The sequence below is a fragment of the Epilithonimonas sp. genome, assembly GCF_056329745.1.
The window spans coordinates 1-51773 of the sequence record NZ_JBWEYV010000023.1 but is presented as its reverse complement, the minus strand read 5'-3'; the positions used below and the strand labels follow the sequence as shown (position 1 = coordinate 51773).

Annotated in this window: 44 protein-coding genes; 19 read left to right on the top strand and 25 right to left on the bottom strand. The window is 38.8% G+C overall.

Annotation, left to right across the window (positions count from 1 at the left end):
* The 11 genes from AC00Y6_RS14135 to AC00Y6_RS14085 form a co-directional block, all read right to left on the bottom strand.
* The coding region (locus tag AC00Y6_RS14135) for an Ig-like domain-containing protein (protein ID WP_474491257.1) at positions 1 to 1301 on the bottom strand (1301 nt) is incomplete at its 3' end.
* Positions 1302 to 1381: 80 nt separating this feature from the next.
* Entirely contained in the window at positions 1382 to 1528 is a 147-nt protein-coding gene (locus tag AC00Y6_RS14130) for a hypothetical protein (protein WP_474491256.1), read from the bottom strand.
* Positions 1529 to 2438: 910 nt separating this feature from the next.
* Positions 2439 to 4514 (bottom strand): M3 family metallopeptidase, encoded by a 2076-nt coding sequence (locus tag AC00Y6_RS14125; RefSeq protein ID WP_474491259.1) that lies wholly within the window; start codon positions 4512 to 4514, stop codon positions 2439 to 2441.
* A gap of 175 nt (positions 4515 to 4689) precedes the next feature.
* Complete coding sequence (gene fabV, locus AC00Y6_RS14120; protein ID WP_474491255.1) at positions 4690 to 5892, bottom strand: enoyl-ACP reductase FabV; 1203 nt, start codon at positions 5890 to 5892, stop codon at positions 4690 to 4692.
* 71 nt (positions 5893 to 5963) lie between these two features.
* Positions 5964 to 8060, bottom strand: a complete 2097-nt coding sequence (locus tag AC00Y6_RS14115) for a type IA DNA topoisomerase (protein ID WP_474491254.1) — start codon at positions 8058 to 8060, stop codon at positions 5964 to 5966.
* A gap of 412 nt (positions 8061 to 8472) precedes the next feature.
* Positions 8473 to 9759 carry a TolC family protein gene (locus AC00Y6_RS14110; protein WP_474491253.1) on the bottom strand — a complete coding sequence of 429 codons (1287 nt, stop codon included), beginning with the start codon at positions 9757 to 9759 and terminating at the stop codon, positions 8473 to 8475.
* 72 nt (positions 9760 to 9831) lie between these two features.
* On the bottom strand, positions 9832 to 12273 hold the full coding sequence (locus tag AC00Y6_RS14105) for an ABC transporter permease (RefSeq protein WP_474491252.1): 2442 nt from the start codon (positions 12271 to 12273) through the stop codon (positions 9832 to 9834).
* Positions 12274 to 12379: 106 nt separating this feature from the next.
* A complete protein-coding gene (locus AC00Y6_RS14100; protein ID WP_474491251.1) occupies positions 12380 to 14797 on the bottom strand; it encodes an ABC transporter permease in 2418 nt (805 codons plus the stop codon).
* Between the two features lie 130 nt (positions 14798 to 14927).
* Complete coding sequence (locus AC00Y6_RS14095; RefSeq protein WP_474491250.1) at positions 14928 to 15650, bottom strand: ABC transporter ATP-binding protein; 723 nt, start codon at positions 15648 to 15650, stop codon at positions 14928 to 14930.
* A 57-nt stretch (positions 15651 to 15707) separates the two neighbouring features.
* Positions 15708 to 16484, bottom strand: a complete 777-nt coding sequence (locus AC00Y6_RS14090; RefSeq protein ID WP_474491249.1) for a GIN domain-containing protein — start codon at positions 16482 to 16484, stop codon at positions 15708 to 15710.
* A 42-nt stretch (positions 16485 to 16526) separates the two neighbouring features.
* Positions 16527 to 17768 (bottom strand): efflux RND transporter periplasmic adaptor subunit, encoded by a 1242-nt coding sequence (locus AC00Y6_RS14085; RefSeq protein ID WP_474491248.1) that lies wholly within the window; start codon positions 17766 to 17768, stop codon positions 16527 to 16529.
* Positions 17769 to 18027: 259 nt separating this feature from the next.
* On the opposite strand from AC00Y6_RS14085, the gene AC00Y6_RS14080 reads away from it, so the two are divergent.
* The 5 genes from AC00Y6_RS14080 (at position 18028) to AC00Y6_RS14060 (ending at position 23856) form a co-directional block, all read left to right on the top strand.
* Positions 18028 to 19380, top strand: coding sequence for a sugar porter family MFS transporter (locus AC00Y6_RS14080; protein WP_474491247.1), 1353 nt, complete (start codon positions 18028 to 18030; stop codon positions 19378 to 19380).
* 29 nt (positions 19381 to 19409) lie between these two features.
* A complete protein-coding gene (locus AC00Y6_RS14075; RefSeq protein WP_474491246.1) occupies positions 19410 to 20753 on the top strand; it encodes a sigma-54-dependent transcriptional regulator in 1344 nt (447 codons plus the stop codon).
* Between the two features lies 1 nt (position 20754).
* Entirely contained in the window at positions 20755 to 22071 is a 1317-nt protein-coding gene (locus AC00Y6_RS14070; RefSeq protein ID WP_474491245.1) for a sensor histidine kinase, read from the top strand.
* 157 nt (positions 22072 to 22228) lie between these two features.
* Positions 22229 to 23068 carry a restriction endonuclease gene (locus AC00Y6_RS14065; protein ID WP_474491244.1) on the top strand — a complete coding sequence of 280 codons (840 nt, stop codon included), beginning with the start codon at positions 22229 to 22231 and terminating at the stop codon, positions 23066 to 23068.
* The gene (locus AC00Y6_RS14060; RefSeq protein ID WP_474491243.1) at positions 23068 to 23856 is read left to right on the top strand and encodes an SDR family oxidoreductase; all 789 of its coding nucleotides are present in this window, start codon (positions 23068 to 23070) and stop codon (positions 23854 to 23856) included. Before AC00Y6_RS14065 ends, AC00Y6_RS14060 begins: the two co-directional genes overlap by 1 nt.
* Positions 23857 to 23917: 61 nt before the next feature.
* Here AC00Y6_RS14060 and AC00Y6_RS14055 read toward each other — a convergent pair whose 3' ends face one another.
* The gene (locus AC00Y6_RS14055; RefSeq protein ID WP_474491242.1) at positions 23918 to 24457 is read right to left on the bottom strand and encodes a DUF4136 domain-containing protein; all 540 of its coding nucleotides are present in this window, start codon (positions 24455 to 24457) and stop codon (positions 23918 to 23920) included.
* 59 nt (positions 24458 to 24516) lie between these two features.
* The gene (locus tag AC00Y6_RS14050; protein ID WP_474491241.1) at positions 24517 to 24693 is read right to left on the bottom strand and encodes a DUF5522 domain-containing protein; all 177 of its coding nucleotides are present in this window, start codon (positions 24691 to 24693) and stop codon (positions 24517 to 24519) included.
* A gap of 39 nt (positions 24694 to 24732) precedes the next feature.
* On the opposite strand from AC00Y6_RS14050, the gene AC00Y6_RS14045 reads away from it, so the two are divergent.
* From AC00Y6_RS14045 to murA, 4 genes are all read left to right on the top strand, one after another.
* Positions 24733 to 25059, top strand: coding sequence for a hypothetical protein (locus AC00Y6_RS14045; protein ID WP_474491258.1), 327 nt, complete (start codon positions 24733 to 24735; stop codon positions 25057 to 25059).
* Positions 25060 to 25139: 80 nt separating this feature from the next.
* Positions 25140 to 26858 carry an AAA family ATPase gene (locus AC00Y6_RS14040; RefSeq protein ID WP_474491240.1) on the top strand — a complete coding sequence of 573 codons (1719 nt, stop codon included), beginning with the start codon at positions 25140 to 25142 and terminating at the stop codon, positions 26856 to 26858.
* A 78-nt stretch (positions 26859 to 26936) separates the two neighbouring features.
* Complete coding sequence (locus tag AC00Y6_RS14035; RefSeq protein ID WP_474491239.1) at positions 26937 to 27593, top strand: DUF4290 domain-containing protein; 657 nt, start codon at positions 26937 to 26939, stop codon at positions 27591 to 27593.
* Complete coding sequence (gene murA, locus AC00Y6_RS14030) at positions 27593 to 28900, top strand: UDP-N-acetylglucosamine 1-carboxyvinyltransferase (protein ID WP_474491238.1); 1308 nt, start codon at positions 27593 to 27595, stop codon at positions 28898 to 28900. The genes AC00Y6_RS14035 and murA overlap by 1 nt, the downstream gene beginning before the upstream one ends.
* Before the next feature lie 34 nt (positions 28901 to 28934).
* Here murA and AC00Y6_RS14025 read toward each other — a convergent pair whose 3' ends face one another.
* The 3 genes from AC00Y6_RS14025 to AC00Y6_RS14015 form a co-directional block, all read right to left on the bottom strand.
* Entirely contained in the window at positions 28935 to 29243 is a 309-nt protein-coding gene (locus AC00Y6_RS14025) for an NIL domain-containing protein (RefSeq protein ID WP_474491237.1), read from the bottom strand.
* A 26-nt stretch (positions 29244 to 29269) separates the two neighbouring features.
* Positions 29270 to 29701 carry a DUF4395 domain-containing protein gene (locus AC00Y6_RS14020; RefSeq protein ID WP_474491236.1) on the bottom strand — a complete coding sequence of 144 codons (432 nt, stop codon included), beginning with the start codon at positions 29699 to 29701 and terminating at the stop codon, positions 29270 to 29272.
* A gap of 196 nt (positions 29702 to 29897) precedes the next feature.
* Positions 29898 to 30536, bottom strand: coding sequence for a YiiX/YebB-like N1pC/P60 family cysteine hydrolase (locus AC00Y6_RS14015; RefSeq protein WP_474491235.1), 639 nt, complete (start codon positions 30534 to 30536; stop codon positions 29898 to 29900).
* Between the two features lie 159 nt (positions 30537 to 30695).
* Here AC00Y6_RS14015 and AC00Y6_RS14010 point away from each other — a divergent pair, with 159 nt between their 5' ends.
* The 5 genes from AC00Y6_RS14010 to proC all read left to right on the top strand — a co-directional run bounded on the left by AC00Y6_RS14010 (position 30696) and on the right by proC (position 35187).
* Entirely contained in the window at positions 30696 to 31904 is a 1209-nt protein-coding gene (locus AC00Y6_RS14010) for a pyridoxal phosphate-dependent aminotransferase (RefSeq protein ID WP_474491234.1), read from the top strand.
* 134 nt (positions 31905 to 32038) lie between these two features.
* Entirely contained in the window at positions 32039 to 32485 is a 447-nt protein-coding gene (locus AC00Y6_RS14005) for a hypothetical protein (protein ID WP_474491233.1), read from the top strand.
* Positions 32482 to 33537 (top strand): UDP-N-acetylmuramate dehydrogenase, encoded by a 1056-nt coding sequence (gene murB / locus AC00Y6_RS14000; protein ID WP_474491232.1) that lies wholly within the window; start codon positions 32482 to 32484, stop codon positions 33535 to 33537. The genes AC00Y6_RS14005 and murB overlap by 4 nt, the downstream gene beginning before the upstream one ends.
* A 131-nt stretch (positions 33538 to 33668) precedes the next feature.
* Positions 33669 to 34370, top strand: a complete 702-nt coding sequence (locus AC00Y6_RS13995; protein WP_474491231.1) for a DsbA family oxidoreductase — start codon at positions 33669 to 33671, stop codon at positions 34368 to 34370.
* Between the two features lie 13 nt (positions 34371 to 34383).
* Positions 34384 to 35187: a pyrroline-5-carboxylate reductase gene (proC, locus tag AC00Y6_RS13990; RefSeq protein ID WP_474491230.1), complete on the top strand. Its 804-nt coding sequence runs from the start codon at positions 34384 to 34386 to the stop codon at positions 35185 to 35187.
* 11 nt (positions 35188 to 35198) lie between these two features.
* Here proC and AC00Y6_RS13985 read toward each other — a convergent pair whose 3' ends face one another.
* The 4 genes from AC00Y6_RS13985 to AC00Y6_RS13970 form a co-directional block, all read right to left on the bottom strand.
* Positions 35199 to 35414 carry a VanZ family protein gene (locus tag AC00Y6_RS13985; protein WP_474491229.1) on the bottom strand — a complete coding sequence of 72 codons (216 nt, stop codon included), beginning with the start codon at positions 35412 to 35414 and terminating at the stop codon, positions 35199 to 35201.
* Positions 35415 to 35644: 230 nt separating this feature from the next.
* Positions 35645 to 36625 (bottom strand): transglutaminase family protein, encoded by a 981-nt coding sequence (locus AC00Y6_RS13980; RefSeq protein ID WP_474491228.1) that lies wholly within the window; start codon positions 36623 to 36625, stop codon positions 35645 to 35647.
* Positions 36626 to 36647: 22 nt separating this feature from the next.
* Positions 36648 to 37568, bottom strand: coding sequence for an alpha-E domain-containing protein (locus AC00Y6_RS13975; RefSeq protein WP_474491227.1), 921 nt, complete (start codon positions 37566 to 37568; stop codon positions 36648 to 36650).
* A gap of 38 nt (positions 37569 to 37606) precedes the next feature.
* Entirely contained in the window at positions 37607 to 39049 is a 1443-nt protein-coding gene (locus tag AC00Y6_RS13970; protein ID WP_474491226.1) for a circularly permuted type 2 ATP-grasp protein, read from the bottom strand.
* 222 nt (positions 39050 to 39271) lie between these two features.
* Between AC00Y6_RS13970 and AC00Y6_RS13965 the strand changes: the two genes are divergently transcribed.
* Both AC00Y6_RS13965 and nhaA read left to right on the top strand, forming a co-directional pair.
* Positions 39272 to 41473 (top strand): RelA/SpoT family protein, encoded by a 2202-nt coding sequence (locus AC00Y6_RS13965; RefSeq protein ID WP_474491225.1) that lies wholly within the window; start codon positions 39272 to 39274, stop codon positions 41471 to 41473.
* Entirely contained in the window at positions 41473 to 42645 is a 1173-nt protein-coding gene (gene nhaA / locus AC00Y6_RS13960; RefSeq protein ID WP_474491224.1) for a Na+/H+ antiporter NhaA, read from the top strand. Before AC00Y6_RS13965 ends, nhaA begins: the two co-directional genes overlap by 1 nt.
* Here nhaA and AC00Y6_RS13955 read toward each other — a convergent pair.
* Positions 42622 to 43563 (bottom strand): YihY/virulence factor BrkB family protein, encoded by a 942-nt coding sequence (locus AC00Y6_RS13955; protein ID WP_076782349.1) that lies wholly within the window; start codon positions 43561 to 43563, stop codon positions 42622 to 42624. The genes nhaA and AC00Y6_RS13955 overlap by 24 nt on opposite strands.
* A gap of 30 nt (positions 43564 to 43593) precedes the next feature.
* Between AC00Y6_RS13955 and rlmH the strand changes: the two genes are divergently transcribed.
* On the top strand, positions 43594 to 44067 hold the full coding sequence (rlmH, locus tag AC00Y6_RS13950; RefSeq protein ID WP_474491223.1) for a 23S rRNA (pseudouridine(1915)-N(3))-methyltransferase RlmH: 474 nt from the start codon (positions 43594 to 43596) through the stop codon (positions 44065 to 44067).
* Between the two features lie 28 nt (positions 44068 to 44095).
* Here rlmH and AC00Y6_RS13945 read toward each other — a convergent pair whose 3' ends face one another.
* The 4 genes from AC00Y6_RS13945 to secD form a co-directional block, all read right to left on the bottom strand.
* Positions 44096 to 44641, bottom strand: a complete 546-nt coding sequence (locus AC00Y6_RS13945) for a phosphatase PAP2 family protein (protein ID WP_474491222.1) — start codon at positions 44639 to 44641, stop codon at positions 44096 to 44098.
* A gap of 1 nt (position 44642) precedes the next feature.
* Positions 44643 to 44966 carry a Sec-independent protein translocase subunit TatA/TatB gene (locus tag AC00Y6_RS13940; protein ID WP_076782346.1) on the bottom strand — a complete coding sequence of 108 codons (324 nt, stop codon included), beginning with the start codon at positions 44964 to 44966 and terminating at the stop codon, positions 44643 to 44645.
* 138 nt (positions 44967 to 45104) lie between these two features.
* A complete protein-coding gene (locus AC00Y6_RS13935) occupies positions 45105 to 46325 on the bottom strand; it encodes a TCR/Tet family MFS transporter (protein ID WP_474491221.1) in 1221 nt (406 codons plus the stop codon).
* Positions 46326 to 46914: 589 nt separating this feature from the next.
* Complete coding sequence (secD, locus tag AC00Y6_RS13930; RefSeq protein ID WP_474491220.1) at positions 46915 to 49824, bottom strand: protein translocase subunit SecD; 2910 nt, start codon at positions 49822 to 49824, stop codon at positions 46915 to 46917.
* Positions 49825 to 50315: 491 nt separating this feature from the next.
* Here secD and AC00Y6_RS13925 point away from each other — a divergent pair, with 491 nt between their 5' ends.
* Positions 50316 to 50876, top strand: a complete 561-nt coding sequence (locus AC00Y6_RS13925) for a hypothetical protein (protein ID WP_474491219.1) — start codon at positions 50316 to 50318, stop codon at positions 50874 to 50876.
* A 40-nt stretch (positions 50877 to 50916) separates the two neighbouring features.
* Positions 50917 to 51773: L-type lectin-domain containing protein (locus tag AC00Y6_RS13920; protein WP_474491218.1), on the top strand; the 857-nt coding region annotated here is incomplete at its 3' end.

Sequence of the window (51773 nt, the reverse complement as noted above, 5' to 3'; positions counted from 1 at the left end):
TCTCCATCCGAGTCTAAGTCGAGATAATTTGGAATTCCGTCGCCATCATTATCGGCCGTACCTTCTATAACATCCAGAATACCATCGTTATCATCATCATCATCCATATCATTGGCAATACCGTCGCCATCAGTATCTATCATAATTGTAACATTGGCAGTGCTGCAAAACTGATTGGGATTGGCGCTGTCATTGCTGTAGCATATCTGATAAGGGAATGTAACAGTACCATCGAATGAAGGATCCGGCGTAAAAAGGATATTCCCATAATCAGAGTAAGAAGTTCCCGAAGAAGGATTATTTATAGTCACTTTTCCATGAGCAGGCTGAGCCAGCAATGATACATTAAAATAAGGTACTGTCCCAAAATTAACAAGGTTGTCATTTGAAATTACATTAAAACTAAATGGATCCTGCTGTTTTAATGCATAAGCATCGTCCTTAGCCTGAAAAAGCAGCACGGAATCTTCATTGTAGGAGATGACACCCGGATCACTTGTCCCACTCAATTTATATTTAAGTGCCCTCACAAGAGGTGCCTGCGCCTGCGTAACTCCAAAAGTACTAATATCAACGGAAAAAGCCCTGATATCCCTTGGGGAATTGCTAATTACTGCAGCCCCAGTGGAAGGCCTGTAAAAATCGATATACCATTGGCCTAATTTATCCAAACCATTGAATTGAACATTAACATTGTTCCCTATTTTATTTCCTGAAGCATCTTCAAACCAAAAGGTATCCACACTTCCGCCACTTGGCTGAGCCTGTTGCGTGATGAAGAAGTCAGGTTTCCCATCTCCTATTGCTGATGCCCTAAGCCCCAGTAAGGAAAAAGAGAGCGTCTGCCCTGCCGGTATATTGGTAATGGCAGAACCGATGTCCATGCCCTTGGCACCCCGTACCAACATTTCGGAAATTTTATAATCTGGATACGTAAAGGGTGGCGGTACTTTTGCCACCGAAGTATCTCCATCCCAAGCCGACCCAAATCCAAAATAAAAATCAGAAGGATTTGTAGGAAAGATGATGTCCTGCACAGGTAAAGCCCTGAACCTTGTCTTCTCGTACACTAACCCATGACTATCCAAAGTAGCATTATCAACACCTGTCGCAAAAATTTTGTTATCCGCGGTACGGAACGCGAGCAATTCATTCGGTTTATTAATCGGATTAGAAGCCGACATACCAGTGTTCCAGTATCCGTTAAAATTTGAATAAAGATAGTTCACCGTAATTTGCGCCGACAAACTACGGGTTAAAAATAACAATAATAAGGTAGAGAGAATCAATTTTTGTTTCATACTTTAATAATTTCTATTAATATTGAGGCTGGCCTACTAACATCCGATACAGGACGCATGCCGACTATGCCATTAACAAATTACCATATTTTTAAAACCAGAATCAATGGCCATATCAATCTCGTACCATTCCCAACCTGCGCAACGGCATGACCCCAAAAAGCCAATGCAAGACCGCACACAGACAGCGCCGTGCTACAATTACGGTGGTATCTGTTTATAATCATGTGTTTATCTGTTGATTGCAAAACTAAAACATATCAACTGGGTGGGCAAGAAAATGCTGTTATGTTTGTAGAAAAATGACATCGGTCATTGGGATGTCTACGGCTTATCTTGTTATTTCAATAGCTGACAAAGCCTTCCGGCGCCACCTTTTTGACTTTCCTTATACGATACTTAAGCATGCGCATAGAAAAAGCCGCATTTCTATTGCGTGAAGAACAACTGTCTGTGTCAGAAACCGTTTATTAGCTAGGTTTTTCCAACTTGAGTCATTTTTCAAGGCTATTTGAGAAACATATAGGGATGAAACCGAAGATGTACAATATGAAGAGTAATGAATGAGAGATGAGAAAAACGGAAGCTTCGATTCTGCTCAGCCTGAAAGAGGTTCGCCCTCCTAAAGAAAATAAATTTAAATTTTAAAAGTAATTCTATAGAGCTTATTTCGGAATATCTGCAGGTCTTAATTATTCAATTAAAAATGACTCAGTATTTATTCATGAAAATAGTGAAAAAATTTTATTGGACTCTACAACAAAATAGAATCTTTATCTACCTTAAAAGATGCTTAGAGAAGATGATGCACTGATTATTTTTCAAAGAATATTTTTGGAATTACTAAAAACGAGGATATCTCTGTAAAAAATAATTTCAACAGTCCATCAGAGTTGACCATCACTGGAGATGATATTGTATGGAGTAATATTGATTATTACTACAAAGGCCTATATTAAAATGAGAGAACTTATTGCAAATAAGAAAATAAAGTTCTAACGGAGAATCTTTTAAGATAAAAATCAAGAACAAAACATAAGAATCCCGCCATTTCCTCAATGACGGGATTATTTTTATCAAAAAACTTTTTATAAAGACACTTTTGTAAATGTTTTTATTTCCTTCACATTACAAAGCCTACTGGATAAATCCACGGTTTCTCAAAAGTGGTTTGATATCAGGATCATGACCTGCAAAATCCCGGAACGCTTGGTTAAGATCTACCGAATTACCCACGGACAGGATGTATTTTCGGAATCGGTCACCATTTTCGCGCGTCATGCCACCATGGGATTTGATCCATTCCCAAGCATCATTATCCAGAGTTTCTGACCATAGGTAGGCATAATATCCTGCTGAGTAACCACCGCCCCAGATGTGTGCAAAATACGGAGCATGGTATCTTGGTGGTACTGCCGCAACCTCAAAGCCATTCTGAGCCAAGGCCTTTTTCTCAAAATCGAGAACTGGGATATCTTGACTTTCATCCGTTATAGAATGCCACATCATATCATTCATAGCAGCAGAAACCAGTTCGGTAGTTGCATAACCTTGGTTAAACTTGGATGCCTTTTTGATTTTATCTACCAAAGCTTGAGGAATAGGTTGCTTGGTCTCATAATGCACGGCATAATTTTTTAAAACTTCAGGCTCTAATGCAAAATGTTCATTAATCTGAGAAGGGAATTCTACAAAATCCCTCGGCGTAGCCGTACCTGAGATAGATGGGTATTTTTGACTGGCAAACATGCCGTGGATAGAATGCCCAAACTCATGGAAAACCGTTGTTACATCATCAAACGAAATCAAAGATGGTTTGCCGGCAGCAGGTTTCTGGAAATTGTAAACGTTCACAATAACAGGCTTGGTACCCAGCAAATAAGATTGATTGACAAAATTATTCATCCATGCGCCTCCACTTTTGGAACTGCGTGTGAAAAAATCAAGGTAATAGATCGCCAGGGATTTGCCGTCTTTGTCAAAAACCTCATAGGCCAGTACATCGGGATGGTAAACCGGCAAGTCTGTCCTCTTTTTGAAAGTGATACCGTAGAACTTTTCAGCAGCATAAAAAACACCTTTTTCGAGCACCGTGGTCACTTCAAAATAAGGCTTGATTTGACTATCATCCAGGTCATATTTGGCTTTCCTTACCTGCTCGGAGTAGAAATTCCAGTCCCAAGGCTGTACTTCAAAATTGCCACCCTGTGAATTGATCAGCTCCTGGATTTCTGACTCTTCGCGTTTGGCCGTTTCCACAGCAGGCTGCGATATCTGCTTCATCAGGTTCATAGCTGCTTCGGGGGTTTTGGCCATTTGATCCTGAAGTCGCCATTCGGCAAAACTCTTTTTACCCAAAATCTGAGCTTTTTTCAAACGGAGTTTTACAAGCTGCTGAATGGTTTCACGGGTATCATTCTTATCGCCTTTCTCTGCCCGAAGCCACGACGCTTTAAACAATTTTTCACGCGTTGCCCTGTTCTTAAGATTTTGCAACAATGGCTGCTGGGTTGTATTTTGAAGTGCTAAAAGATACTTGCCCTCTTGCCCTGCAATCTTGGCATCTGCAGCAGCAGCGGCAATCTCATCTGCGGATAGTCCATCCAGTTCTTTAACATCGGAAATCAGCAAACCGCCCTGTTTCCTGGCTTCCAGAAGTTTATTTGAAAATTGCGTTTCAAGCTTGGCAAGCTGCTGATTAACGGCTTTCAGTTCATCTTTTTGCTGCGCAGATAATGCGGCACCGGCAATCTCAAAATTTTGTCGGTAATACTGCAAAAGCCTTTTAGACTCTGCGTCCAAACCTGTATCCTTAATGGCTTTCACACGTTGGTAAAGTTTATCGTTCAGATAAATCTTATCGTTGTGCGAGGCAAAGATGGGAGCATATTCTTCTTCCAGCTGCTGCAATGTAGGGTTGGTATTGGAGCTGGTAAGGTTATAGAATACGATGGTGGCTCTATTGAGGACTTCGCCACTTTTTTCCATCGCCACAATGGTGTTCTCAAATGTAGGTTGAGCGGGATTGTTGGCAATTTTTTCAATTTCCTCGGAATGTTGCTTTAGCCCGAAATCAAAAGCCGGTTTAAAATGTTCATCTTTGATTTTATCAAATTCCGGAGCCTGGTATTGCAGGCTGCTCTTATGAAAAAACGGATTATCTTGCATAGTCTTTTGTTTAGCCACAGTTGTTTTTTTCTGCTGGGCATGCATCACAATCTGGCCGGAACCCAATGTCATACATGCTATAAGTAAGCTTGTTTTTATTTTTTTCATTAATATTTTTTAAAGAATAAAATTAAGGAAACGAATATTAATTATCTTATTTTATTAAAAAAAAACAGATGCCTTGCAGCATCTGTATTCTATAGTAGGTCAGCATCAGAAATTAACCTTCGATACTTGGCACTTTTACATTTTCATTGGCATCTTTTTCATAGTCTACCCCATCGATCTCAAAACCAAACAGGTTGAAAAAATCCTTTCTGTAACCTTCGATATCACTGATTTCCGGTAAAGTTTCGGTGGTCACTTTATCCCAATATTTGGCGACTTCTGCCTGAACGTCTTCTGCCATTTCCCAATCATCCACACGGATTCTTCCTGCTTCATCTAATGGCACTTCGCCACTTTCCGAATACAATCTGTCTGCGAATAAGCGTTGCATTTGCTCAATCGTTCCTTCGTGCGTACCTTTCTCCTTCATCACTTTATAAAGCAGTGAAATATATAACGGAACCACGGGAATCGCCGAGCTGGACTGCGTTACCAATGCTTTATTAACAGAAACATAAGATTTCCCGTGAAGATCTTTCAAATCTTCATTTAGGATAGAAACAGTCGCTTCTAGGTCATTTTTGGCCTGTCCAATCGTTCCGTTTCTGTAAATCGGGAAAGTCAGTTCCGGGCCGATGTATGAATAAGCCACTGTCTTAACGCCTTCTGCCAAAACACCTGCAGTTTTCAGATCTTCGATCCAGAATTTCCAGTCCTCACCGCCCATTACCGCAATGGTATTGGCGATATCTTCTTCATTTTCTACAGGATTAATCGTAATATCAGACACTACACCGGTATGGAAATCCACCGTTTTGTTGGTGAATGGCTGGCCAATCGGTTTAAGGACAGATGCATAAGCAACCCCTGTTTTGGGGTGCGTCCTCCTTGGTGAAGCCAAACTGTAAACCACCAAATCTACCTGACCAAGGTCTTTCTTAATCAAATCGATAGTTTGTTGCTTAACCTCGTCAGAAAAGGCATCGCCGTTGATACTTTTGGCATAGAGACCGGCTGCGTGCGCTTCTTTTTCAAAAGCCGCAGAATTGTACCAGCCTGCTGTTCCCATCTTACCTTCGGATGCTGGTTTTTCAAAGAAAACACCAATGGTTGCAGCACCGGAACCAAAGGCAGCCGTAATCCTGGAGGCAATACCAAAGCCGGTAGATGCACCAATAACCAACACTTTTTTTGGGCCATTTTTGATTTCGCCTTTTGACTTTACATATTCTATCTGATTTTTTACGTTTTGCAGCGCGCCATCCGGATGCGCAGTCAAACAGATAAATCCTCTTGTTCTTGGTTGAATAATCATTATTTAAATTATTTTTAGCATTGCAAATTAAGTAATTTTAGAGACATAAGCAGAAAAGACAGCCTTGTTTCTTATTTGAACCCGATTGAAAAATCGTCATTCAAAATCAAAACACCTTCTTCCTGACCGTTGGTGAAGCCTTTCATTTTGGATGTTTTTGACTTTAGAATCAAGTCCTGTAACTGTTTTTCGGACAGTTTTTTCCCCAATATCTCAAATGGCACTTTAAAACCACAACCTTTGTAATCAGAGCAGCCCACAGCGGTTTTCCCTTTCATCAGATGGTTGATTTTACACTTTGGGCACCTGGTCTCTTCCCAAACAATCTCGGTTTTAACTCTTGGCTTTTTCTCTTTTGGGATTTCCTTTTTCTCCTCCTGAATAATCACTTTCGCCTTTCCATTAATCACTTTTTGAGTTAATTCGGAAACCATTTCTATCAATTCTTCTTTGAACTGGTTTGCTTCGTACTCGCCTTTTTCGATTTTCCGGAGCTTTGATTCCCATTCCCCGGTCAGTTCCGGGCTTTTGAGAAGTTCGTCTTCTATGGTATCGATAAGTTCAATCCCCGTAGGTGTAGCGATGAGATTTTTTCTTTTCTTTTCGATATATTTTCTTTTGAAAAGCGTTTCGATGATATTAGCCCGTGTTGAAGGCCTTCCGATCCCGTTATTCTTCAACATTTCGCGTAATTCCTCATCTTCTACCTGTTTACCGGCCGTTTCCATTGCTCTCAGCAAAGTTGCTTCGGTATAAGGCTTTGGTGGCGAAGTTTTTCCCTGATGAATCAATGGTTCGTGCTCTCCTTTTTCGCCAGCGATGAATTCGGGAATGGTTTGTTCCTCGTCTTTATCTTTTTCGTCCTTTTCTTCTTTTTTATCTTTGGCATAAATCGCTCGCCAACCAGGTTCCAAAATCTGTTTCCCCGAAGCTTTAAACGGGATTGTCCCCACCTGACCTTCCACCAAAGTATTGGAAATTTTACATTCGGGATAAAAAACAGCAATGAAACGTCTTGCCACCAGATCATAAACCAGTTTCTCTTCCCGGCTGAGATTGGATGAAGGCGGAATCTCTGTTGGGATAATGGCGTGGTGATCTGTTACTTTGGTATCATCAAAAACCGCTTTGGTCTTTGGGATAGGATTTGAAAGCAGAGGCGCCGTAAACTCAGTATAGATGGTCATACTCCGCAGAATGCCTGCAATTTTTGGATAAATATTTTCGGATAAATAGGTGGTGTCAACCCTTGGGTAAGTCGTGTATTTTTTTTCGTAAAGGCTTTGGATATAACTCAGGGTTTTCTCGGCAGAGAAACCGTATTTTTTATTGGCTTCTACCTGAAGTCCCGTCAAATCAAACAATCTTGGATTTTTTTCTTTTCCTTCTTTGATTTCGAAAGAGGCAATCTCAAACTGATTTTGTTTGAGATATTCCAGACCTTTTTCGGCTTTTTCTAAAGTTTTTAATCGGTCAATCGATGCACTGAAAAGTACATCCCTATATTTGGTTTTGAGTTCCCAATATTCTTCCTGTGTAAAGGCATCAATCTCTTTCTGACGCTGAACCAGCATTGCCAAAGTGGGTGTCTGAACGCGGCCAATAGACAAAACGCCTTTGTTCCCGCCAAATCTTTTCGTGAATAATCGGGTGGCGTTGATCCCCAGAAGCCAGTCGCCAATAGCTCTAGCATTACCTGCCAGATAAAGGTTTTTGTAATCGTCCGCCGGTTTTAGGTTTTCAAAACCTTCTTTGATTGAATCTTCTGTCAAGGATGATATCCACAGACGCTTCATCGGTTTGTCACATTTGGCTTTTTGCAAAACCCAACGCTGGATGAGTTCCCCTTCTTGCCCGGCATCACCACAGTTAATGACCTCATCGCATTCCTGAACCAGTTTTTCTATGGTCTGAAATTGTTTCTCTACACCATTGTTATCAATCAATTTTATCCCGAAATTTTTGGGAATAATAGGCAAGAAAATCAAATCCCAGGATTTGTAGTGCGACGCGTAATCGTGCGGTTCCTTCAGCGTGCAAAGATGCCCGAAAGTCCAGGTAACGCAATAGCCATTGCCTTCCATATAGCCGCTTTTGGGCATTGTGGCACCCAAAACTTTAGCTATATCGCGGGCAACGCTGGGTTTTTCGGCAATACAAAGTTTCATCTTTTTAACTTTTGAAAGGGAAGCAAAGTTGAGGAAATTTTTAAAATCAGAAAAGTTGTTTTTTTGAAAATAAGTTAATTAAGAATCCTGTTTTGAACACAAAGTTCACAAAGACTTTATTAATGGTTTGAAAATAAGTTAGGGTCACAAAGGCGTAAAACTCAGCAAAGAAAGAAAAGTTAGTTGAAACTTGGGACAAATGTTCTTTGTATTTTAAATCTGCGCCCCGACTTGAACGGAGCTCTTTTTCTGTTATTGCGACTGTACAAAAGTTATAACAGATTGCTTCACTTTGTTCGCAATGACAGAAAAAAGCGGGAGTGGAAGGCGGATAAAGGCGCCCAAATAATAAAAAAATCCCCCCGAGCTTTTAAACTTTGGAAGGATTCGTGAGAAAAAAATAATGTATTTTTTAAAGTCCTGCTTCGAAAACTTTGAGCAATTCGGTCTGCTGAATCACGTCATTTTTACTGTTGATCAGATTATAATTAGCCTGCAACCAATTGTTTCTGACCACGAAAAATGTGTAAGCATCCATCAAACCTTCTTTGTATTTTTCTTCGGATTTTTGGAAGGACAGCTTTTGGTTCTCAAAGTTAGCCTGCAGGAGGTTGTATTTTTCCTGGGCATTCAGGAATTGTGTTTTGATGGAATTGATACTCTGCGTGAGATTATTGATCACAATATCTTTGTCGTAATTGGAATTGATGACATTAAGCTTAGCAATCTCGACGTTGTTTTTCACCTGAAGTTTATTGAAAATAGGGATGTTAAGCATAAAAGACAGTTGCTGGTTTTTGTTGGTTTTGATTTGTTCTGAAAAAGAATCGGCAGGCTGCCCCACGATTTTGTTGTAAAAACTTGACAACGTATAAGAACCGCCAAGTGTGGGCAGATAACCAGATCTGGCCACTTGCACAATTTTTTGCTGTGCTTTGATTTCTGCTGAGACGGTTTGATAAGCGGGGTTTTTCTCCAAAAGGTTTTGGATAAAATCGGCATTGTTAAAATCCGAGTTTGTGAGATTTTCTTCGGGCTTGGCAAACTCCAAAGTGTCTTTTGTAATGGCCAATGCATTGAGAAGGTTGATTTTGGCCAAATCACGCTGATTTTTTGCGGAAACCCATTGCTCCTGCATTGTGCCGAGATTGGCTTTGATGTCGTACACATCACTTTTGGGGCGGTTGCCTATTTCCACTTCTTTCTCGGTCCGTTTGATTTGATCTTCGATTCCCGCGAGTTGCGTTTCCAACACATCCAGCCAGCTTTTGGAATTCTGATAGCTAAAAAACATCTGAATGACATTCAGCCTGACTTCATTCTGTGCCTGTTTCATTTTGAAAACCGAACTTTCTTTATTGATTTTGGACAGAGAAATATTAAGATAGTTCCGCCAGTTCATCAGTTCCCAATTGGCCTGGGCATAGAGATTATCACTTTGCGTATTAATCGCCTCGCGTTGGTTATTCTGTGGATTGATACCATTGCCGAAGTTATAATTATGATTGACTCCCGCATCCACAGACGGCAGCAACATCCCTTTAGCCGCAGAAACCTGCCTTTCGTTTTTCTGAATATTGACTGCAGACTGTTTTACCAACGGATGATTGGCAGAAGCGTAATCTAGGCATTCTTTAAGCGTCCAGCTTTGCTGAGCGGGCAAAAGATTGATTAATAATATGAAGAATAGGTTTTTCATTGTTTTGAGTTAGGTTGGAAGTAGGAAGATGGAAGTCAGTGTGTGAAAACTTCCATCTTCCTCCATTCTGCTTTATTCGTATTTCAGGTATTTAACAAGATTGATTTTGGTCGCGCGGTAAGCTTTTATACTCACGACTAGGAAAGTAAGAGTCAGCAAAAGAACCAAACTCAGCAGATAAGGCCAAACGGGCATATCGATCCGGTAGGAGAAATCTTTCAGCCATTCGTTCATTGCATAATAACCCAACGGCATACTGACTAAAACGGCGATCATACAGATTAATAAAAATCTTTTTGTCAAATCCCAAACGATGGTTTTTTCGTCTGCTCCCAGCGTTTTTTTAATGGCGACATCTTTCAGTTTTTGCTCGATGAGCAGTGATGACAAAGCGAATAATCCTAATAATGCAATGACGAGAACTACAATGTTTAAAGTTGTGAATAAGGTCTGTTGTTTCTGAAATTTCTCGAAAGTTTTAGCGAATTGTTTATCCACAAAATTATAATCATATGGATAGCCTGGTTCTGCTTTGGTGGTCCAGAATTCTTTGATTCGTTCCAAAGTTCCGCTGATATCATTCCCTGAAATTTTTATCTGAAGATTCCCTACATTGTTTTTCACCCAATTTCTGTCATAGTTGAACATTAAAATCGGATCAACTGGCTTATCTACACCAGTAACATAAAAATCTTTAACAACACCTATAATTTTATATTTTTTATTTTTCTCTTCCCAACCAGGTAAAATTTCTTTTCCTAAGGCCTGATGAGGACTCAAACCCATTTTTTTGACAAAAGTTTCATTAGCAATGGTTCCTGAAATTGTGTCAGAAGCATATCTCAAATCGATGTCTCTCCCCGCAACAAATTTCATTTTATAAAATTTGAAAAAATTATAATCGATTCCTCCAACACCAACAAAACCAATATTTTTTGTCGTATCAATAGTATTTTTAACCGATGAAGAATTGATCAATCCATCTCCTATATTAAATACAGAACTTGTAATATCTTCTACCCCCGCAATTTTGGAAACTTCATTTTTTAATCGAAGGTATTTTTTTGAATTAAAATTATTCTGCCAATCCGTTTTTTTGAACTGAATTCTTATCACTTGGTCGCCTTTGAAACCCAAATCTTTGTTCATCATATAACTTACCTGCGTATGAATAATCAAAGAACAAATAATAAAGAATGATGAGATAATGAGCTGTAAAGTCAAAATAGAATTCCTCAACCAGACACCACTTTTGCTTCTTGCAAAATTACCTTTCAGCGTATTGATTGGTTTGAAATTTGAGAGATAAAGTGCCGGAATCAAACCTGATATCAATGAAAAAACAATCAATAGTAGTCCTGTATAAACAAATAGACTTGGGTCATTCAATTTGATTTCTTTGTTAAGAAATTTGTTGTAACTGGGAAGCATAAGTTCCACCATCGCAAAAGCGACAATATAAGCTACGAAACAAATCATAAAAGTTTCCAACAGAAATTGTAAGACCAATCTGGATTTTGAACTTCCTATCACTTTTCTTACACCAACCTCTTTGGCTCTTTGGGAAGCCTGAGCGGTTTTAAGATTAATCAAATTGATTCCTGACAAAAGTAAAATCAACGCCGATAAACTCAGTAAAATCGTTATCGATTTTTTATCACCTTTTTCTACCCCTTCGCTTTTTGCATCCAACTTCATTTTACTCATTGATGTAAGGAAAACCTGAGATTTGTTCTTCTCATCAATTTTTTCGCCCCATTGTTTCATTGCTATTTTTTCATTTTCCCAAAGCAAATCAGTAAGTTTTTTCTCAAGATTCTGAATATCGGTTTCCGCTTTTATTTTAAAATAACCAACATAGCTGTAATTAGTCCATTGTTTATCTTGATCATTTTCTTTCAAAAAATTAGGATGCTTCATCACAAAACCAGGTCTAAAAACGGTATTTGTTACAGGCAATTTATAAACAGCTGTCACAAAATAGGATTTGTTTTGAGAATCGTCTAATTTTAATTCTTTTCCAATACAATTTTTATAATCATCTCCAAAAAGGGTTTTTGCCGTTTCTTCCGAAATGGCGATTTTACCATCGCCATTTACTGCATTTTTAAAATCTCCTGCAATTTTCTCAAAAGGGAAAAATTCAAAAAAGTTATCCGAAACTCTTGCATTACTGGTAAACACAGAATTATTACCAGCCATTAATCTTATCTTGTAGCCATTCCATGTATTATTGACTGCAAAATTTTCTATCTCTGAAAATTTATCTGCGGAAACTGACAGTTCTGGATAACTGGATGTCAACATAAATCCAAATGATGAATTTTTTGTTTCCACGAAATAGATATTATCTTTATTTGGATTCCATTGTTCATAAGATTTTTCATCCTGCCAATGAATGAATACCAGCAGGAAAACACACAAGCCAACACTTAATCCCAAAATATTGATAATGGTTGAGAGCCCGTTTTTCCTGTAATTGATGAATGCTATTTTGAGCCAGTTCTTTAACATAATTGATGAAGGATAGATGATAAATGATTTTTGGTTGGATGAGGGAAGGTGGATGTTTTAACATAGTATTGAAAAACCTCCAGCTTCCAGCTTCAAACTTCCATCTCTATTCGTATTTCAAATATTTCACAAGATTCACTTTTGTGGCTTGATATGCTTTGATGCTCACCACAGCGAAGGTCAGAACCAACAGCAAAATCAAACTCAGAATGAATGGGAAAACCGGCATATCAATTCTGTAAGCGAAGTCTTTTAGCCACTCGTTCATCAGGTAGTAACTAATAGGCATGCTGATGAGAACCGCAATAATCGTAATCCAGAGGAACTGTTTGGTTAATCCAACTATCAATGTTCCGTCCGATGCGCCCAAGGTTTTTCTAATAGCGACATCTTTCAACTTTTGCTCAATCATCAGTGATGACAGTGCGAATAATCCTAATAACGCTACCATCAAAACCATGGCATTCAAGATGGTGAAAAGCGTCTTTTGTTTCTGGTATTTTTCGAATGTTTTGGCAAATTGTTTATCGATGAAAACCGAATCATAAGGAAATCCCGGTTCTGCTTTGCTAGTCCAATACTTTTTGATCCTTTCCAAAGTTCCATTGATGTCATCGCTCTTAAGTTTTAGTTGGATATTATACATATTATAGCGTTTCCATTCGGTGGCTTTGTAATGGAAAAATACAATAGGCATTACTTCTATATTAAGACCTTTTGTATTGAAATCTTTTACAATCCCAACAATTTTATACTTATTGCGAGAATCAAAGCCAGGTTGTACTTCTCTTTGTAAAGCTTGTTCATCTGTCCATCCAAATTTTCTTACAAAAGCCTCATTTATGACAAGACTGTTTGTAGAATCAGATGCTAAATTAGGATTTAACCAACGTCCCTTTTTTAGTTTAACACCCATAAACTGGAGATAATTATAGTCCATAGACCCGTGCCTGCCATCTATACTGCTTTTCTGAAAATCGATATTAGAGCTGCTCATATTACCATCTCCAGGAGAAACTTCGCCATAAGAAACATCAGCTACACCAGGGATTTTTTTCATTTCTGACTTCAGACGTTCGTACTTCAGCCAAGGTTTTGGATTGCTATTATCATAAAAATTGATTTGCAGAATCTGTTTCCCATTAAAGCCCAAATCCTTATTCATCATATATTTTACCTGTTGATTCACAATCAAACCACCAATGATAAAGAATGATGAAATAATGAGTTGTAGCGTCAAAATTCCGTTTCTCAGCCAAACACCGTGTTTGCTTCTGGCGAAATTTCCTTTCAGCGTTTCTATCGCTTTGAAGTTGGCTAAGTAAGTCGCAGGTATCAATCCTGAGATTAACGTAACTGCCAAAACCATTGCAAATGAATAAAAGTAAATATGCCAGTCATTCATTTTGATTTCTTTACCAAAAAACTTGTTGAAGCTCGGCAAGAGCAACTCTGTCAAAGCCAGAGACAACAAATAGGAGGCGAGGCAAATAATAAAAGTTTCCAGCAAAAACTGTAAAATCAAAGCCCATTTTGTACTGCCAATAGCCTTCCTCACACCAATTTCTTTGGCTCGCTGGGAAGCTTGCGCAGTTTTAAGATTAATGAAATTGATCGCTGACAAAATTAGGATGAGAACAGATAATGTAAACAAAATCATCATCGTTTTGAAATCTCCCGTCCCAAACCAATTGGCTTTGGCGTGAAGTTTCATTTTATCAATAGGTGTCAGCAAGGCGGTATTAGGTCCGTACAAATCAATATATTGCTGGGGTGTAATATCCATATTTTTGGCATCCCTTTTTGCCCTAAACATAATAATATCTTCAAACTTTTTTGAAAAAACATTAGGATCAGCCCCTTTTTTCAGCATAAAAAAACAGCCATAATTAAAATTCCCCCATTGGTCTTTATCGTTTTTTAATTGATTTGCCGGAATAATTAAAAAATCTGGTTTTATCTCGCTATTTGCTGTTGGTAACTCGTAAACTGCAGTTACAACAAAATCCTTGTTATTAACCCTTACGGATTCTCCTGCAACATTGGTTTTACCAAAAAGATTTTGGGCAGCAACGGTGGACAAAGCCATATTATTATCATTGGCAAGCGCATTTTTGTATCTACCGGACACCAGTTTGAATGGGAAAAAATTGAAAAAACTGCTCGAAACTCCCATTCCGTTTTGCTGATAAATTGTTTTGTATTTGGTTGTCATCTTATAACCCATCCCAGAGCCACCAATCAAAACATAGTCTTCCACTTCTGGTATACGCTGTTTTGCATTTTCTGCAAAAGGATAAGAGATATTATTACCATATTCATTATATTTTTTGTAATAACCCTGGAAAGAGTATATTTGATCTTTCTTTGGATTCCATTTTTCAAAGGATTCCTCGTCATTCCAGTGCATCAGGATGAGCATAAATCCTGTTAAACCAATCGTTAATCCAAACAGATTAATGATGGTAGAAAGCCAATTTTTTTTATAATTGATAAAGGCAATTTTGAGCCAGTTTCGTAACATAATTTTATAGTTATGAGTGATTAATTATGAGTGATTTGCAAACTCAATTTAAAATCAAGAATATAGCAGAGAGACAGAGCGTTTGGCATCTCTGCTATTGGTTATAAAATGGATAATGAATGTTATTTTTCTATTCGAAGTTTTTGGCGTCTGCTTTTTCAAAAACATCTTTTCTTTGGGAAGAATGTTCTTCAGAGAAAATTTCGCCGTCCTTCATGTTCACGATTCTGGAAGCGTAACCTGCATCGTAAGAAGAGTGCGTTACCATTGCAATGGTAGAACCTTCCCGGTGAAGTTCTGCCAAAAGATTCATTACCTCGTTTCCGTTAGAACTGTCGAGGTTTCCTGTTGGCTCATCGGCAAGAATTAATTTTGGTCTTGTTACCAAAGCTCTTGCAACCGCTGCTCTTTGTTGCTGACCTCCGGAAAGTTGCTGTGGATAATGTTTTGCTCTGTGTGCAATGTTGATTTTTTCCATAATTTCGTCCACTCTTCTTTTTCTTTCCGAGGAAGGAACGCCGTTGTAAATCAATGGTAATTCGATGTTTTCATACACCGTTAATTCATCAATCAGATTAAAATTCTGGAAAATAAAACCAATATTTTTCTTTCTGATGTCGGATTTTTTCTTTTCAGAAGTGCCGATGGTTTCTGTGGATTCGAATTGATAAGACCCGGATGAAGCACTGTCCAATAGTCCCAAAATATTAAGAAAAGTTGATTTTCCACAGCCGGAAGGTCCCATTATGGCAACAAATTCGCCTTCTTTGATTTGCAGGCTTACATTGTTAAGTGCATTGGTTTGGACATCTTCGGTTTTATAGATTTTTGAAAGGTTGGATATATTAATCATTATATTGTCTTTTTTAAGTTTAAGTTTGAGAAAATCATGTATTGTTAATCGTTAAAACTACAGCATATTAATCGTTCCACCAGAACTTCTAGTCGCAGAAAACTTGATTCCCGACAGAGTTTTATACCTTATTTTACCGAGTGAACTTGCAGAAGCCGTCAACTCTTTAGACACGCTCAGAGTTATACTTGATGTCGCTTTAGCAGTAGCTTTGGCAGTTTGGATATTCATATTTTTTGCGTCCACAGAACTGGCGCTATCTATGTTTAATTCTGCATTGTCAGCAGAACCACTAATTTTCACAACACTAGCAGAATTGGCATTGATATGTAGATTTTTTGTATTGATTTTCCCCGAAAATCCACCTGCACTGTTGGTATAAATGTTTACAACAGATGCTTTGGAATCTGCATAAATTTTCCCACTTCCACTACTTTCAAAAGTTTGCTCAGCATTATCAAAAACACTTTTAACTTTTATAGAAGAGGCATTTCCGGCTTCTGCTTTTACAAGGTCTTTGGCATAGACAACCACCTTTGTATCAACATTCTGGAGGGAGACATCCGGTTTATATTGCACATAAAGTGTCTTATTTTTCACTTCGATTTTAAGTTCTGACAAATGCGTACTTGTTGCCACGGCTTTTTCTTCGTCCGATTTTACAATTTCCACTTCAATCGCCTGAGACGTTTTCACAGCATTGAAAGAACTCACATTAAAAGTTTTGGTTTCTGATTTCTGATTCACATTCGAGAAATCATTGCCTTTCAATTTTGCTAAGGACATAAAAAGTCCGATAATCATTGTAATTAGGAGTAATAATAGTTTTTGCATTGTTATATTTTTTTAGTTTTATTAATATTAAGTCGCTGACTGTTATTTTTGAATATCAAGCATTTCGTATTTTTTCAGCTCAGAATAATCCGAAGTAATGACGGATTCGCCAGGTTTTAATCCGGAAACCACTTCATAATACAAAGGATTTTCTCGTCCCAGACTAATGTTTCGTTTTTCAGCTTTGTTATTCTTCACTACAAAAATCCATTTTCCGTTGGTATCTTTGTAGAAATTTCCTTTCGGAATCATCATACTTTGTGTGTCAGCAGATAATTTCAGTTTCACTCCGAAAGTCATCCCGATTTTCAGGTTTTCAATTTTTGCATCAATGAAATTCAGTTCAACAGAAAACTGTCCGTCTTTCACTTCCGGAAGAATTTTCGTGATAATTACTTCGTATTCTTTCCCGTTGTTGTCAAGCGTTCCTTTGATTCCGTTGGTTAGTTTATTAATATAATATTCATCCACTTTCGCCACCAGTTTGTAACCGCCCATCAAATCGATTTTTCCGATACTTTCTCCTGTTGTTAAATTCTGTCCAAGCGAAACACTGAATGATGATAATCTTCCCGTAGCTGGCGACATGATTAGGAAATTATTTTTGTTGGAGCGGAGAATGTTTAAACTTTTCTCCATCTGACTGATCGAATTATTGATTGCTGAGAATTGAGAATTTCTGGAAACCTTTTCATTCTTAGCCCCATTTTCAACAATCTGTTTTCTTTGTTTCTGATAATTCAAATTCTGAAGTGCAATATCATAATCGGTTTTCTTTCCAATTTCTGCATCGTACAATCTTTTCTGAAGATTAAAACTTTGCAGCGCTGTATTGTAATCATTCTGAGATTGCAACAATTCTTTATCCTGACTGAATTCCTGATTTTTCAGTTCTAAAAGTGAGCTTCTCATCTGGCTGATTTGTTGCATAATCCCTGTTTCCTGATTAAGATAATTAAATTCCGTATTCGGATTATAAACTCTTGCAATAGGTTGCCCTTTCGAAAGCATTTGTCCGTCTTCCGCAAAAATTTCTTTTACTGCACCACCTTCCAAAACATTCACAAGGGAAGAATTAAGAGATTGCGTCTGCGCAGTGACCATCAACATATCCTCAAATTTTCCTTTTGTAACTTCATCAATCGTAATATCTTCTGACTTTACATTATAAGTCTTCTTCTGATTGAGAAAGTACCAGCCAAAAACCGAAACTGCCATTGCAGAAGCGATGATCATCAATACAATTTTTATTTTAGATTTCTTTTTTACTATTTTCGTATCCATATTTAGATAACTTATTTATCTACAGAGCATTAACACAATGCAAATGCCACAAATTTATGATTTTGTAAAGCATTGTAAATGTGATAAAAGATTATTTTATGAATTACGAAACTGTTCATTATCGGACACTTTTTGTACGAAAACGGACAATATCGTCAATAACCATGATAACATTAAAAAAAAATCAATTAAAGTATGGGAATAAGAACAAATAGAAAATGGTTCATTTTTTAGAATTTAGCTAAATTTGAGATTATTAATGACAATGATTATGGATAACAAGAGAATTTACCTCATCACCTTTATTGCCACCAATGGTGGTTTACTATACGGCCTTAACATGGCGGGAATGTCTGGATGTGTAGATACTGTGCAAGAGATTTTTGGACTTTCCAGCAGCAGTATTGGCTTGGCAGTAAGTGTCCTGACACTGGGTTGCCTTGTAGGCTCTTTTTTTGTTGGGAAATTAGCAGACAAAATCAGCCGCCGAGGTGTTTTTATATTAAGTGCTGTTATCATGGCGCTAACATCTCTGGGATTATTTTTTGCCAACAGTATAACACAGGTAATTATCCTGCGCTTTTTGTCTGGTCTTGTAGTGGGCGCCGTATCGGTGGTTTCGCCAATGTATATTTCAGAAATTGCCCCATCGGATAAAAGGGGTATGCTGGTCTCATTTAACCAATTTGCTATTACCATTGGGATTTTGTTGGCTTATCTGCTCAATTTTTATTTTAAAGAAACATTTCCTGCTTCTCAATCATGGCATTATATGCTAGCATTGCCCTTGGTGTTCAGCATCCTTTTTCTTTTCCTTTCAATCTTTATTCTTCCAAACAGTCCTAGGTGGCTTATGGCAAACGGTTTAAAAGCTAAAGCCCGAGAAGTGCTACACTGGATAATGGGCCAAAAAGTTGGAATAAAAGAGTATGAAAGCCTAAAGGCTTCGTTTGCAGGCCAAGACCAATCAGAAAAAGTAGCTTTTACAGATATCTTTAAAGGAAACACGGGTAAGGTGGTTTTGCTAGGAACTGTACTGGCCGTTCTGCAGCAGGTAATTGGTATCAACGCAGTAGTCAACTATGCTCCCACACTTTTTAGCCAGATGGGTTCCAAAACAAATCCATTATTGCAGTCAATTATTATTGGTGTCATCAATGTATTATTTACAGTAATTGCATTAGGTTTTGTAGACCGCTTGGGTAGAAAAAAATTACTTTTAATAGGTTCTGTGGGTACCACTCTGGCACTCCTCTACCTTGTTATTTCCAGCTTGTTTGGCCTTCCTGCAATTGGGATGTCCATCGCGCTTTTTATCTACATTGCATTTTTTGCAGCAACCTGGTCACCCATTATGTGGGTGGTAATTTCAGAAATCTACCCCAACCTGATAAGAAGTACTGCCATGTCATTCTCCACAGCCATTAGCTGGGCATTTTCTTTTATTATTGTTCAGTTTTCCCCGCAGATTATCAACTCTCTGGGGGTGGTTTACCTTTTTGGGCTATTCGGAATTTTTGGATTGTTCTCTTTCTTCTTTGTCTCCCGTTTTATCCCAGAAACCAAAGGAAAATCACTGGAAGAGATCCAGAAAGAACTCCATTTGGATTAATCTGATTATTATCAATTTCAAAGCAATCCATGCGAAAAAAAGAAGCCCATATTTTAATTGTTGATGATGACGAGGATATTTTGTTTTCGGCAAGAGTCTGGCTCAAGAAGTTTTTTACGGAAGTCAGTTGTCTTAGTCAGCCAAAAAATATTCTGAAATTTTTATCGGAACAACAAGTGGACACCGTTTTACTCGATATGAATTTCCGAAAGGGTTTTGAAAACGGACAGGACGGATTATATTGGATGAAGGAAATCAAAACGCTGGAACCTCAGTTACCGATTATTCTGATGACCGCTTACGGCGAAGTGGAATTGGCGGTTGAAGCCTTAAAAAACGGTGCTTCCGATTTTATTCTAAAACCTTGGAATAACGAAAAGCTATATGCGTCCGTCAACCTTGCAGTCGATATTTCCAGGAAAAACAAAAAACTGAATCAGTGGGAAAATATTAGCATTAAAAGCAATCAGTATCAATTGGAAACCAAATCCTTTGCGATGCAGGAAGTGATGGATCAAATTGAACGTGTTTCTGCAACCGACGCCAATGTTTTGCTTCTGGGAGAAAACGGAACCGGAAAATATGTTTTGGCAGAACATATTCATGAGTTATCAGGTCGGAAAAACCAACCTTTTGTTCACATCGATTTGGGTAGCCTTTCCGAAAATCTTTTTGAAGCTGAATTGTTCGGTTACAAAAAAGGGGCATTTACCGATGCGCATCAGGATTACGCCGGAAAAATCGAAAATGCACAGAACGGAACGGTTTTCCTAGACGAAATAGGGAATCTTCCGCTTCATCTTCAAACCAAATTATTGAGTTTGATTCAAAACAGGAAATTGTCGAGAATCGGAGAAAACAAAGAACGACTGTTGGACGTGAGATTTATTTTTGCAACCAACGAAAATCTTAAAAAAGCGGTTGCAGAAAACCGTTTCCGAAAAGATTTATATTATAGAATCAATACGGTTGAATTAAATATTCCAAGTCTGAGAGCGCGTTTAGAGGACATTCCGGATCTGGCGGATTATTTTCTGGATAAATACAAACAAAAATATCACAAACCCGATTTGACTTTAAATGAAAATTTAATTTCAGAATTAACACATTATTCGTGGCCGGGAAATATCCGCGAACTTGACCATTGCATCGAGAGAAGCGTTATTCTTTCTAACGAGAAAAATCTTAAATTACTGATGCCTCAAGATGAAGAATCAGAAAATACAATCGTCAATCTAAACATCGAAGAAATGGAAGAAATCCTCATCAAAAAAGCGTTGAAAAAACATCGAGGAAACATTTCTTTGGCGGCGGAAGACTTGGGATTATCTAGGGCGGCACTGTACAGAAGAATGGAAAAATTTGAATTATAAAGTGAAAAATCAGCAATTTATTTGGTTGATCTTTATTCTGCTGGCGATTGTCAGCGGAATTTTTGCGTTTGATTTTTATTCCCAGGACAGATGGATCAATTGCACTTTGTTTTCGATGATAAGTTTGTTTTGCATTGTTTTGGCGCAGACTTCAGCTTTATCATATATTCAGAAAACGGAAAAACTATTGTTGGCCATTCAGAAAAAGGATTTTTCATTGTTTCCGAAAAATGAAGACAATAGCTTGGTAGATAATGCTGTAAAACTATATTACCAAAGCAAAGAAGAGCATCTTTCGTTGTCTTCTTACAAGCTTTTGTACGAAGAAATCCTGAATCAATTAGAAATCGGGCTAATGATTTTGACCGAAAAAAATAAACATTGGGACGTTTTTTATGTAAATCCAGTTTTTTTGGAAATTTTACAAATTCCGAAATATAATTCTTGGGATCTTTATGAAAATAAAACACCTGATTTTTATAAGATTATCGAACAAACCCATTACGAAAACTCACAGGAATTTTTTGACATCTCGATTAATGAAAACACAAAGCAATCCTTTTCCCTCAGAACCAAAAAAGTTCAGAATGCGAAACATCGGTTCTGTATCATTAGTCTCGAATCGGTTCAGAAAATCATTGAGCAAAAAGAAAAACTAGCCTGGAACAACCTGATGAAAGTGATTTCCCACGAACTCTTGAATACTTTGACGCCTGTCAACAGCCTGATTCAAAATCTTGAATATATTGCCAATCAAGACATTATCGAAAAAGAAGACCAGCAGGACATGAAGGAAAGCCTGATGGTAATCAATTCAAAATCAAAACAATTACTGAATTTTGTAGATGATTACCGCCAAGTTGCTGAACTGCCGAAACCAGTTTTCAAAATGATCTCTTTAACCAACATTGTGGAGTCGGCACTCAATTTCCTGAAACCGGAATTTGAGAAAAACAACATTAAGATCATCAATTCATTGGAAAACCAAATGGTTTTAGCTGATGAAAAAATGATTGAACGTTGCCTGATTAATCTCTATCTTAATGCCATCTATGCCGTTTCGGAAACGGAGGAAAAGACCATTAAAACTAAGATCAAAACTAACAAAAAACGTGTGATCCTAAGTGTTGAAGACAGCGGAATTGGCATTCAAAAGGAAATTCAGGATAAGATTTTTCTTCCGTTTTTCACAACGCGAAGTGGTGGTTCGGGCATTGGATTGACGCTCAGCAAGAGTGTCGTGGAAGCACATAAAGGTTATCTGAATTATAAAGCTTTGGAACAGGGGAGCCGGTTTGAGATTTGGTTTGTGGAATGAATTGCACGCAGCCCGACTTGAGCGGAAATCCTTTTTTGCTTGTACTTAATTTCTATTTATTCTGAAATGTTATATAAAAAAGATTGGGAGCGGAAGGCGGAATAGCTGCCCAAATCTAACTAAAGAGGTTGACGTTGTCAAATAAAATATTTAAATTATGAAAATCAAGAATAATGCTGGCGAAACGGTAGATTTTGAAATCTCGAAATTGGAAAATTCACTTCGGAATTCGGGAGCTGATGAATCCTATGTGAAAAAAGTGGTTGACACGGTTTTACCAAAATGTTTTGAAGGCATTACCACCAGCGAACTTTACAGAATGGCATTTGATGAACTTAAGAAAATCTCCAATTCTGCCGCTGCAAGATATAGCCTGAAAAGGGCTTTGCTGGAGCTGGGACCTGCGGGATTTTATTTTGAACAATGGATTGCTCGCGTTTTCCAGAACATTGGCTACAAAACGGAAACGGGACAACTGATTAAAGGCCACGCCGTGACGCACGAGGCCGACGTAATTGCAAAAAAGGGTGATAAAACTTATTGGGTAGAATGTAAATTTCGGAATGCGGAAGACACAAAAATATCAGTCACAGCGCCAATGTATGTTTTGTCCCGAATCAAAGATATTTCTGGAATCGACTATCAGTTATTCGGGACAAGCACCAGATTTACCGATGGCTGGCTGATTACCAATGCTTATTTTACATCAGATTCAGTGGCTTTTTCGGACTATTATGGTTTGCGGTTACTCTCTTGGGACTTCCCAAAAGGTAAATCTATTAAAAACCTGGTGGATCAAAACGCGCTCTATCCTATCACCTGTCTCACAACGCTGGACGAAAAACAGAAACAAAAACTCCTGGAGAAAAAATGTATTTTGGTAAAAGAATTGTTCAGTCATCAAAGCTTTCTGGATGAGCTTGGTTTTGATTCTCAGCAAAAATCACAAGTCCTGAGGGAAGCAGAAGAATTGTTAACAATCAAAATATCAGAATAATGAATATCGAATTAAATGGAAAAAACGCACTAGTAGGCGGAAGTACCCAAGGCATTGGGTTGGCCGTCGCCCAACAACTCGCCGAATGTGGTGCCAATGTAACCCTGATGGCGCGCAATGAGGAAGACCTAAAATCCCGCTTGGCAGAACTATCTGTTGTAGCTAATCAAAAACACAGCTATTTGGTTGTAGATTTTAGCCAGTTTGAAACAGCAAAAAACACCATTTCTGGTTATTTTAAAGATCATACCGTTGATATCCTTATCAATAATACCAACGGGCCAAAACCAGGAACCGTTCTGGAAAAATCTTTGGAAGATTATCAAGAAGCCTTTAATCTACTATTCCAGATCCATAATCACAGTACGGAATTAGCTCTGCCGCACATGATTGAAAATAAATGGGGAAGAATTATCAATGTGTCTTCTTCATCTGTAAAAGAGCCTATCAACAACCTGGGGCTTTCCAATACGATAAGAACGGCACTCGTGAGCTGGAGCAAATCTCTGTCTCAAAACGTGGCGCAGCACAATATCACGGTCAACAGCATCCTTACGGGGACTTTTGACACCGAGAGAATCCATGAGCTTAATAAAGCGCAGGCCGATCAAGAAGGCATCAGCGAAGAAGTGGCTATGCAAAGGAGAATAGATTCTATCCCCGCCAAACGATTGGGAAAACCTGAGGAATATGGTTATCTGGCGGCATTTCTGGCGTCAGATTTTGCAGCTTACCTTAATGGTGCCACGATTCCGCTGGATGGCAGCAGTATGAAATCTATTTTATAAGAAACAAGAAAAACCGCAGTATTCCTGCGGTTTTTTATATTGTATATCTATTAATTCAAAACTATTTCCCTTTCTGTGGAGGATAATTGGCCATGATATCAGCAATAATCTGAGGAATTTGTTTTTGTTTTGATCTTGGAGAGTCAACAGAAATTCCGCTTCCTATGCCCTGCCAAACCAATTTTTGAGTTTTGGCATCTATAAAATCAAGGATGATGGTGCCGCTGTTATAATTGTTGGTCCAGGTATTTCCCATACCCATGCCGCCTCCCCAGCCCCAGCCCCAAGGTCTTCCCCAGCCGAATCCGCCACCGTACGATGTCGTTACGTCCTGAATTTTTTTGTGGGATGCTTTTACATTGATGATAAGATCAGGATTTTGATCAGATCGCAATCCTTTGATTTGGATTTGTTTTGATAATTCGTTTAACACACGATCTTTATCCAGATCATTCATCTTAAGATCATCTGTTCTTATAAGATAGGTTTTGTAATTGGCAAAATTAGCGGTTGCAGAGTAGTCAGATTTGATCTGAAAAGGGCTGCAAGAGGTTACACCTAGAGAAACTGCAGCTAACAGTATAAAGACATATTTTTTCATGATATAGGTATTTTGATTTTTTTCATTTTAGGAAATCATCAATGTGATTTCCTAAATGATCAGTTCTTTGATTTTTTTATAAATGTATCAGTCTTTTTATCATAACCGTATGGGCAGTGTTTGCAGCCACTTTTACAGCAATAGCCACGTTTGAGATGAAACTGTTCTGTAAACACTTTATAACCCTGCTCGTTATAATAGAAGTCTTCGTTTTCTTTGATATCATTAAGTTTCATAAGTTAAAACTGTAACAAAATTTTTTATCTTTGATTATGATAATTATTGTCTGGCAAAGATTACTCAAAAATACGAAAATTTCGGGGATAACACTGTTTCCGTTTATCTTACTGAGAAAAAAATCGGACAAAGGCAATCATATCTTAATCAATCATGAAAAAATCCACATCCGCCAGCAGTTGGAGCTATTAATCATCCCTTTTTACATTTGGTACCTATCCGAATATTACTTAAAATATCTCCAATACAGAAACGCAGAAAAGGCTTATCGCAATATTAGTTTTGAGCGCGAAGCTTATGCCAATGAGAAAAATCCGGATTATTTAAAACACAGGAAATTCTGGCATTTTCTTAAGTATATATGAATCAATTTTAACATGCAGTAGTCCGCATTATCAGTCGATATTCAAATTATTTTTCTCTATTTTGCATGGTGTTTTCTCGTATGATTAATTCTCTGCTTTTTTCTGTCGTCTTGTTTTTGGGAATCAATACTTTTTCTCAATCCATCATTATTGATAAAAAGCTGGGATCTAAGGAACAGATTGAAAAAATTATCCTTCAGGAAAAATCATTTGGGCAAGACACCGTACGTCTTAAAAATTACCTGCACCCTCTCCTGCAATCACCGGACAAGAAGTTACACGCCGTTTACTACAATCTCTTGGCAAATGGCATTTCAAAAGCTGTGGAACAAGTCAACTCTGCCAGCGATAAGTATTACAAAACTTCTATCAACATCAGCAAAAAGCTGAATAATCCGGGCCTGGAAATCTGGAGTCTCAGTAGGTACGGTTTTTATCTTTACGATTATTCCAAAATAACGGAGGCTTTGCCAGTTTACATGGATACGGATGCGAAAATTGCCGTCACAGATCCTTCGCGAATGATTTTTCCCAGCTTAAGTTACAAAAATCTTGGTTTTTTCTTTGGGACAATTGGCGATATAGCCGAAGCAATCAAATACCTTAAAAAAGCAGAACAATTTGCCCAGCCCGATTCCCGGGAAGTCACAACCATTAAGGATAATCTAGCGATGTACCTCATTAGTATCAATCAATTGGATGAGGCTGAAAAATACCTTTCAAAGGCTGCCGAAACTTCTATACATATTAATGATTACGAGCGATACGCCAAAGTATTAGGAAACTACGGTGAAATTAATTTCAAGAAAAAAAAATATCCTGCTGCCATACATTTTTATGAAGAAGATATCCGGTTTTCCCGCGCTGCAAAATCGGAGAAAAACACCATGTTTGCGCAGATACAGCTGGGTCGTGCGCTGATTTTTAACAACCAATTGCAGCTAGCTAAAAATAATCTGCGCAATGCTGTAAAATATGCAAGGTCAAAACCCTACTACATGTCTTTTGAAAAAGATATTCAGGAGCTTATTCTTGCAATTGCTGTGAAAGAAAATAACATCGGTGAGGAACTATTTGCCAGGAGGCGTCTTGCGCAACTGAATGACTCGCTACAACACTTGGATAGCCAAAGCAACCTAGACAGAAGCAATCTTTTGGCCCAGAAAGAGCGCTACGCGAGTAAATTAAGCCTTGCCAGCGCAAGGTATGAGAACGAACAGCTAAAAACTTCGGTATTCATTATTATTGCAATCGTACTGATGATCCTCATACTGATGATTCTTTTCATTAATAAAAAACAACAAAAAAATAGAAAAAACCAGTATGAAAAAAATGTACTGAAACTTCAACTTGAAAAACTGAGTTCCGAACAAAAACTGTCTGACACACATTTTACTCTAGCGGCGATGAATACTTATCTGACCGAGAAAAATCTGCAAATAGAACGCCTCAATAAAGAAATTACCCGGGTACAAAAACAATCCAATTATTCTCTGCTGGAAAAACAGCAGAAAAAACTGCAAAGCCTGCTGGACTCCCATCTGATGACGGATGAGAGCTGGCAAAGGTTCAAAAAAGCATTCCAAAAAGAGCAACCGGATTTTTACAATCAACTCGTTCATGACTTTCCCGACCTTACCGAATCCAACATCAGGATTATTATTTTACTGAAACTGGGACTCATCAACCAAGAAATATCCTCGTTACTCGGCATTACGGCAGAGGCTGTTAAAAAATCAAAGCAAAGACTTAGGAAGAAAATCGGCTCAGGTTACGACTCTATTTTATCCGAAATGTAAGAGACTTTCTGACCGCAAAATATTTGCATTCATATCTTCTTGAAAATATTGTAAGTTTATATTTATATTTGCATGATTATGGAATATAATACCGAAAGGACACAACTCCTGATGCCTGAATACGGGCGCAATATACAGCAGCTTGTAGAATACTGCAAAGCACTGCCTACCAAAGAAGAACGCAACGAAATGGCCCTTGCAATTGTAGAGTTTATGGGGCAAAGAAATACCCATCTGCGCGATGAGGAAAATTATAAACATAAACTGTGGGACCATCTTTTTATCCTGGCGAATTATGATCTGGATGTAGACACGCCTTATCCTATCGTAACCCAGGAAGAATTGGCCTCCAAACCAAGAAGGATGGACTACCCAGGTTATGATAACGATTACAAATTTTACGGAAAAAGCATCCTTCAACTGATAGAATTGGCTATAAAACTGGAAGACGGAGATGAAAAAGACGCACTGATTCAGGTGATTGCCAACAATATGAAGAAGTCTTATAACGTCTACAACAAAGAGCATGTTACAGACGATGTCATTTTCCGACACCTGAAAGAACTTTCCCAAAACAGATTGGACCTCACCGGACTAGACAGCCTGGATAAGAGCAAAATCTATTATGCCAATAACCGTAACAAGAATAATAACAACCAGCACCAACGGAATATTAATCAAAATAACAACAAAAGGAAAAACAACTTCCAAAACCATAAAAATAAAAGACGATAATGAGCGGAGCTTTCGAAATAAGAGGAGGAAAACGATTAAGTGGTGAGATTACCCCGCAGGGCGCAAAAAATGAAGCTTTGCAAATCCTTTGTGCTGTGTTGCTTACAGAAGATGAAGTAAGAATTGACAATATCCCAGACATTATGGATGTCAACAAGCTGATTGACATTTTGCAGGACTTCAATGTAAAAGTGACGAAAAACGGCAAGGGCGATTACACCTTCAAGGCTGATGAAGTCAACTTCGATTATATTAAGTCCAAGGATTTTAAAAAAGACGGTGCCAAACTGAGAGGTTCCGTTATGATCCTTGGGCCAATGCTGGCCCGTTTTGGCGAAGCTTATTTGCCAACGCCCGGTGGTGATAAAATTGGCCGCAGACGTTTGGATACGCACTTCCAGGGTTTTGTGGAACTGGGCGCCCAATTCAGTTATGATGAAGACGAAGCGTACTACTCACTCAGCGCAAAAGAACTAACCGGAAAATTTATCCTGCTGGAGGAAGCTTCGGTAACGGGAACGGCCAATATTGTAATGGCAGCTGTTCTTGCCAAAGGTAAAACCCGGATTTATAACGCCGCCTGCGAACCTTACCTGCAGCAACTTTGCAAAATGCTGAACAGGATGGGCGCTAATATTTCTGGAATAGGATCTAACCTTTTAACCATAGAAGGCGTGGAAAAACTTCACGGTACTACACACACAATGTTGCCGGACATGGTTGAGATTGGCTCTTGGATTGGGCTGGCTGCCATGACAAAATCTGAAATTACCATCAAAAATGTCAATTGGAACCAACTGGGACTGATTCCTAATACTTTTAGAAAATTAGGGATAGAACTGGAGCAGAGAGGCGATGATATTTACATTCCTTCCCAGGAACATTACAAAGTGCAGAAATTTATAGACGGATCGATTCTCACTGTTTCAGATGCGCCATGGCCAGGCTTCACTCCGGATCTTTTATCAATCATCTTGGTAGTGGCCACTCAGGCAAAAGGATCTGTCCTTATCCATCAGAAGATGTTCGAGAGCAGACTATTTTTCGTGGATAAATTGATTGACATGGGCGCACAGATTATCTTATGCGATCCTCACAGAGCAACCGTTATTGGAATGAACCAAGAAACGCCGTTGCGAGGTACAACTCTGGTATCCCCGGATATCCGTGCCGGTAACGCATTACTAATTGCCGCTTTATCCGCAGAAGGCAAATCGGTTATCCAAAACATTGAGCAGATTGACCGCGGTTACGAAAATATTGATGAAAGGCTAAGAGCCATTGGTGCTGACATCAAAAGGATTTAACACCCAGTTATCATTATAAAAAAGAAGGAAGCTCTTATGAAGCTTCCTTTTTTTGCAATACATCTATCCTACTGCTAAGCAGTTTATATTGGGCCAAATAGGATTCAATCTTAAGCAATTCTTCCTGAGAAATTGTGAGCAATAGTTTTACATTGCCAAAATTGTTACCATTCAGATATTCAATGTGCGCATTCACAATTTTGTAACTGATATTGTAATGGTTATAAATGGTGTATAGCAACACATCAAACCTTATCTTGCCATTCAATTCAATTTCTAGTATAATTTCTTTTGTAAGTCTGGGGACAAAAGACTGGGCGTTGGTTTCTTGTTTGTAAATCATAGTAATATATTTTTTGGTGAATTAAATTATTTATTTTTTTGCTGAATGGGAAGTATCAAAAACTGATAAATATAACAGCCCACACATATTTTAAAAAAGGACTCTAGCCCTGCCAGTAGGATCAGTAAAATCCCTAAGCCAACCGCAGTCTGATAAAATCCGGAAAGGAACAATACAAAGATGACAGCCGAAAAAACAGCTCCCAACGCTGCCGCAAATCTCTTTGGCGAGGCAAAAATGGGTTTCGGTTTGATTTTCAAAACTTTTATGATAAACTTTGATAATAAAACCAATGGTGCATAAGTGAATGCCAGTGCCCTCATTGCAAAATCTATAGCTAAAAACACCCACAGAAACGAAGCTTGATACACCAGAGCCACCACAACCGTCACAATGACAAACAAGGCATTTAAGCGCACCAGGTTTTCATCGGTGTAATAATTAATATTTTTTTTCATCATTGGTATTTTTATCAAAAAAAGCTTCACCCAAGGGTAAAGCTTTACACACAGCAATTTCCCCAAACCTTTCAGTCTGTTTTACACATCATTGTATGAGAATATGATTTGATCATTTAATTTTTAAAATTGCTGAAGCAAAGATATACAAATTTTATATCCTACCAAATAAGTATGAAATAAAATTAAAAAAATTTTACAACTCCCCTACTTTATATAATTTTTCTGACGACGCCAAACCATTAGGGTTACATCCAGGCTCACCTTCAGGCACTTTTAGATTTTTTTTCTGATAAAAGTCCTGCCAAAAGAGGTTGGTTTTGCCAGTCTTTGGATCTACGAAAGTCATTGGCTCGAGCTTAAAAATATGATGATTTCTGAAGGCCCGTTCTACAAAATCTGAACAATAATAGGAATGGTCATCCAAGATATAATTGAAATTGTAAGGTTTTCCCACCAACGATTCTGCTACAGTAACAGAAGCTGGAACAGCATTACGAAATTCTTCCTTTAGTCTATAAACATCTATTTTTTGACCATTTTTTGTTTGCTGCCTAAGAAACTGATTAAGTTTCTGTTTCTGCGAACCGCCTATAGGAGCGGCATGCAACACAAAAATGTGCTGAGATTCCCGTTTTACAATACCTATATGATCGTAAGACGTTTTTTTTTCGGTTTGCGTTACATTGTTGATGGCGCCGGACAAACCAGTTTCCACAGCCGGAACAAAAAGAAGATCACCATTTTCCAAAATAGATGTATTATAGGCTTTGCAATTCAGTAAAAAAACGGCGACAAATATAAAACAAAGATTCTTATACTTTAAAATCGGCATGAGCAATCATTTTGGTGATTTTGAAAAATAAATAAATGAGTTTACAAAGCTAAAAAATCAGCACTAAAACGACTATCACAAATCGTATTGAAAAATCAAAAATACTAATTTTTTTGTTGGAAAATTAAACCCTATTTTTGTGAATCAAAGTCAACAGAAATGCCAAAAATATCGCAAAGAGCACAGCACATGCCTGCCTCTCCCGTTAGAAAATTAGTCCCTTATGCCATACTTGCCAAACAAAAAGGCATCAAAGTATATCACCTCAACATTGGACAACCCGATATAGAAACACCACAAACAGCGCTGGACGCCGTAAAAAACATTGACCTAAAAGTGTTGGAATATGCCCTGTCCGAAGGGAATTTGGAGTACAGAACCGCACTTACAAATTATTACCATTCTCTAGGTTTCAATGATCTTACACCGGATAATTTTATTGTGACCAATGGCGGGTCAGAGGCCCTTAATTTTGCCATTTCTACACTTTGCGATGATGGTGATGAAATCATCATCCCAGAACCTTACTATGCCAACTATAATGGTTTTGCCGGGACTTTCAATATCAATATTGTTGCAGTACCTTCTACTATAGACACAGGGTTTGCACTGCCTTCCATAGAAGAATTCGAGAAAAAAATTACGGATAAAACGAGAGCTATTGTCATCTGCAATCCTGGGAACCCAACTGGTTATCTTTATTCCAGGGAAGAACTTCAGCAATTGGCAGATATTTCCAAAAAGCACGACATCACCATTATCTCGGACGAAGTGTACCGCGAATACGTTTATGATGGCGAAAAACAAATCTCAATGCTGGAATTTCCCGAAGTGGCAGACAACGTTATTATAATAGATTCAGAATCTAAACGTTACTCGATGTGTGGTGCAAGGATTGGTTGCATGATTACCCGTTCAAAAAAAATCCATGACGCTGCTATATTATTTGCACAAGCCAGGCTGAGCCCGGTCCTTTTGGGGCAAATTGCTGCCACAGCAGCGCACAATAATGATACAGATTACATCAACAACGTTCGGGAAGAATACACCAAAAGAAGAGACCTGCTGGTAGAACTTCTTAACGAGATCCCAGGCGTAATCTGCCCTAAACCAAAAGGTGCCTTCTACTGTGGCGTAGAATTGCCGGTAGATGATACCGAAAAATTTGCACAATGGCTGCTGGAAAGCTATTCCCACAACGGAGAAACGGTGATGGTAGCACCAATGGGTGGTTTCTACAGCAACCCAGAATTAGGAAAAAAACAGGTAAGGATTGCGTATGTGCTGAAACAGGAAGATCTCCGAAGAAGTGCTGAACTCCTGAAAGATGCCATAGAAACTTACCGCAAAACCTTTGGGCTTGATTAAAGTCATGCACCTTAGTTTTTTGTCAAACTAAAAAAGATTTATTTTTTATGAAATCGCCATTTAGCAATTTTTGTAAGCAAACATCGATGAAGAAGGCGATTGCATATGATCATTAAAAAAATAAATATGTACATATGAAAATATTCAAATTTGCTTTTGCCCTTTCGGTTGTCGCCTTACTGGTGTTCAGCTGTAAAAGTACAGCACAGATTAGTAAAATAAAGTCGGTTTCTTATATCAATACCTATGGGCGTGGCGGGTCAACTTCTGTCACAGCAACCAAAGACACCCTTACAGCGGAAGGTGCTGGTGGCAGAGTCCCAAACTTTCCTAATTTTAAGAAAAAAATAGATCCCAAAGTATGGAAAAAGATTATATCAGGGCTTGATATCCCAACGCTGGAACAAACAAAAAACGGTGCCAGAAGAGGCGTTTTTGATGGGAACGATGAGATTTTTACGATTATCACAGCGGATAAAGAATACGAAATCATTAATGCTTCCGGCGATGCAGCACATTACAAACAACTGGAAAAACTCAAGTCCAATCTTAACAGCCTTCTGCCGGCTTACCAAAAATGATTCAGGAACATATTTCTTTAAAACCTTATAATACATTTGGTGTAGAAGCTTCAGTCCATTATTTTGCCGAAGTATCATCTGAAAAGGAACTCATAAAAACCCTTAGAGAAGTACAACACTTAGGTAGTAACGGCGAGAAAATACCGTTGCTTTTCTTGGGTGGCGGCAGCAACATCCTTCTTACAAAAGATTTTGAAGGTGTTGCAATTGTCCTTAATTTAAAAGGCATTACAGAAAAACACCTCAATGACAATGAAGTTTTGGTTACGGCAAAAGCCGGGGAAAACTGGCACCCGTTTGTGATGTACTGTCTAGGGAAAAATTATGGTGGGCTTGAAAACCTTTCCTTAATTCCTGGAAATGTTGGCACATCGCCGATGCAAAATATTGGCGCGTACGGCACAGAAATCAAAGATGTTTTTGAGAGCTGTAAAGTCCTGAATCTTGAAACTTTGGAAATTGAAACTTTCGATCTCGAAAAATGCAGGTTTGGATACAGGGATTCTATTTTTAAACAGGAAGGTAAAGGTAAATATGTGATTCTGGAGGTCACTTTCAAACTTACCCGGAAACATCACAAAATTGATGTGGAATATGGCGCCATAAAATCTGAATTAGAACATTTAAAAGGTAAAGAATTTGAGAAGATTGATACAACAGACATTACTATTCAGGATGTGTCGCAAGCGGTAATCAATATCAGGCAAAGCAAACTGCCCGATCCCAAAGTAACGGGCAATGCCGGAAGTTTTTTTAAAAACCCAAGCATTCCGCTATCCCAATATCAGGCACTCAAAACAAAGTTTGACAAGCTTCCGGGTTACCCTAACGGTGACTTTGTAAAAGTTCCTGCTGGATGGCTGATAGAACAAACAGGATGGAAAGGCAAACAGATAGGCAATGTTGCATCGCATAAGCTACAGGCTCTGGTCATCATCAATGCTACAGGGAAAGCAACAGGACAGGAAATTTTTGATTTTTCAACAATGATTATTGATTCTGTGAAGGACAAATTTGGGATTACGCTGGAACGTGAGGTGAACATGATCTAAAATCAACCCAAAAGACATCAAAGTCAATTCTTAGTTGCGACTAAAACCTCCTGAAATAAACAGAATTTTCCATTAAATAAATTCTGCCTAAATTTACTTTGTTTTTAACGGTAATTATATTCAAAAACATCATGAAAGTAGATATTTGGAGCGACACACGTTGTCCGTTTTGTTTTGTCGGAAAGAAAAATTTTGAAAAAGCACTTCGCGATTTTGCTCATAAGGATGAGATCGAAGTCCATTGGCATTCTTTCCAGCTGGATCCGGATATGAAAACAGATCTCAGTCAAAATAATTACGATTACCTTTCCAATATAAAGGGATTTCCAATGCAGCAAATTATGCAAATGCACGATAACCTGATCCAGATAGGTAAAAGTGCCGGCATTGATTTTAATTTTGATGCCGTCAAAGTTTCCAATTCTTTCAAAAGTCAAATGCTGGTACAGCTTGCCAAACAAAAAGGAAAGGCAAACGAGATGGAAGAATTGCTTTTTGATGCCTACTTTGTCCAAGGAAAAGATATTGATTACAGCGAAGTTCTTGCAAATATTGGGGAACAAATAGGATTTTCACATGAAGAAATTCAGCAAGCGATCCAATCCACCGAATTAGCCCAGCTGGTCAATAATGATCTTAAAGAAGCTGCTGAGCTTGGCATCCACAGTGTTCCGTTTTTTGTTTTCGACAGAAAATATGCCATTTCCGGTGCGCAGCCCACCCATTTATTCTCAGAAGTTTTAGAAAAAAGCTGGAAAGAATTTTCGGAAAACCATTCAAAAATAAAAATCATTAACGAAGGCGATTCTTGCGGAATCGATGGCAATTGTTAAAACAAAAAAACCAATGAAAATAGCAGTTTTAGGTGCCGGAAATATGGGCTTATCATTCTCAAAATCCTTTTTGAAATATGAGTTGATAAAACCTGAAAACCTCCACCTCATCACCAGAAGCGACTCCAAGAAAGAAAAAATAAGGGCACTTTTCCCGGCGTCCTGCATTTCTGCATTTTCTGAGATTAAAGACCTGGAAGCTGACCTTATCATCATAGCCGTGAAACCACAGGATTTTGCGTTTGTTGCAGAAAATATAGCATTTGCAATACCGGAAAAATCTTTGGTTTTATCCATCATGGCGGGGATTTCTATAGAAAAAATACAGCAACTCCTCAATCATAAAGCCGTTGTGAGAGCCATGCCCAATTCACCAACGCTTCTAGGTATGGGAATCACAGGTTACACGGCTGCGGATGGGATCCTTTTCAATCAGTTGATCAACATCGAGCGGTTGCTTAACTCCACAGGACGTTCGGTTTATTTGGAAAACGAGAAACTGCTTGATGCCGTTACAGCACTATCTGGCAGCGGCCCTGCTTATTTCTATTACATCATAGATGCGATGATAAAGGCTGGAACAGAAATGGGAATTGAAGAAAATCTTTCTCAACTTTTCGTTAAACAAACGATGCTGGGCGCTTACCATCTCATCAACAACTCGGATAAATCTTTGGAAGAACTGATCAAGGATGTTGCATCCAAAGGCGGAACAACAGAAGCGGCTCTCAAAACCTTCGATGATAATGAACTGAAATCAACCCTTAAAAAAGGAATTCTGGCTGCTGAAAATAGGGCAAGGGAGTTGAATGGATAATGCTAAATACGTTACCTATGACTTAGGATAAAGATTCTGTAAATCCAAAACCCCACCGAAACCCCAAGTGTATTCAAAATAATATCGTCGATATCAAAAACACCCAATCTGGTAAAATACTGCAGGCTCTCCACCACAACAATAGCAAAGACAAAATGCAAAATCAACGTTTTGAAATCTCTGAGTTTTGGGAAAACTATACCCAAGAATCCAAAAGGTACAAACATTAGAATATTCCCAAAGATATTGATGAAAATCGTTTTCCACAGAATGGTTTCCTTGATAACCTAAAGGTGGAAACCAAAGGTATTAATCTTACAATATTGATCCCATAAGCACTTCGCCCAAATCCAAAAAACATCAGGTATAGTAGAAAAACAACGTAAAAAGGTATTGTAATCCTGTACAGTTTTCTTAAAATTGGCATCGCAAAAACAGAAAGCCAAATATAGTAAAACTACTGCTGCTGTTGTTGCTGTTGCTGCTGCATTTCCAGAAACCTTTGGTAAGAATTGCTTTTAACATCGATGGCCTCCGGCTTATTCTCCCTGATGTAGAGCGGAAATTTCGGTTCGGCGGTTTTCTCTTTGGTCTTGGCATTGGTAATAATCACAGACACGCTTAGGATATGGCTGGAAGTCCCTTTATACGTCCCTTTTACAGGTGTACAGTCTTTAAAATCCCTCCCAATCGCAATCTTGATATGCCTGTCGCTTACCCAGCAATTATTGGTAGGATCATTGCCTAGCCAGCCAAATCCCGGGATGTAAACTTCTACCCACGCATGCGTTGCCCCTTCTCCTCGCAGGTCATGGTTGCTTGGGCTGATGTAGCCACTCACATACCTGGCGGGAACGCCCAGCATGCGCAGCATCCCTAATAAAAGATGCGCAAAATCCTGACAGACGCCGGCTTTCAGTTGCCAGATTTCATCAATTTCGGTTTCAAAATCGGTGACGCCTTGTTTGTATTTGAAATGGTCATAAATATAGGTTGACAAAGCCGTTGTGACTTCCATTACGGATAATTCCGGCTTAGCCAAAGATTTTACGACAGAAAGGACTTCTTCTTTTTGCCTGATTTCCTCCCCGCGCACGAAATCTATATACGGATATTGCCTGCACTGCTCGCGGATAATCTCCCACTGCTCTTCTACCGAATAATCTATTACCGGCAAAGCGATCGGAAAAGTTTCGACAACAATCTCGGATTTGATAATAAGATGATGATGCGGTTCTACAATAGTGAAAACACCAATTTTATTGGTAAAATAATCATGGTAAAAGTCAATATTCGCATTCGGCGAAATGGTGATTTTCTGATCCCGCACATCCTGAAAATCATTACTGAGAGGAGATAATATAATTTGGTTTGCGCTGTCTGTAACAGCTGTTGGATAATCGTATTTGGTAATATGTAAAATGTTGAAAATTGGCATAAGTTATTTTTGATAGTAATTGTTAAAGAGCCAAACCAAAAAAATTATGGTTAAAGACATCAGTAATCTCATAAAGGTCAGACCGGATGGCTGTTAGGAAATTCATTTTGTCAACATGCGATTTTGGATGGCGGGTAAACTGAACATTGGCAAGGCTTTTCCCAATCAGGAAATTGACATTGTCATCATTTTCATCAGGTTCCGAGGTTTGCAGATGCTTGGCAAATTTTTCGATCTCGTGCAGGCCATAAGAAATAGAACTCGGGAACAATGGCTCATAAAGCATCTGATAAAAGATTCGCTCCTTCTCCATGGTTCCGAGATTATTCCTGAGATAAAAGCTGTAACCCGTAACCGAACTCAAAAAGTATCGCCAGCTGGAATAATCGTTATCCAAAAGGTCTTCGCCATACAAAACCCATTGCTTGCGGATAAGGTCGAGCATATTCAGGATACGCTCCACATACTTGCCCAACTGCAGGAAACAATAACCCTCGTCCCTGGCCAATGAATTATCTACCACGCCATAATAGACCATGGACTGGTTGATCAGCGTATCAAAAACACTGATAGGATCTCCAAACCTGGCCTGATTGTGCAGGAAGTGATCCTTCATCAGGTGGTGAAAATCGTTAAGGCATTGCCATACATCTTTGTTGATATGGTCCTGCGCACTCCTCGCATTTTCCCTGGCACGGAAGATATTATTCGCAATAGAATTTTCATTCTGCACATCGAACAAAGCTTTGGACAGTAGGTTACCAAAACTGTAATCGCCATCTTCTATGACAATTTGATTTTCATCACAAAAACTCTCCCAACTCTCCGAGGACGCGCCATCCTGATACGCAATATATTTGGTATGGAAAACCCTTAACTGAAAGCTGGACCGCTCCATGTAACGGCTCATCCAAAAAATATTTTCTGCAACTCTGCTTAACATTATTAAATAAGAATTAAATCATTAAAGACACATAAAAACTAGCCTACAATCCAAGTATCTTTGCTGCCGCCACCCTGTGAGGAATTGACCACGATGGAACCTTCCTTCAAAGCCACTCTGGTAAGGCCGCCGGGAACAATATCGATCCCATCGGGGCCGTAAAGCGCAAACGGACGCAGATCTACCCGCCGGGGTTCCAAAGCTCCATTAATGTAGCATGGCGCTGTGGAAAGCCTGATGATAGGCTGGGCAATATAATTCCTTGGGTTCAGGTTGATTTGTTTGGTAAACTCCGCAATCTCTTCATCCGTCGCCTTGTCCCCGATCAACATACCGTAGCCACCGCTCTCATTGGTTTTTTTAACAACCATCTTGTGCATGTTTTCTATCGTATATTTCCGTTCATCCATATTTTCCATACGGTAAGTAGGCACACTTTTCAGAATAGGTTCCTCGCCCAAATAATAACGGATCATTTCGGGAACGTAAGAATAGATTGCCTTATCATCTGCCACACCGTTACCCATGGCGTTGACAAGAATAACGTTGCCTTTCCTGTACGCATGGTACAATCCCGGAACACCCAAAATACTGTCTGGCCGGAAGACCAGCGGATCCAGAAACTCGTCATCCACACGGCGGTAGATAACATCCACTTTTTTGAGGCCTTTGGTGGTTTTCATAAAAACCTGATGGTTTTGGATGACAAGATCCCTGCCTTCTACCAGCTCTATCCCCATCAGCCTTGCCAGCGTTGTATGCTCAAAATAAGCAGAATTGAAAATCCCCGGTGTCAGCAAAACTACATTAGGCTTTGGACTGATCTGTCGGCCTAGGGACAACAGGTTTTTGATCAAAAGATCTGGGTAAGTATTGACTTGCTTCAGCTTGATATTGGGGATAACATTGGGGAAAAGGCGGTAACTCATCTTGCGGTTTTCCAGCATATAGCTAACCCCGGAAGGCGTCCTCAGATTATCTTCCAGCACATAATAACTGCCGTCAAAATCGCGGATCAGATCTATACCGCTGATGTGCGTATAGATATCAAAAGGGACATCCACATTGATCATTTCGCGGAGGTAATTGGGGCAAGTGTATATGAGTGACGATGGAATAATGCCATCTTTGATAATAAACTGCTGATGGTAAACATCTTTCAAAAATATATTGAGTGCGCGCAAACGCTGCTTGATCCCTTTCTCTATAAAAGCCCATTCCGATGCGGGAATAATCCTTGGAACAATATCAAACGGGAATATTTTCTCTATGCCCTCGCCGTCATTGTAAACTGTAAAGGTGACACCCTGCGTCAAAAAAAGTTTTTTGGCAATTTCGGTCTTAGCCTCCATATCAGAAATATCCAATTGGTCAAAAAAACTAACGAACTCCTGATAATGATTCCTGACTTGCTGATTGATCATCATCTCATCAAAAACTTCGCGGAGAGGCCTATAATGATTTAACACCCCCTTACTCATAACAATTATATTTTTTCGTTAACGAATGTATCATTTTTATAGGGTATAATCCAAAATTATATTAATATTTTTAAATCAATCCCCAATTAAATATAATATTAAATTAAAAATTAAATTTATTAGACTTTAAAAATCCGGAATTTTGGACAAAATTGTTTTCGGTTAAACCTGTTGATAATTACTGTAAATTTTACTATATTCGTTATGATCTAACATGATACGATGACCTACGATTTAGAGAAAGAAAACAAGGAAATCCTTGCCCGGTACAAAAACCTGATTACCAACACCTACCGGACACTGGATGAGGAACAGAACAAACTGATCAGAAAAGCTTTTGATATTGCTCTGGACGCCCACAAAGACCAGCGGCGCAAAACCGGTGAGCCTTACATCTACCACCCGATAGAGGTTGCCAAGATTGTAGCCAACGAGATTGGACTGGGTGCCACAAGCATTGCCTGCGCCCTGTTGCACGATGTGATAGAAGATTCTGAGTACACATACGAAGATCTCAAAAAAATCTTTGGAGAAAGTATTGCCGACATCGTGAACGGATTGACAAAGATTTCCGTCATGAACCAGCAAAACATTTCTGTACAGTCCGAAAACTACAGGAAACTTTTGCTGACCTTGTCTGAAGATTTCCGTGTTATCCTTATCAAGATCGCCGACAGGCTCCATAACATGCGGACTTTGGGCAGTATGCACCCGGCCAAGCAAAAGAAAATTGCCGCCGAAACCGCATACATCTATGCACCACTCGCTCACCGCCTTGGGCTATACAATATCAAGTCTGAACTGGAAGATCTTTCTTTAAAATACAATAACCCGGATGTTTACAACGAGATTGTAGACAAACTTGAAATTGCAAAAGAAGGCCGTGAAAAATATGTAGAGGAATTTACCAAAGAAGTCTCGGAACAGTTGAAGGAAGAAGGCCTCAACTTCACCATCAAAGGCCGCGCAAAAGCCATCAGCTCCATCTACAGGAAGATGCAAAAACAGAATGTCAGCTTTGAAGAAGTCTATGACAACTACGCCATCAGGATCATCTACAAATCTGATCCTAGGAATGAAAAATTTCTAGCCTGGAAAATCTATTCCATAGTAACGGACCTCTACCAAAGTAATCCTTCAAGAATGCGCGATTGGATTTCGCAGCCAAGATCTACCGGTTACGAGAGCCTTCACCTAACTGTGATGGGCCCTGATAAAAAATGGATAGAAGTGCAAATCCGTTCCGAAAGGATGGATGACATTGCCGAAAAAGGTGTTGCGGCCCATTATAAATACAAAGAAGGTTACCGCAAAAACAGCGATGACCAGCGTTTTGAAAACTGGGTTTCTGAGATACGCGATGTGCTGGAACAACAGCAAAACCTTTCTACATCGGAGCTTCTGGATAATATAAAGCTAAATCTTTACTCCAAAGAAGTGTTTGTATTCACCCCAAAAGGTGAGATTAAAATATTACCAACAGGCGCTACTGCACTAGATTTCGCATTTTCTGTACATACTGATCTGGGAATGAAATGCCTGGGCGCCAAGATCAACGGAAAACTGGTACCCATCAGTTATGTTCTTCAGAACGGTGACCAGATCGATATCCTATCTTCTCAGAATCAAAAACCTAAAGCAGACTGGCTGGATTTTGTTGTGACATCCAAAGCCAAATCAAAGATTAAGAATATCCTTAATTCTGAAAAAAATCAGAATACTGCCGAAGGCAAGGAGATTTTACAGAGAAAAATGCGTCACGCCAAACTCAACTTTAATGATGATGAAGTGAATGCTCTGCAAAAATTCCTGAACCTGAAAACTTCTCAGGATCTTTTCCTCGGTTTTCAAAACGGGACATTTGACATTGGCGACATCAAGCGTTATGTGGACGGCAAAAGCATCCTAAGCAACATCTTCCAGCGTTTCCGAAAATCCTCAAGCAAAGAGGAATATGTGGAAAAAACAGACTCTAACCTGGACATGATTGTCTTTGGGAAAGATGAGGAAAAACTCAATTACACCTTCGCCAAGTGCTGTACGGTAATCCCAGGTGATAAGATTTTTGGGTTTATTACTATTTCCGATGGTATCAAAGTGCATAATGAAAACTGCCCCAACGCCATCAACCTGAGAGCCAATTATGACTACCGCGTTTTGCAAGCCCGATGGGTGAATGCGGAAAGTTTCAAAAACCGAATTAAGATCGAGATTGAAGGCCTTGACAGGATGGGTATGATTAACGACATTACCGCGGTCATTTCCAACAATATGAACATGGACATGAAGAGTATGAGTATCGCTTCCAATGACGGTATATTCACCGGAAACATCAATCTGGAAGTCCGTAACCGCAGCCAGCTGGAAGAGACCTTCAAACAACTGAAAGCCATCAACGGCGTTTCTAAAGTGAAACGGGTGTAATGATCATATACCGCTATTTTAATCAGTTTGTCAATAACAGTAAAAGTGCAGGAATCTTGCTTCTGATACTGGTTTTGATTTCACTTTGCATTGCTAACAGTTCCTTCGCGAACAGTTTCCAACATGTATTGGATTATCAGATAGGAACCGAGATTCTTCATCTAAAATATCCCATTTCTGTCTGGATCAATGACGGATTGATGGCAATATTTTTTCTCTATGTTGGGCTGGAAATAAAACGGGAACTCCTGCGAGGCGAACTTGCCGACATCCGGCAGGCTGCATTGCCAATTGTAGCCGCATTTGGTGGAATGGTTTTTCCTGCGGTTATTTACCTGGTATTTAATCATAATACATCACATGCCGATGGATGGGCGATACCCATGGCCACTGATATCGCATTTTCTCTGGCGATTATCTCTATGCTTGGGAAAAATATCCCTACCAGCCTAAAAATATTTCTAAGTGCGCTGGCCATTGTAGATGACCTGGGAGCGATCATCGTCATAGCATTATTCTACACAGATTCTATTGATTGGGTTTCTATGGGTATTTGCGGGGGAATTACAATCTTTCTCATTATTTTAAATAAAAGAGGAATCAAAAACCTTCTATTTTATCTTGTCCCCGGATTATTGCTCTGGTACTTTATGCATCATTCTGGGATACATGCCACAATAGCCGGCGTCATCCTGGCTTTTATAATCCCGTTAAATAATCCTGCGAACAAAATTTCGCCATCAGAAAAACTTGAAAAACAACTGCACCTGCCGGTTAGTTTCCTAATCATGCCGCTGTTTGCCTTAGTTAATACAAACATTACTTTTGAGAAGGATATTTTCAACCATTTTATAAGCCCACTCAGTGCGGGGATTATTTTGGGGCTTTTCGCAGGGAAAGTCATCGGTATTAATATTTTATCCTGGCTTGCCATAAAAATTAAATGGGCAAAATTGCCTGCTAATTGCAGTTTCAAAGACATGATTGGCGTGGGGTTTCTGGCAGGGATAGGTTTTACGATGTCAATTTTTGTCGCTTTGTTGGCTTTCCCAAAAGATTTTGAAAGTCAGAATATCTCTAAAATCAGCATTCTTGCGGCATCTGTCATCTCCGGCGTTACAGGGTATATTATTTTAAGGTTTAGAAAATCAGGCATCCGCCATACCGCCTGACTTGATTTCTTCACGCACCAGTTTCTCAAGCTTAACTTTTTTGATAGCCAGGTTAAGTTCGTTGCCCATCAGTACGAGGAATACGTTTACATTAACCCAAACCATCACCAAAATAATAGAACCAATAGAGCCATATAAAACATTATACCGGGCAATATTACTGACATAAATGGCGAAAAAATACGTCAACAGGACAAACAATATAGTCGTTAAAACAGCACCGGGATACGCCTCTCTCAGCCTCGTAATTTTGAGACAACCCACCCAGTAAAACAAGGTTAAAAGGATGAAATAAAATAATGGAAACGATATAAAACTGATAATCTTGGTCAGGTTTTTTGTAAACCAGCTGATGTCATAAGTAGGGGTAAAAAGCTTGAGAACAACCTCGCTGTAGTAAATCCCGAAAATTGAAAGAAACACCAAAGTCAAAAAGCTGATTGTTACCAGCATAGCAAGCAGATATTCCTTAACAAAACCTCTTTGCAGCTCGGTATTCCTGTTAAAACCATTGATGAGCGTAAAGCAACCGTTGGTGGCAAAAACAAAAGACAGCAGGATGGTAAGGTTACTGATAGATTTCATATTGGGAATAATGCTGGCCTGGATATAATTGGTAACATCACTCTGCATGTGAGACGGGAATACGCGCGGCATCAATACTTCAAAAATATAAAACTGCAGTTTGTCATAATGCGGCATGTAAGGCAATACCGACAGGAGGAAGAGAATCATAGGGAAAAGGCTGAGGAAAAAATTCCAGGAAATGCTTGCTGCCTGCCTGCCCAAAGGATTTTTGAAGATAGCATCTGAATAAATACTGAACATCTTCCACAGAGATATGCCTAAAACAGGGATGTATATTCCGTCGAAAAAGTTTTTGATTTTGAGAAAAAAACGCTGTATTTTTTTTGCCATTCAGTTATCTTTGCCCAACAAATATACTAAATGCGTATTAATTTGATCTGCATTGGGAAAACTGATGACAAAGAAATCGTTTCGCTCATCCGTTACTATCTCCCCAGAATCCCCAAACACTGGAATTTTGAACTGGTGGAAATCCCGGATGTTAAAAATGCAAAAAACCTAAGCTCCGATTTGCTAAAAAAAGAGGAATCCAAATTATTTTTGGGCCATATTGATAGTAATGATCTGGTTATATTGCTGGATGAGAAAGGCAAACAGTTTACCAGCCGCGAGTTTTCTGAAAAAATAGATTTCTGGATGGGTCATTCCTATAAAAAAATTCACTTTCTGATTGGAGGTGCCTATGGTTTCTCTGACGAGATCTATCACAGGGCGAATGAGAAAATATCCCTATCCAAAATGACATTCACGCACCAGATGATCCGTTTGTTTTTTGTAGAACAAATGTACAGAGCTGCCACAATTTTACAGGGAAAACCTTACCATAATGATTAAAACCGACTGAAAATCAAAACCTTAATAATTATCTGATTTTTCTAACAAGATTAACGAAAACACCACTTAGCAGAAAACCTACCGTGGCACCAAAAGCCACATCCAAAGGGAAATGTACACCAAGATAAATCCTGCTGTAGGATACCAGCGCAGCCCAAAAGAATAAAATGTAAGGCAAAAATCTATATCTGCTGCCCATTAACATTGAGAGAAATCCCGCAAGAAAAAAGCAGTTGGAGGCATGGGAACTGTAGAAACCATATGGGCCGCCACATGTTACCAGTCGCATCTTGGCCATCAGCAGCTCGTTATGGCAAGGCCGTAGCCTTGCGACACCTACTTTGAAAATGCCGGCCAGCTGATCCGAAATTGTGATGCCTATGGCTATAAAAATAAGGATGAAGATTAATTTCTTTACCGGAAAACGCTTATAGAGGAAATAAAGCAAAATGATGTAAAAAGGAATCCAAAACCATTTGCCGGTAATCATGAGCCAGAAAGGATCAAAAGATGAATTTCCCAAACCATTGAGAAACAAAAGCAATTCCTGATCTTTTTCTATTAACCCGTTCATCTTACCTGCTTACAGGACCCTCATGTGCGTCATCGTTGGACAGGTCAGGTTTTGGAGTATTATCAGCAACGAGTGGCTGGTTGTTTTTATCAACCAAAGGATTATAGTCCTGAGCAGACTGCTTGACTTTTTCGATCTCTTTTTTAATTTCTGAGACAGGATTATCTGCTTCCTTCATAATCTCGGTCTTGATGTCATCTACTGCACCACGCATTTTGCGCACGCCTTCGCCAAGGCCGCGGGCTATCTCGGGCAGCTTATCCGGTCCAAACAAGACGACAATTGCCAGGGCAATCATCAGCATTTCTCCTAAACTCAATTCCATTCCGCAAAATTAAGAAAGTTTACAAAAGTGATTGACAGACTTTTGTCATAATTTTATCATAAAATTGAAATAACTTTTGACAGCATTAATTTTCAAAAACCACCAGGATGATAAAATAACATGAATAAACAATTAATGTTACGACTTTTTCTTCTTGCTAAAATTGATATAAACAAAATAAATACTCGCTATAAACAGCAGAAATGCCAGAAAAAAAGGAGCTCCCGGAAATTGAAAAGGTGCAGCCTTGTGCGTGAAATAATAAAACAGATTGGTCATCAGCGGCGGACCTATAATAGAAGTTGCACTCATAAGGCTGGTAAGTGCGCCCTGCAACTCACCCTGCTCATTAGACGGGATATTTTTGGTAATAATCGACTGCAACGCCGGACCACATATACCACCCAAACAATACGGAATCAAAAAGACAAACATCATCCAACCTTCTGTAGCAAACGCAAATAGCAGCATCCCAATCCCATAGAGTAATAATCCATAATAAATGCTCTTTCGGTCACCTATCAGCGGATTAATCCATCTAATTAACAAGCCCTGCACCAGCCCTACAAGAAGCCCTACAAGACCCAGAGAGATACCCACCATTCTCTCGTCCCAGTTAAAACGGAACATGGTATAAAAACTCCAGTTGCTTTGTACAGCATGCGATGCAATATAAATCAATATTAATGAGATGACCAGTCCTGATATTTCAGGATGTTTCCGTAACAATTTTAACGAACCAATCGGATTGGCGCGTCTCCAGTCAAATGCTCTTCGGTTTTCTTTATCAAGGCTTTCGGGTAATACAAAATAGCCGTAAATAAAATTAACCATGCACAAAACCGCAGCCGCGTAAAACGGTACCCGGGAACCGTAATGACCTAAAATACCACCCAGTACGGGACCAATGATAAAGCCCAGACCAAAAGCGGCGCCAATGAGCCCAAAGTTCTTAGCACGGTCTTCGTCGGTTGATATATCCGCAATATAGGCACTTGCTGTGGTAACACTGGCTCCCGTAATTCCTGCGATGATACGCCCGACAAATAGCCACCATATTGTAGGAGATAAAGCCAGGAAAATATAATCAATAGAAAACCCAAAAAGTGATAACAGAATAATTGGTCGCCTACCATATTTATCACTCAAATTTCCGACTAATGGGGAAAATACAAACTGGATAAAGGCATAAGCAAAGCTCAGCCAGCCACCGTATTTGGCCGCCTCGCTCACATCGGCATGGATAAGCTCCTCAATTAGTTTTGGAACCACCGGAATGATGATTCCCCAGCCCGTAATATCTATCAGTAGCGTGATGAAGATAAAGCCAATAGCGGCAGATTTTTGTGTCTTTTTCACAGGTAGTGATTACTTGATTTATTTTTAAAAATTTCCTATTATTAATATTGAATGACTTGTGCTTCCAACCATGCTTATTCTTCTGAATTGTCCACAGCTAATTGTCCTATCATCGCTTTAAGACTACCAATCTGATGTGGACTCAAAATATCCATGAAAATTATTATCGGCTTTCTGAGACCAGGCTACCATACCAATAAAAAGAGAAAGGAATAAGAACAACTTCTTCATATCGTTTATCGCTATCAGAGTTTATTATCCAGTAATCATCAGATTTCCACGTAGATCCGCAACCGGTTAAATTTATAAATATTTTAAGTTTCAACGTCTAAAAAATGATAAAACAAAATGCTTCCCGGCTTGCGAAGATAATCATTTTTTGAAATCTTAATAATTTCACCTGACCCGGAATCTTTAGACAAATATGCAATGAAGTACAGATGCAGCGCAACAAGAGCAAATAGGACATTTTCTATTGGCCTATCGTGACATGGCGGCAGCAAACACAGATGAGACTACCACAAATATCCTAAAAAAAACAGCTCCCAAATTATTGAGAGCTGTTTTTATATTTAAGTTTTAGCTAATTTTATTTCGCTACTTCCAGATTATCGGTAGAAGATTTCCCGTGCGGGTTTTCTTCGTGCTTTTTACCTCTCAGGAAGTCGTAAGCCGTCGCCGATGCAATGAAGATGGATGAATAGGTACCAAAACCAATACCAATCAACAGACAGAACATGAAGCCTCTCAGGTTATCACCACCGAAGATGAAAATCGCAAGGATTACCAAAATGGTTGTGAAAGAGGTGTTAAACGTTCTACCAATCGTGCTTGAGATGGAGTCATCAAACAATCCTGCCAATGTTAAGGCTTTTTTCTCGCGAAGGTATTCTCTAATCCTGTCGAAGATAATTACAGTATCGTTGATTGAGTAACCAATTACGGTAAGTATAGCCGCGATAAAATCCTGATTGATCTCCATATTAAACGGCATAATCTTATAAAACAGCGAGTAAACGCCTAAGATCACCACTGTATCGTGGAAGAGACCGGCAACCGCACCCAGTGAGAACTGCCATTTGTCAAACCTTACCAAGATGTAGATAAAGATACCAATCAATGAAGCAGCAACAGCCAAAATACCATGCGTAGTAATGTCGTCTGCAACGGTAGGTCCCACTTTGGTGGATGAAACAATCCCTGCATGCCCTTTATCAGCTGCTTTGAAATCTGCCAAAGTCATATTAGCCGGAAGATCCTGCTTAAGGCCTTCGTAGATTTTTTGCTCCACGGTCTGGTCTGCTTTTAGAGACTCGTCATCGATGAGGTAATCGGTGGTAATTTTTAACTGAGATGTGTTACCAAATGTTTTGGCTTCCACCATGTTATTTTTACCATCGTTGGTTTTCATCAATTTGGCAATATTCTCTTCAATTTTTGTAGCATCTACAGGTTTTTCGAATCTTACAACATAGTTACGTCCACCAGTAAAATCGATACCATATTTGAAGCCATTAATCGCAATAGACCCAATAGAAATCACCATCAAAATGGCTGAGAAAATATAAGCGTATCTTCTTTTCCCAATGAAATCAATCCATGTGTTTCTGAATAAATTCTTGGTTGGCGCTGTCCAAACGGAAAGTGATTTCCCTTTTTCTAGCCTGCTGAAGATCATTACCCTGGATAACAATACGGATGTGAACAATGTCATGATAAGACCAATGATCAATGTTACCGCAAAACCTTTGATTGGCCCTGTACCGAAAACGTAGAGGATAACCGCTGTAATCAAAGTAGTTAAGTGACCATCGATAATTGCCGATATAGCGTGTTTGAAACCATCTTTATAAGCTTCCAAAATCCCCTTTCCACGGAAAAGTTCTTCTTTGGTTCTTTCATAGATAATCACATTGGCATCCACTGCCATCGCCATAGAAAGTACAATACCTGCAATACCAGGAAGTGTAAGGGTAGCATCGATGGAATCCATAATACCAAAGATGTAGAAGAGGTTGATAACCATTGCGATAACAGCATAAACCCCTGCACCACCATAATAGAAAATGATGTAAACAATGATAACCGCAAAAGCAATTAGGAATGACATAACACCATCATGGATAGACTCTGCCCCCAAAGATGGCCCAACAACGTCTGCCTGAACAATTTTAGCTCCGGCAGGTAATTTACCTGCACCCAAAACGTCTACCAAATCTTTGGCTTCTTCCTGCGAAAAGTTTCCAGAAATCTGCGTCCTTCCGTCCGGGATTGCGCTTACTACATTCGGAGCGGTATATACTCGGTTGTCCAAAGTTACGGCAACAGGTTTTCCTTTGTTTTTTTCAGTCATTACTTTCCAATCACGGGCACCGTTGGAATCCATTTGCATATCCACCACAATACGGCCTAATTGGTCATAACTGATATTAGCAGATTCTACCGCTCCATCTACAGGCGATTTCTGATTGATATTACCACGGATAGCATACAAAACCAAACTATTAGAAGTATTACTTTCCGGCTTGTAGCCCCACATAAATTGTGTATACTTCAAATTAATAGGTCTAGCTTTTACAGCCACGGCACTATTAAGAACTTTATTCACAACCGCAGTGTCAGACAGTTTAACATTGGCCACCGCATTTCCCGGCGTTGAGTTGAGTTGGATTAGGTTAACAAAATTGGTTGATTTGGAAACGCCCATAGAGTCTCCTTTGGCTCTAACCAATTGGTTAAGTTCGGAGAAATAAGGCAAAACCTCTTGTCCCAACTGTACTTCCCAAAACTGAAGTTTTGCGGACGTGGCAAGCATCTTTTTAACTCTGTCGATATCCTTGGTACCCGGCATCTCTACGAGAATCCTTCCTGTTCCGGGAACTCTTTGAACATTCGGCTGAGTGACCCCCATTTTATCGATACGGGTTCTCAACACCTCATAAGCTGTTCCTACAGAAGCGTCGATTTTTTTTCTGACGATATTTTTTACTTGATCATCCGGTGTATTGAATTTGATCTCAGAAAGATTGGTATTACCAAAAATCTCTGGATCTGCAAGCTTCAGGTTAGTACCTTTTTCTTTGTTAACCGCTTCAAACTGGGTAAAGAAATCTTCTATGTATTGTTTACTAGAATTTTTCTGAGCTTGATCTGTCCGGTTAAGCGCTTCTATCAAAACTGGGTTTGTAGAATAGCTACTAAGATCATTTACCAAATCTCTCTGGTTGATTTCTAATAGTACATTGATACCACCTTTAAGGTCCAAACCGAGCTTCATCTCTTTCTGTTTTGCAGAGGCGTAATCCAGCTTTGTAAAGCCCAGATTAAGCGTATCCTTAGAAAGTTTGGCAAGCTCTGCCTGATATTTTACCTGATTATCACCTGCAATAGCTTTTGCTTCGTTTTCTATCTTATTAGCATAGAAAGAAGGCAGAAGCTCATTAAGGCAAATCAGACCAAGAACGATGGCAACCAGTGTAACGAGTCCTTTTCCTTGCATTTTCTTACGATATATATAAATTTAGTCGGCAAATATAATCATTTCTAATTGAAATAAGAATTTGAAAATGAGAAATATGTATTTGGTTGTTTTGGAAGAAAAATGACAACTACTCACTTACATTTTCGAGAAGCCTAGTGACTCATTTATTTTGATTAAAATCACTAAATACTAAGTAATTTGATGACAGTTTACGATTGAGAAATGACAACAGATATCGATTTTCAATTGGTTCAAAATTATTTTGGAAATTATACATAGCTACATTAGATATCAATTATATCTACTGTCATTTAAAGTGGATTTGAAAGTCATACTAAAAGTTTAAAAATTTTTTTTAAGAAATTATTAGAATAATATTCAAACTAAAGTAAATTAAGACTTTTTATAATTAATCCATCATAAAATGTATGATTTTCATGAAATTACAACACGTTTTTATTGTGTTGAATAACAATAAAACCTATTTTTGCCACTAAATAAAAACACAAATGATTAAAGGAGGATACATACAGCTGTTAAAAGTACGAGTATCCTCTTTTTTTATTCTGATACTATTTCCTGTTTTAATTTTTGCTAATTCTGACGATAAATCTCAACCTGAGAAGTCAAAAGATAAAACTGAAGCTACCTTTTATATTGCTGGCGATGCTATTGTTTCGGGCATAGAACACCTGAGTAACACTAAGATTGTCCAACAAATCGATACTGAAAAATTGCCTGAGAAAAAGAAATCTACGAACAATTCTAAAAAAACAGTCTTAAAAAAAAGGGAGATTTCTACTAGTGCAAAAAAGTCTAATCTGGAATCCTCACAATTAAAAATAGTAAACGGCAACTCATCAACTTCATTTTTCGCAAAAAGCCTTTCGGAATGTGGTAAATACAACCGTGAGGATCATACTATTTTTTTTGGCTTCTTAAACGCACAAGTAGGGAATTGGACTAAGTCTTTGATCTGCAAAGAGCCAATCTTCACATTTCAGATCAGATATTCGGCTAAAAAGCCTCAGAACAAAATTTATATTAGAGCACCTGGTAATTATTGTTAGTCAATACATTACTTAATTTTCAATATAAATTACTAAAATAATGAAACATAAATCTTTTTTATTATATACATTAATACTTCTATTCTCTAGTCTATCATATATCAACGCTCAGGATTTGGATAGTGATAATGACGGCATTCTGGACTGCGTTGAAAAAGGCACAGCCGGCATTAAGGATCTGAGTGAAGTATTTAAACTAAATGGTAGCAGTAACATACCTGCTACTAAAATTTCAACATTTAGCCAAGAAGTGCAATTGACTCCAGATGCCAAGAATAAGGCGGGGCAGATTTGGTCTAACGGAAAAGTAGACTTTGAGAAAAATTTCACCTTAAGATACAGGTTCTATGCAGGCACCAAAGATTTTGATGGTGCAGATGGTTTTACAGCGGTTTTTCATAATGATCCACAAGAGCAAAGCGCAATTGGTGCCGATGGAGCTGGTCTTGGTGCGTTTGGTATCAAAAATGGTATTGCTCTGGAGATAGATACATATGATAACACGAGCGATGGTATAACCGATATTGCCCAAGATCATGGATCAATTTGGGTTACAAGTGACAGAGCAATTCTTAGTGCTCCTATTGCTATTGGGACAGGGGGTAATGTAGAAGATGGCGCATGGCACGCTGTAGTTATTACATGGGACAAAGCAAGCAGTACACTCAGTTATACCGTGGATGGAGCCAATGCCGGAACTTATACCTTTCCTAGTTCAAAGCCTATTAGTGACTATTTAGGAGGAACGACTGCTTATTATGGTTACACTGCCTCAACAGGATCGGCTCACAATGATCAGCGGATTGCATTTGAAAACCTTTGCTCAGATTTACCGATATTTTTGGACACAGACGGCGACGGCATACCCAACCATCTGGACTTAGATTCCGATGGAGA

What these genes read in the sequence shown, in the direction of transcription:
- AC00Y6_RS14130 (WP_474491256.1), bottom strand. Translation starts at nt 1,528, where the DNA reads ATGATTATAAACAGATACCACCGTAATTGTAGCACGGCGCTGTCTGTG.
- AC00Y6_RS14125 (WP_474491259.1), bottom strand. Translation starts at nt 4,514, where the DNA reads ATGCATGCCCAGCAGAAAAAAACAACTGTGGCTAAACAAAAGACTATG.
- fabV (WP_474491255.1), bottom strand. Translation starts at nt 5,892, where the DNA reads ATGATTATTCAACCAAGAACAAGAGGATTTATCTGTTTGACTGCGCAT.
- AC00Y6_RS14115 (WP_474491254.1), bottom strand. Translation starts at nt 8,060, where the DNA reads ATGAAACTTTGTATTGCCGAAAAACCCAGCGTTGCCCGCGATATAGCT.
- AC00Y6_RS14110 (WP_474491253.1), bottom strand. Translation starts at nt 9,759, where the DNA reads ATGAAAAACCTATTCTTCATATTATTAATCAATCTTTTGCCCGCTCAG.
- AC00Y6_RS14105 (WP_474491252.1), bottom strand. Translation starts at nt 12,273, where the DNA reads ATGTTAAAGAACTGGCTCAAAATAGCATTCATCAATTACAGGAAAAAC.
- AC00Y6_RS14100 (WP_474491251.1), bottom strand. Translation starts at nt 14,797, where the DNA reads ATGTTACGAAACTGGCTCAAAATTGCCTTTATCAATTATAAAAAAAAT.
- AC00Y6_RS14095 (WP_474491250.1), bottom strand. Translation starts at nt 15,650, where the DNA reads ATGATTAATATATCCAACCTTTCAAAAATCTATAAAACCGAAGATGTC.
- AC00Y6_RS14090 (WP_474491249.1), bottom strand. Translation starts at nt 16,484, where the DNA reads ATGCAAAAACTATTATTACTCCTAATTACAATGATTATCGGACTTTTT.
- AC00Y6_RS14085 (WP_474491248.1), bottom strand. Translation starts at nt 17,768, where the DNA reads ATGGATACGAAAATAGTAAAAAAGAAATCTAAAATAAAAATTGTATTG.
- AC00Y6_RS14080 (WP_474491247.1), top strand. Translation starts at nt 18,028, where the DNA reads ATGACAATGATTATGGATAACAAGAGAATTTACCTCATCACCTTTATT.
- AC00Y6_RS14075 (WP_474491246.1), top strand. Translation starts at nt 19,410, where the DNA reads ATGCGAAAAAAAGAAGCCCATATTTTAATTGTTGATGATGACGAGGAT.
- AC00Y6_RS14065 (WP_474491244.1), top strand. Translation starts at nt 22,229, where the DNA reads ATGAAAATCAAGAATAATGCTGGCGAAACGGTAGATTTTGAAATCTCG.
- AC00Y6_RS14060 (WP_474491243.1), top strand. Translation starts at nt 23,068, where the DNA reads ATGAATATCGAATTAAATGGAAAAAACGCACTAGTAGGCGGAAGTACC.
- AC00Y6_RS14055 (WP_474491242.1), bottom strand. Translation starts at nt 24,457, where the DNA reads ATGAAAAAATATGTCTTTATACTGTTAGCTGCAGTTTCTCTAGGTGTA.
- AC00Y6_RS14050 (WP_474491241.1), bottom strand. Translation starts at nt 24,693, where the DNA reads ATGAAACTTAATGATATCAAAGAAAACGAAGACTTCTATTATAACGAG.
- AC00Y6_RS14040 (WP_474491240.1), top strand. Translation starts at nt 25,140, where the DNA reads ATGATTAATTCTCTGCTTTTTTCTGTCGTCTTGTTTTTGGGAATCAAT.
- AC00Y6_RS14035 (WP_474491239.1), top strand. Translation starts at nt 26,937, where the DNA reads ATGGAATATAATACCGAAAGGACACAACTCCTGATGCCTGAATACGGG.
- murA (WP_474491238.1), top strand. Translation starts at nt 27,593, where the DNA reads ATGAGCGGAGCTTTCGAAATAAGAGGAGGAAAACGATTAAGTGGTGAG.
- AC00Y6_RS14025 (WP_474491237.1), bottom strand. Translation starts at nt 29,243, where the DNA reads ATGATTTACAAACAAGAAACCAACGCCCAGTCTTTTGTCCCCAGACTT.
- AC00Y6_RS14020 (WP_474491236.1), bottom strand. Translation starts at nt 29,701, where the DNA reads ATGAAAAAAAATATTAATTATTACACCGATGAAAACCTGGTGCGCTTA.
- AC00Y6_RS14015 (WP_474491235.1), bottom strand. Translation starts at nt 30,536, where the DNA reads ATGCCGATTTTAAAGTATAAGAATCTTTGTTTTATATTTGTCGCCGTT.
- AC00Y6_RS14010 (WP_474491234.1), top strand. Translation starts at nt 30,696, where the DNA reads ATGCCAAAAATATCGCAAAGAGCACAGCACATGCCTGCCTCTCCCGTT.
- AC00Y6_RS14005 (WP_474491233.1), top strand. Translation starts at nt 32,039, where the DNA reads ATGAAAATATTCAAATTTGCTTTTGCCCTTTCGGTTGTCGCCTTACTG.
- murB (WP_474491232.1), top strand. Translation starts at nt 32,482, where the DNA reads ATGATTCAGGAACATATTTCTTTAAAACCTTATAATACATTTGGTGTA.
- AC00Y6_RS13995 (WP_474491231.1), top strand. Translation starts at nt 33,669, where the DNA reads ATGAAAGTAGATATTTGGAGCGACACACGTTGTCCGTTTTGTTTTGTC.
- proC (WP_474491230.1), top strand. Translation starts at nt 34,384, where the DNA reads ATGAAAATAGCAGTTTTAGGTGCCGGAAATATGGGCTTATCATTCTCA.
- AC00Y6_RS13985 (WP_474491229.1), bottom strand. Translation starts at nt 35,414, where the DNA reads ATGTTTGTACCTTTTGGATTCTTGGGTATAGTTTTCCCAAAACTCAGA.
- AC00Y6_RS13980 (WP_474491228.1), bottom strand. Translation starts at nt 36,625, where the DNA reads ATGCCAATTTTCAACATTTTACATATTACCAAATACGATTATCCAACA.
- AC00Y6_RS13975 (WP_474491227.1), bottom strand. Translation starts at nt 37,568, where the DNA reads ATGTTAAGCAGAGTTGCAGAAAATATTTTTTGGATGAGCCGTTACATG.
- AC00Y6_RS13970 (WP_474491226.1), bottom strand. Translation starts at nt 39,049, where the DNA reads ATGAGTAAGGGGGTGTTAAATCATTATAGGCCTCTCCGCGAAGTTTTT.
- AC00Y6_RS13965 (WP_474491225.1), top strand. Translation starts at nt 39,272, where the DNA reads ATGACCTACGATTTAGAGAAAGAAAACAAGGAAATCCTTGCCCGGTAC.
- nhaA (WP_474491224.1), top strand. Translation starts at nt 41,473, where the DNA reads ATGATCATATACCGCTATTTTAATCAGTTTGTCAATAACAGTAAAAGT.
- AC00Y6_RS13955 (WP_076782349.1), bottom strand. Translation starts at nt 43,563, where the DNA reads ATGGCAAAAAAAATACAGCGTTTTTTTCTCAAAATCAAAAACTTTTTC.
- rlmH (WP_474491223.1), top strand. Translation starts at nt 43,594, where the DNA reads ATGCGTATTAATTTGATCTGCATTGGGAAAACTGATGACAAAGAAATC.
- AC00Y6_RS13945 (WP_474491222.1), bottom strand. Translation starts at nt 44,641, where the DNA reads ATGAACGGGTTAATAGAAAAAGATCAGGAATTGCTTTTGTTTCTCAAT.
- AC00Y6_RS13940 (WP_076782346.1), bottom strand. Translation starts at nt 44,966, where the DNA reads ATGGAATTGAGTTTAGGAGAAATGCTGATGATTGCCCTGGCAATTGTC.
- secD (WP_474491220.1), bottom strand. Translation starts at nt 49,824, where the DNA reads ATGCAAGGAAAAGGACTCGTTACACTGGTTGCCATCGTTCTTGGTCTG.
- AC00Y6_RS13925 (WP_474491219.1), top strand. Translation starts at nt 50,316, where the DNA reads ATGATTAAAGGAGGATACATACAGCTGTTAAAAGTACGAGTATCCTCT.